The 56,749-nt window shown below is 63.0% G+C and carries 55 protein-coding genes (2 of these 55 running past the window's edge); 36 read left to right on the forward strand and 19 right to left on the reverse strand.

The genetic code is table 11. The annotated features are described in order from the left end of the window. From C8D77_RS08365 to purU, 14 genes are all read left to right on the forward strand, one after another. Positions 1–505, forward strand: the 3' portion of a protein-coding gene (locus C8D77_RS08365) for a carbohydrate ABC transporter permease (protein ID WP_109660970.1). The gene continues 356 nt to the left of window position 1, outside the view; only the last 505 of its 861 coding nucleotides appear in the window; the start codon falls outside the window, past its left edge; its stop codon occupies positions 503–505. Further along, positions 502–1,461, forward strand: a complete 960-nt coding sequence (locus C8D77_RS08370; RefSeq protein WP_109660972.1) for a carbohydrate ABC transporter permease — start codon at positions 502–504, stop codon at positions 1,459–1,461. The genes C8D77_RS08365 and C8D77_RS08370 overlap by 4 nt, the downstream gene beginning before the upstream one ends. Continuing rightward, on the forward strand, positions 1,458–2,549 hold the full coding sequence (locus C8D77_RS08375; RefSeq protein WP_109660974.1) for an ABC transporter ATP-binding protein: 1,092 nt from the start codon (positions 1,458–1,460) through the stop codon (positions 2,547–2,549). Before C8D77_RS08370 ends, C8D77_RS08375 begins: the two co-directional genes overlap by 4 nt. 1 nt (position 2,550) lies before the next feature. Further along, the gene (locus tag C8D77_RS08380; RefSeq protein WP_109660976.1) at positions 2,551–3,612 is read left to right on the forward strand and encodes an ABC transporter ATP-binding protein; all 1,062 of its coding nucleotides are present in this window, start codon (positions 2,551–2,553) and stop codon (positions 3,610–3,612) included. 35 nt (positions 3,613–3,647) lie between these two features. Beyond that, positions 3,648–4,733, forward strand: a complete 1,086-nt coding sequence (locus C8D77_RS08385; protein ID WP_109660978.1) for a Gfo/Idh/MocA family protein — start codon at positions 3,648–3,650, stop codon at positions 4,731–4,733. A 55-nt stretch (positions 4,734–4,788) separates the two neighbouring features. Further along, positions 4,789–5,703 carry a sugar phosphate isomerase/epimerase family protein gene (locus C8D77_RS08390; protein WP_109660980.1) on the forward strand — a complete coding sequence of 305 codons (915 nt, stop codon included), beginning with the start codon at positions 4,789–4,791 and terminating at the stop codon, positions 5,701–5,703. Positions 5,704–5,761: 58 nt separating this feature from the next. After that, complete coding sequence (locus C8D77_RS08395; protein WP_109660982.1) at positions 5,762–6,706, forward strand: sugar ABC transporter substrate-binding protein; 945 nt, start codon at positions 5,762–5,764, stop codon at positions 6,704–6,706. A gap of 81 nt (positions 6,707–6,787) precedes the next feature. Next, on the forward strand, positions 6,788–7,768 hold the full coding sequence (locus C8D77_RS08400) for an ABC transporter permease (protein WP_245951677.1): 981 nt from the start codon (positions 6,788–6,790) through the stop codon (positions 7,766–7,768). Then, entirely contained in the window at positions 7,765–8,547 is a 783-nt protein-coding gene (locus tag C8D77_RS08405) for an ATP-binding cassette domain-containing protein (RefSeq protein WP_164548883.1), read from the forward strand. The genes C8D77_RS08400 and C8D77_RS08405 overlap by 4 nt, the downstream gene beginning before the upstream one ends. A gap of 16 nt (positions 8,548–8,563) precedes the next feature. Beyond that, positions 8,564–9,745, forward strand: coding sequence for an aldose 1-epimerase family protein (locus C8D77_RS08410; RefSeq protein WP_109660988.1), 1,182 nt, complete (start codon positions 8,564–8,566; stop codon positions 9,743–9,745). Positions 9,746–9,794: 49 nt separating this feature from the next. Further along, positions 9,795–10,877 (forward strand): fatty acid desaturase family protein, encoded by a 1,083-nt coding sequence (locus tag C8D77_RS08415; RefSeq protein WP_245951703.1) that lies wholly within the window; start codon positions 9,795–9,797, stop codon positions 10,875–10,877. Between the two features lie 17 nt (positions 10,878–10,894). Next, a complete protein-coding gene (locus C8D77_RS08420; RefSeq protein ID WP_109660992.1) occupies positions 10,895–11,209 on the forward strand; it encodes a MocE family 2Fe-2S type ferredoxin in 315 nt (104 codons plus the stop codon). 33 nt (positions 11,210–11,242) lie between these two features. Beyond that, positions 11,243–12,043 carry a 3-methyl-2-oxobutanoate hydroxymethyltransferase gene (locus tag C8D77_RS08425; protein ID WP_109660995.1) on the forward strand — a complete coding sequence of 267 codons (801 nt, stop codon included), beginning with the start codon at positions 11,243–11,245 and terminating at the stop codon, positions 12,041–12,043. Further along, on the forward strand, positions 12,040–12,921 hold the full coding sequence (gene purU, locus C8D77_RS08430; protein WP_109660997.1) for a formyltetrahydrofolate deformylase: 882 nt from the start codon (positions 12,040–12,042) through the stop codon (positions 12,919–12,921). The genes C8D77_RS08425 and purU overlap by 4 nt, the downstream gene beginning before the upstream one ends. A gap of 9 nt (positions 12,922–12,930) precedes the next feature. Here purU and C8D77_RS08435 read toward each other — a convergent pair whose 3' ends face one another. Further along, on the reverse strand, positions 12,931–14,412 hold the full coding sequence (locus C8D77_RS08435) for an HAL/PAL/TAL family ammonia-lyase (protein ID WP_109660999.1): 1,482 nt from the start codon (positions 14,410–14,412) through the stop codon (positions 12,931–12,933). Continuing rightward, entirely contained in the window at positions 14,409–15,410 is a 1,002-nt protein-coding gene (locus C8D77_RS08440; protein WP_109661001.1) for an ornithine cyclodeaminase family protein, read from the reverse strand. The genes C8D77_RS08435 and C8D77_RS08440 overlap by 4 nt, the downstream gene beginning before the upstream one ends. 137 nt (positions 15,411–15,547) lie before the next feature. Between C8D77_RS08440 and C8D77_RS08445 the strand changes: the two genes are divergently transcribed. From C8D77_RS08445 to C8D77_RS08475, 7 genes are all read left to right on the forward strand, one after another. Continuing rightward, positions 15,548–16,981 carry a DHA2 family efflux MFS transporter permease subunit gene (locus tag C8D77_RS08445; RefSeq protein WP_109661003.1) on the forward strand — a complete coding sequence of 478 codons (1,434 nt, stop codon included), beginning with the start codon at positions 15,548–15,550 and terminating at the stop codon, positions 16,979–16,981. Positions 16,982–17,252: 271 nt separating this feature from the next. Beyond that, positions 17,253–18,239, forward strand: coding sequence for an ABC transporter permease (locus C8D77_RS08450; RefSeq protein WP_109661005.1), 987 nt, complete (start codon positions 17,253–17,255; stop codon positions 18,237–18,239). Positions 18,240–18,301: 62 nt separating this feature from the next. Beyond that, positions 18,302–19,330: a sugar ABC transporter substrate-binding protein gene (locus C8D77_RS08455; RefSeq protein ID WP_109661007.1), complete on the forward strand. Its 1,029-nt coding sequence runs from the start codon at positions 18,302–18,304 to the stop codon at positions 19,328–19,330. An 82-nt stretch (positions 19,331–19,412) separates the two neighbouring features. Next, a complete protein-coding gene (locus C8D77_RS08460) occupies positions 19,413–21,536 on the forward strand; it encodes an ABC transporter permease (protein ID WP_109661009.1) in 2,124 nt (707 codons plus the stop codon). Next, complete coding sequence (locus C8D77_RS08465; RefSeq protein WP_109661011.1) at positions 21,533–22,588, forward strand: SMP-30/gluconolactonase/LRE family protein; 1,056 nt, start codon at positions 21,533–21,535, stop codon at positions 22,586–22,588. Before C8D77_RS08460 ends, C8D77_RS08465 begins: the two co-directional genes overlap by 4 nt. Next, positions 22,588–24,084 carry a sugar ABC transporter ATP-binding protein gene (locus C8D77_RS08470; RefSeq protein ID WP_109661013.1) on the forward strand — a complete coding sequence of 499 codons (1,497 nt, stop codon included), beginning with the start codon at positions 22,588–22,590 and terminating at the stop codon, positions 24,082–24,084. Before C8D77_RS08465 ends, C8D77_RS08470 begins: the two co-directional genes overlap by 1 nt. 243 nt (positions 24,085–24,327) lie before the next feature. Continuing rightward, complete coding sequence (locus C8D77_RS08475; protein WP_109661016.1) at positions 24,328–24,735, forward strand: carboxymuconolactone decarboxylase family protein; 408 nt, start codon at positions 24,328–24,330, stop codon at positions 24,733–24,735. A gap of 13 nt (positions 24,736–24,748) precedes the next feature. Here C8D77_RS08475 and C8D77_RS08480 read toward each other — a convergent pair whose 3' ends face one another. Genes C8D77_RS08480 through C8D77_RS08515 form a run of 8 tightly spaced genes read right to left on the reverse strand, consistent with a single transcriptional unit; the run spans position 24,749 to position 31,831 of the window. Continuing rightward, positions 24,749–25,636, reverse strand: a complete 888-nt coding sequence (locus C8D77_RS08480) for an amidohydrolase family protein (RefSeq protein ID WP_170136684.1) — start codon at positions 25,634–25,636, stop codon at positions 24,749–24,751. Continuing rightward, positions 25,636–26,754 (reverse strand): vWA domain-containing protein, encoded by a 1,119-nt coding sequence (locus C8D77_RS08485; RefSeq protein ID WP_342770035.1) that lies wholly within the window; start codon positions 26,752–26,754, stop codon positions 25,636–25,638. The genes C8D77_RS08480 and C8D77_RS08485 overlap by 1 nt, the downstream gene beginning before the upstream one ends. Before the next feature lie 5 nt (positions 26,755–26,759). Next, positions 26,760–27,641, reverse strand: a complete 882-nt coding sequence (locus C8D77_RS08490; RefSeq protein WP_109661022.1) for an AAA family ATPase — start codon at positions 27,639–27,641, stop codon at positions 26,760–26,762. Between the two features lie 8 nt (positions 27,642–27,649). Beyond that, on the reverse strand, positions 27,650–28,654 hold the full coding sequence (locus C8D77_RS38800; protein ID WP_109661024.1) for a xanthine dehydrogenase family protein molybdopterin-binding subunit: 1,005 nt from the start codon (positions 28,652–28,654) through the stop codon (positions 27,650–27,652). A 1-nt stretch (position 28,655) separates the two neighbouring features. After that, positions 28,656–30,023, reverse strand: a complete 1,368-nt coding sequence (locus C8D77_RS38805; protein ID WP_109661026.1) for a xanthine dehydrogenase family protein molybdopterin-binding subunit — start codon at positions 30,021–30,023, stop codon at positions 28,656–28,658. 13 nt (positions 30,024–30,036) lie between these two features. Then, on the reverse strand, positions 30,037–30,519 hold the full coding sequence (locus C8D77_RS08505; protein WP_109661028.1) for a (2Fe-2S)-binding protein: 483 nt from the start codon (positions 30,517–30,519) through the stop codon (positions 30,037–30,039). A gap of 60 nt (positions 30,520–30,579) precedes the next feature. Next, positions 30,580–31,374, reverse strand: coding sequence for an FAD binding domain-containing protein (locus C8D77_RS08510; protein ID WP_109661030.1), 795 nt, complete (start codon positions 31,372–31,374; stop codon positions 30,580–30,582). Positions 31,375–31,387: 13 nt separating this feature from the next. Beyond that, the gene (locus C8D77_RS08515; protein WP_109661032.1) at positions 31,388–31,831 is read right to left on the reverse strand and encodes an SRPBCC family protein; all 444 of its coding nucleotides are present in this window, start codon (positions 31,829–31,831) and stop codon (positions 31,388–31,390) included. A 1,160-nt stretch (positions 31,832–32,991) separates the two neighbouring features. Here C8D77_RS08515 and C8D77_RS08525 point away from each other — a divergent pair. Then, complete coding sequence (locus tag C8D77_RS08525; protein ID WP_215732043.1) at positions 32,992–34,644, forward strand: BTAD domain-containing putative transcriptional regulator; 1,653 nt, start codon at positions 32,992–32,994, stop codon at positions 34,642–34,644. On the opposite strand, the gene C8D77_RS08530 is transcribed toward C8D77_RS08525, so the two are convergent. Next, positions 34,628–34,951: a hypothetical protein gene (locus C8D77_RS08530; RefSeq protein ID WP_109661038.1), complete on the reverse strand. Its 324-nt coding sequence runs from the start codon at positions 34,949–34,951 to the stop codon at positions 34,628–34,630. The genes C8D77_RS08525 and C8D77_RS08530 overlap by 17 nt on opposite strands. A gap of 115 nt (positions 34,952–35,066) precedes the next feature. On the opposite strand from C8D77_RS08530, the gene C8D77_RS08535 reads away from it, so the two are divergent. After that, entirely contained in the window at positions 35,067–36,242 is a 1,176-nt protein-coding gene (locus C8D77_RS08535; RefSeq protein ID WP_126069636.1) for a YcaO-like family protein, read from the forward strand. 212 nt (positions 36,243–36,454) lie between these two features. Here C8D77_RS08535 and C8D77_RS08540 read toward each other — a convergent pair whose 3' ends face one another. The 4 genes from C8D77_RS08540 to C8D77_RS08555 form a co-directional block, all read right to left on the reverse strand. Beyond that, positions 36,455–37,282 (reverse strand): AraC family transcriptional regulator, encoded by an 828-nt coding sequence (locus tag C8D77_RS08540; RefSeq protein WP_109661042.1) that lies wholly within the window; start codon positions 37,280–37,282, stop codon positions 36,455–36,457. Positions 37,283–37,464: 182 nt separating this feature from the next. Further along, the gene (locus tag C8D77_RS08545; protein WP_109661045.1) at positions 37,465–38,232 is read right to left on the reverse strand and encodes an SDR family oxidoreductase; all 768 of its coding nucleotides are present in this window, start codon (positions 38,230–38,232) and stop codon (positions 37,465–37,467) included. A 14-nt stretch (positions 38,233–38,246) separates the two neighbouring features. Next, on the reverse strand, positions 38,247–39,245 hold the full coding sequence (locus C8D77_RS08550; RefSeq protein WP_109661047.1) for an ABC transporter permease: 999 nt from the start codon (positions 39,243–39,245) through the stop codon (positions 38,247–38,249). 41 nt (positions 39,246–39,286) lie between these two features. Then, positions 39,287–40,027: an ATP-binding cassette domain-containing protein gene (locus C8D77_RS08555; RefSeq protein WP_109661049.1), complete on the reverse strand. Its 741-nt coding sequence runs from the start codon at positions 40,025–40,027 to the stop codon at positions 39,287–39,289. Between the two features lie 467 nt (positions 40,028–40,494). Here C8D77_RS08555 and C8D77_RS08560 point away from each other — a divergent pair, with 467 nt between their 5' ends. Both C8D77_RS08560 and C8D77_RS08565 read left to right on the forward strand, forming a co-directional pair. Beyond that, positions 40,495–41,484, forward strand: coding sequence for a sugar-binding protein (locus C8D77_RS08560; RefSeq protein WP_109661051.1), 990 nt, complete (start codon positions 40,495–40,497; stop codon positions 41,482–41,484). Positions 41,485–41,665: 181 nt separating this feature from the next. Then, the gene (locus C8D77_RS08565; RefSeq protein WP_109661053.1) at positions 41,666–42,448 is read left to right on the forward strand and encodes a FadR/GntR family transcriptional regulator; all 783 of its coding nucleotides are present in this window, start codon (positions 41,666–41,668) and stop codon (positions 42,446–42,448) included. A gap of 18 nt (positions 42,449–42,466) precedes the next feature. Here the strand turns inward: C8D77_RS08565 and C8D77_RS08570 are convergent, their stop codons facing one another. After that, positions 42,467–43,405: an NAD(P)-dependent oxidoreductase gene (locus C8D77_RS08570; RefSeq protein WP_109661055.1), complete on the reverse strand. Its 939-nt coding sequence runs from the start codon at positions 43,403–43,405 to the stop codon at positions 42,467–42,469. A 119-nt stretch (positions 43,406–43,524) separates the two neighbouring features. Here C8D77_RS08570 and C8D77_RS08575 point away from each other — a divergent pair, with 119 nt between their 5' ends. Together C8D77_RS08575 and C8D77_RS08580 are read left to right on the forward strand one after the other, a co-directional pair. Further along, positions 43,525–44,421, forward strand: coding sequence for an NAD-dependent epimerase/dehydratase family protein (locus C8D77_RS08575; RefSeq protein WP_109661458.1), 897 nt, complete (start codon positions 43,525–43,527; stop codon positions 44,419–44,421). A gap of 103 nt (positions 44,422–44,524) precedes the next feature. Then, on the forward strand, positions 44,525–45,301 hold the full coding sequence (locus C8D77_RS08580; RefSeq protein WP_109661461.1) for a FadR/GntR family transcriptional regulator: 777 nt from the start codon (positions 44,525–44,527) through the stop codon (positions 45,299–45,301). A 12-nt stretch (positions 45,302–45,313) separates the two neighbouring features. Here the strand turns inward: C8D77_RS08580 and C8D77_RS08585 are convergent, their stop codons facing one another. Next, positions 45,314–45,604 carry a DUF3175 domain-containing protein gene (locus tag C8D77_RS08585; RefSeq protein ID WP_109661057.1) on the reverse strand — a complete coding sequence of 97 codons (291 nt, stop codon included), beginning with the start codon at positions 45,602–45,604 and terminating at the stop codon, positions 45,314–45,316. Between the two features lie 175 nt (positions 45,605–45,779). Between C8D77_RS08585 and C8D77_RS08590 the strand changes: the two genes are divergently transcribed. From C8D77_RS08590 to C8D77_RS08620, 7 genes are all read left to right on the forward strand, one after another. Next, on the forward strand, positions 45,780–47,009 hold the full coding sequence (locus C8D77_RS08590; RefSeq protein WP_109661059.1) for an MFS transporter: 1,230 nt from the start codon (positions 45,780–45,782) through the stop codon (positions 47,007–47,009). 176 nt (positions 47,010–47,185) lie between these two features. Next, on the forward strand, positions 47,186–48,214 hold the full coding sequence (gntR, locus tag C8D77_RS08595; protein ID WP_109661061.1) for an HTH-type transcriptional regulator GntR: 1,029 nt from the start codon (positions 47,186–47,188) through the stop codon (positions 48,212–48,214). A 306-nt stretch (positions 48,215–48,520) separates the two neighbouring features. Then, complete coding sequence (locus C8D77_RS08600; protein WP_109661063.1) at positions 48,521–49,648, forward strand: sugar ABC transporter substrate-binding protein; 1,128 nt, start codon at positions 48,521–48,523, stop codon at positions 49,646–49,648. Between the two features lie 82 nt (positions 49,649–49,730). Further along, the gene (locus C8D77_RS08605; RefSeq protein WP_109661065.1) at positions 49,731–51,278 is read left to right on the forward strand and encodes a sugar ABC transporter ATP-binding protein; all 1,548 of its coding nucleotides are present in this window, start codon (positions 49,731–49,733) and stop codon (positions 51,276–51,278) included. An 11-nt stretch (positions 51,279–51,289) separates the two neighbouring features. Continuing rightward, positions 51,290–52,270: an ABC transporter permease gene (locus tag C8D77_RS08610; RefSeq protein ID WP_109661067.1), complete on the forward strand. Its 981-nt coding sequence runs from the start codon at positions 51,290–51,292 to the stop codon at positions 52,268–52,270. Beyond that, the gene (locus C8D77_RS08615) at positions 52,267–53,253 is read left to right on the forward strand and encodes an ABC transporter permease (protein ID WP_109661069.1); all 987 of its coding nucleotides are present in this window, start codon (positions 52,267–52,269) and stop codon (positions 53,251–53,253) included. Before C8D77_RS08610 ends, C8D77_RS08615 begins: the two co-directional genes overlap by 4 nt. Before the next feature lie 2 nt (positions 53,254–53,255). Next, complete coding sequence (locus C8D77_RS08620) at positions 53,256–53,804, forward strand: gluconokinase (protein ID WP_109661071.1); 549 nt, start codon at positions 53,256–53,258, stop codon at positions 53,802–53,804. Here C8D77_RS08620 and C8D77_RS08625 read toward each other — a convergent pair. Together C8D77_RS08625 and C8D77_RS08630 are read right to left on the reverse strand one after the other, a co-directional pair. Beyond that, positions 53,799–54,950 (reverse strand): hypothetical protein, encoded by a 1,152-nt coding sequence (locus C8D77_RS08625; RefSeq protein WP_109661073.1) that lies wholly within the window; start codon positions 54,948–54,950, stop codon positions 53,799–53,801. The two genes, C8D77_RS08620 and C8D77_RS08625, sit on opposite strands and share 6 nt — an antisense overlap. Positions 54,951–55,210: 260 nt before the next feature. Then, a complete protein-coding gene (locus tag C8D77_RS08630) occupies positions 55,211–56,116 on the reverse strand; it encodes a LysR family transcriptional regulator (protein WP_109661076.1) in 906 nt (301 codons plus the stop codon). A 119-nt stretch (positions 56,117–56,235) separates the two neighbouring features. On the opposite strand from C8D77_RS08630, the gene C8D77_RS08635 reads away from it, so the two are divergent. Then, a complete protein-coding gene (locus C8D77_RS08635) occupies positions 56,236–56,658 on the forward strand; it encodes a DoxX family protein (RefSeq protein ID WP_109661078.1) in 423 nt (140 codons plus the stop codon). Positions 56,659–56,703: 45 nt separating this feature from the next. Next, positions 56,704–56,749 carry the 5' portion of an NmrA family NAD(P)-binding protein gene (locus C8D77_RS08640; RefSeq protein ID WP_109661080.1) on the forward strand. The gene runs 824 nt beyond the window's last position, so 46 of the gene's 870 nt are visible here — the first part of the coding sequence; it begins with the start codon at positions 56,704–56,706; its stop codon lies beyond the right edge, outside the window.

Here is a 56,749-nt window from a genome sequence, read left to right on the forward strand (position 1 = left end):
GCTGATCCAGCTCAGGCTGTTTCCGCCGATGGCGGTGATGATCCCGGTGATGATCATGTGGGCCTTCCTCAACTTCACCGACAGCTGGTGGGGATTGGCGCTGATCTACGGCATCGTCACCTTGCCGTTCGCCTTCTGGCTGATGAAGACCTTCTTCGACGACATGCCGCGCGAGATCGAGGAGGCGGCACTGGTCGAGGGCTGTTCGCGGCTGCGCGTCTTCACCCGCATCACGCTGCCGATGATGCGCGCGCCGCTGGCCAGTGCCGCACTCTTCGTCTTCATCCTCAACTGGTCGGACTATCTGATCGCGCTGCTTCTGACGACGCGCGAATGGGTGACGATCCCGGTCTACATGGCTTCGCTGTCGTCCTCGATGACCGGGCAGCTCTATGGCGCCAAGGCGGCGCTTGGCCTCATCGCGGCGGTGCCGCCGGTCATCATGGGCATCGCCATCCAGCGCCATCTGGTGCGCGGACTGACTTTCGGGGCGCTCAAGCAATGAGCGCGGTGACTGCCATGATTTCAGAGGACGAGATGAAAGCCGTCGGAGCAAGGCCGGTTCCCCGCGACGAGGGCGCAAGGCTGGGTTTCCGGCTGACGCTGCCGGCGCAGATCCTGGTGCTGTTCATCTCGGCCTTCCCGCTGTTGATGCAGCTCTACATCAGCGTCACCGACTGGTCGCCGTTGTCGGGCCTCGGCTGGTGGAATGCCTGGTCACTGTGGAACAACCTAGCCAACTACACCGATCTCGCCGCCGATCCGCGCTTCTGGAGCGCGCTGAAGCGCACAGCCATCGTCATGATCATCTGCGTGCCGGTTGAATTCCTGCTCGGCCTGGCGCTGGCGACGCTGTTTGCCGACGATTTTCCGGGCAAGCGGATATTCTATTCGGTCCTGCTGATGCCGATGATGGTGGTGCCGGCAGTGGCCGGCTACATGTTCTTCATGCTGTTCCAGTCGGGCGGCCCGGTGAACGACATATTGTCGGCGCTCACCGGCTCTCCCGTCACCATCGCATGGCTGTCGGACCCGACGCTGGCGCTGATTGCGGTGATGGTCGCCGACATCTGGCAGTGGACGCCGCTGATGTTCCTCATCCTGCTTGCCGGCTTGGTCGGCGTGCCCGAGGACCAGATCAAGGCGGCGACGCTGCTCGGCGCCAATCCGTGGCAGCGCTTCGTCACCATCGTGCTGCCGAAGATGAAGACGATCATCATCATCGCGCTGGCGATCAGGGTGATCGAGAACTTCAAGATCTTCGACACGCTCTACATCATGACCGGCGGCGGTCCCGGCGTCGCCACCGAGACCATCTCCGTCTACATCTACAAGCTCACCACGCAGGACCTGATCTGGGGCTATGTGGCGGCGATCGCGCTGGCCATATTGATCGTGCTGTCGATCGTCGCGGTGTTCGCCATGAAGCGCATGGCACGGGCACGCGAGGTACCGGCATGAGCGCGATCCACCTGCAGAACCTGGTCAAGAAATTCGGCGACTTCACCGCGCTGAAGACCATGGACCTGGAAATATCAGATGGCGAGTTCATGGCGCTGCTCGGTCCGTCGGGCTGCGGCAAGTCGACGACGATGAACATGATCGCCGGCATGGAGGAACCGACCGGCGGCAAGATCCTGTTTGGCGAGCGCGACATGGCCGGGGTACCGATGGGGCGGCGCGGCGTCGGCTTCGTGTTCCAGAACTACGCCATCTTTACCCATATGACGGTGCGCCAGAATCTCGCCTACGGCCCCAAAATGCGAGGGGCTGCCAAAGCCGAGATCGACCGTCGCGTCGGCGCCATCGCCGAGATGCTGCAGCTGACACCGCTGCTCGACCGCAAGGCCGACCGGCTCTCGGTCAACATCTTGCAGCGGGTGGCGATCGGCCGTTCGGCGATCATGGAGCCGGCGATCTTCCTGCTCGACGAGCCGCTGTCCAATGTCGACGCCGCCTTCCGGGCCGTCATGCGCACCGAACTGAAGCAGCTGCAGCGCCAGTTTCGCCAGACCATGGTCTATGTCACCCACGACCAGCTCGAGGCGATGACCATGGCCGACCGCATCGCGGTCATGGACCATGGCGTGCTGCAGCAGGTCGGCACGCCGCTCGAGGTCTACAACGACCCGGCCAATGTCTTCGTCGCCCGCTTCATCGGCGCGCCGGGCATGAACCTGCTCAAGGGCAGGCCGGCGGAGAGCGATCGTGGGCTGGTCGTCGATCTCGGGCCCTTGGGTATCACGCCGCCGCTGCCGGACGCACTCGCGGCCGCCTTGCGCGGCGCGCGCGGCGAGGTGCTTTACGGATTTCGGCCAGAGCAAGCGACGCTGGTGCAAAATGGGCAAGGCCTCGCCATGCAGGTCACCTTCGTCGAGCGGATCGGCGCGCGCACCATTGTGCATCTCGGGCTGGGTGAGGGCGCTGTGAAAACGGTGTTCGACAATGATGTCGGGCTGGCGATCGGCGACACCGCGATCGTCGCTCCCGCTGCGTCGTCGGTGCGGGTCTTCGACGCTGCTACCGGCCTGGCGATGAAGGCAGGTTGAGATGGCCGATATCGTCTTCCGCAATGTGACCAAACGCTACGGCGGCACACTCGCCGTCGATGACGCCTCGTTCACGGTCAACGACAATGAGTTCTTCTGCTTCTTCGGTCCGCCGCTGTCGGGCAAGTCGACGATCCTGCGCCTTGTGCTGGGGCTGGAGACACCGGATACCGGAGAAATCCTGATCGGCGGCAGGCCGGTCAACACGGTGTCGCCGGCGGAGCGCAATGTCGCCATGGTGTTCCAGAATCTGGCGCTGTTTCCGCATATGAGCGCGCTCGACAATGTGCGCTTCCCCCTGGTCGAACGGCGGGTCGCCGAGGTCGAGATCAAGAGGCGCGTTGCCGACGTCGCGGCGAAGCTGCATATCGGCCACATCCTGCACAAGCCGCCGGGACAGCTTTCGGGCGGCGAGCGGCAGCGTGTGGCGATTGCGCGTGCGCTTGTGCGCGATCCCAACGCCTATCTGATGGACGATCCGATCTCGGCGCTTGACGCCAGGCTGCGCGAAGAAACGCGCGTCGAACTGAAGCGCATCCAGCGCGAGCTCGGCAAGACGCTGATCTATGTCACGCATGACCAGGAAGAGGCGATGTCGGTCGCCGACCGTATCGCCATTCTGGAGGATGGCAGGATCAGGCAGATCGGCGCGCCGGCCGAAATCTACGACCGCCCGGCCAGCACCTATGTGGCGCGGCTGCTCGGCTCGCCGATGATGAACATCCTGGAATCGGTGCGCGGCGAGGGCGGTGTCGAGGCTGCCGAAGGCACGATCCGCATTGCCGACAAGGCTGCTCCCACCGATGCCGTCGAGATCGGGCTCAGGCCGGAAGATGTCAAGGTCAGACCCTGGGCGGACGGGGGCTCGGGCCGCCCGGCGCGGGTGTTCGAGGTCGAGCCGCTTGGCGGCTACACCGTGGTGACGCTCGCTGCCGGGCAGGCACGGCTGAAGGCATTGCTGCGCGGCCAGCCCGACATCCGGCCGGACGCCATGGTGGCGATATCCTGCGAGCCGGCCCGCGTGCATTATTTCGGACAGAGCGGGGGAGCGCTGGCACGATGACGGCGACCGCAAGAAAAGAGCTTCGGGAGGAACATATGGCGAGCAAGGGCTTCGAGCCGGACGCGAAGGTCCGCACGAAGGAATACAGAATCGGCTGCGTCGGCGCCGGCATGATCATGGCCGAGTGCCATCTCGCCGCCTACAAGGAAGCTGGCTTCCCAGTGGTGGCGATTGCCTCACGTACCAAGGCCAGTGCCGAGAAGGTGGCGACGCGCTGGGGCATCCCGACCGTCCACGATACGCCCGAAAAGCTGATCGAGGATACGAATGTCGAGATCATCGACCTTGCCTTTCCGCCTGACCAGCAACCGGCGCTGATCCGCCATGCGCTGAAGCAGAAGCACATCAAGGCGATCTTGGCGCAGAAGCCATTGGCATTGTCGGTCGAGGAAGCGGTCAAGCTGCGCGACGAGGCGGCGAAGGCCGGCAAGATCCTCTCGGTCAACCAGAACATGCGCTACGACCAGTCGATGCGCGTGCTGAAGCAGATTATCGACAGCGGCGCGCTGGGTGACATCGTGTTCGCGCAGATCGACATGCACGCCATCCCGCACTGGCAGAGCTTCCTCGAGGATTACGACCGGCTGACGCTGGCCAATATGAGCGTGCACCATCTAGACGTGCTGCGCTTCCTGTTCGGCGATCCCGATGAGATCACCACGCTGACGCGCAAGGACCCGCGCACGAAATTCGACCATTCCGACGGGATCACGGTGTCGACGCTGCGCTTTCCGTCCGGCGTGCTCGCCGTGTCGCTGGAGGATGTCTGGTCCGGTCCGCGCCAGGATGGCTACAAGGACGACCAGCACATCAATTGGCGCGTCGACGGCACAAAGGGCGTCGCTAAGGGCACCATCGGCTGGCCGACGGGCGCTGCCTCGACGCTGACCTACGCTTCGACCGAGACGACCGGTGGCGAATGGGTCAGCCCGAGCTGGGACACGATGTGGTTCCCGCATGCCTTTATCGGCGTGATGGAACAGCTCCAGCACGCGGTGAAGACCGGCATGCCTCCGGCGCTGTCGGTCGCCGACAACGTCAAGACGATGGCGCTGGTCGAGGCCGGCTACCGCTCGATCGACGAGGGTCGCACGGTCAAGCTTTCCGAAATCGCTATCTGATCACCGCAGCTGAAACACCAGACAACTGAATCGCTTACAGGGAGGAATTCACACCATGATGCAGGCAGGTATTTTCACGGGCTATTTCCCGTATGGCCTCGAAGAGACGGCGAAGAAGATCCGCGGGCTCGGTTTCAACACGGTGCAGCTCGACCTACATTTCAAGGATGTCGACCTGTCGGCCGGGCAGATCACCAAGGACAAGGCCAAGAAGGTGCGCGACGTCTTCCGCGACCACAATCTGCCGGTCTGTTGCGTGTCGGGCTACACCAACATCATCCATCCCGACAAGGCCGAGCGCGACAAGCGTGTCGGCTACCTCAAGGAGATTATCCGCAACGCCCGCCATTTCGGCTCGCCTTACGTGATCTCGGAAACCGGCACCTACAACACCGAATCCGACTGGGTGCATCACCCCAAGAACAAGACCGAGGAAGGGTTCGAGGAATGCCGCAAGGTGGTCGCCGACCTCGCCCAGACGGCCTATGATCATGGCGCGGTCTTCCTGCTCGAAACCTATGTCAATAACGTCGTCGGCTCGGTTGAGGAGACGGTGAAGATGTTCGCTCAAGTCGACCATCCCGGCCTCGGCCTGTTGATGGATCCGACCAATTATTTCGAGACGCACAACATCGACAGGATGGACCAGATCCTGAACCAGGTGTTCGACACGCTGACCGACAAGATCAGGATCGCCCACGCCAAGGACGTCAAGCGTTCGGGAGGCGACAAGTCCGAGAAGCACGCCGATATTGGCGACGAGGACGCGCTGGAGAGCCATACGTTCCGTGGCGTCGGCGAGATCGAGCTGCCGGCACCGGGCCTCGGTTCGCTGAACTACGACCTCTATCTCCAGCGGCTGGCGCAGAAGCATCCGAACATCCCGGTGATCATCGAGCATCTCTCGGAAGACGACGTGCCGAGGGCCAAGAAATTCCTCGATGGGAAGTTCCGCGCCAACGGTCTGTGACGGTCACTGCGCGCCGTCGGTTTGCGGCGGCGCGGCCCAAAAGCAAGGGAGGAAGAAAATGTTGAAATTCGCATTGAAACTGGCGGCTGCCGCAACGCTGCTCGCCGGCGTTTCGTTGAGCGCGCCGGCGCTGGCGCAGGATGGCCAGAAGACCTTCTACCTGCTGTCGCATGGCGGTCCGTCGGATGCATTCTGGCTCGACTGGAATGCCGGCGCCACAAAGGCCTGCGACCAGCTCAAGGTGACCTGCAAGATCTCCTTCAGCGGCGGCGACATGGCAGCGCAGAAGGAGGCCTTCAACTCAGCGCTTGCCGCCAAGCCCGACGGCATCGCCACCACCTCGGCGCAGCCAGGCCTGTGGACCGAGGAGGTCAAGGCGGCCAAGGCAGCCGGCATCCCGATCGTGTTCTTCAACACAGACGATCCGGCGACCGGACGGCAAGCCTATGTCGGCGCCGATCTCAAGGAGGCCGGCGTCATCTGGGCCAAATACCTCGTCGACCACAAGATGGTGAAACAGGGCGACAAGGTGTTCCTGCCAGTGGAAGTGCCGGGCGCCAGCTACCAGCAGCTCGAGACCGAAGGCATCGCCAGTGTCTTCGACCCGCTCGGCATCAAATATGATGTGGTCGATTGCGGTACCGACCCGGCCGGCATAATCGCCAAGATGACCGACTATATGGTCGCCAACAATCCGCCGGCGATCATCGCGCTCGGCGATTCCGTGGCGGCCAGCGTCAAGCGGGTGTTTGATGGCGCCGGCGTGCCGGCCGGCAAGATCCCGGTCGTCGGCTGGGGCAATTCCAAGGAGACCGCGGAAGCCGTCAAATCCGGCTTCGTCAACGCGGCCGCCTGGCAGTTCCCGTCGGCGCAAGGCTTCATGCCGGTGGCGCTGCTCGGTTTAGCCGCTTCGGGTGAGCCGATCGGCTACGACATCCACACGTTCAGCCTCTACGACGCCTCGAGCGTCGAACCGATCCTGAAGCTCTACAACACGAAGTGAAACCGGTGCCCGCGGCGCAGGCCGCGGGCACCTCTTCAAAGCATGGTTCAAGCAGTCATGACGATCGCCGCAGAAGACGAAATGCCTGTCGGGAAACGCAGATCGAGCCTCCTGCGCTCGCCGCAATTCTCCTCGCTCGTCATCCTCATTGTTTTGCTTGCGGTGTTCGCTATCGCCGACGCCAATTTCCTGTCGCCACTCAACATCTCCAACATGATGGCGTTCCTGCCCGAGCTCGGCATCATCGCGCTCGGCATGACGCTGCTGTTGACAGCGGGTGAGTTCGACCTGTCGGTTGGCGCCGTGTTCGGGCTGGCGCCGGTCGTCGTCATGCTCCTGGTGCAGAACGGCGAGGCAAGCATCGGCGTGGCGCTGCTGGCCGGGCTTCTGCTGTGCGTGGCGATCGGCGCCATCAACGGGCTGATCGTCACCAAGATCGGCATTTCGTCCTTCCTGGTCACACTGTCGATGCTGCTCGTGGTGCGCGGGGCAGCACTCTACATCACACAGGGCTTTCCGCTGAAATCCTGGGACCAGCCGGGCTTCTTCGTAACGCTGCTGGCTGGCAGCTTCAATATCGGCTCGTTCCGCTTCTACACCTCGCTGTGGTGGTTCATCGGCCTGTCGCTGCTGGCGATCTATGTCCTGCGCTATGCCAAGCTGGGCAACTGGATCAGCGCCATCGGCTCCAACCGCAACGCGGCGGTGGCGCGCGGCGTGCCGGCGGACGCCGTCAAGGTGTGGCTGTTCATCCTGACTTCGGTGCTGGCGGGGCTGGCCGGCATGATCAGCGCCTTCCGCATCTCGGCCGCTTCACCGGTGGCCGGTACCGGCTACGAACTCGAGGTGATCGCCATGGTGGTGGTCGGCGGCACGGCGCTGACCGGTGGGCGCGGCACGATCCTCGGCACCATCGTCGGTGCGCTGATGCTGCGCGCCATCCGCAACGGCATCGTGCTGATCGGCGTGCCGGGCCTGGCCTACAACATCTTCGTCGGCGTCATCATCCTGGCCATGCTCATCCTGCACGCTCTGCTGCAGAAGAACGCCGCAAGGGGCTGATCATGGAAGTTCTCCGGCTGCAGAATCTGCAAAAATCCTTCGGCAGCGTGCGCGCGCTGAAGAACGCGTCCTTTGCCCTCAACGAGGGCGAGGTGGTGGCCTTGCTCGGCGACAACGGCGCCGGCAAATCGACGCTGATCAAGGCGATCTCGGGCGTGTTTCCCGTCGACCGTGGCGACATCTATGTGCGCGGCGAAAAGGTCTCGATCCGCTCGACGCGCGATGCGATGGACCTCGGCATCGAGACCATCCACCAGGACACGTCGCTGGCGCCGGATCTCAGCATCGCGCGCAATCTGTTTCTCGGCCGCGAGCCAGTCAAGCTGAAATGGCTGGGAGTGTTCGCGCCGCTCGATCTCGCCAAACTGCGCGGTGCAGCATCGGCGCTGCTGAAGCGCGTCGGCATCTCGAAGAAACTCGACGCCGATGCGCTGGTCTCGACGCTGTCGGGCGGCGAGCGCCAGTCGATCGCGATTTCGCGCGCCATGCAGTTCGCCGCCAAGGTCATCATCCTCGACGAACCGACCAACAATCTCGGCGTCGAGGAAACCCATGGCGTGCTGCGCTTCGTCAAGGAGGTGCGCGACGCCGGTCATTCCGTGCTTTTGATCACCCACAACATCCACCACGTGTTCCAGGTCGCCGACCGCATCATCGTCATGCGCCGTGGCGAGATCGTCGCCGAGCAAACGGTCGCCGATACCGATCTTCTGACCGTGGAAAGCATCATCACCGGCGCCGACATGTCGGCCCTGCTGAAAGAGACGAGAGCGAAGTGAAGAAGTTGGCCGTCACATGGTAGAGCTTTACGGCAAGACGCTTTCGCGCCGGCAGGTATCGGAACGTTCGGGCATGCTGTCGCAATTCGCCGGCGTACGGCTGATGACGCTTGGCGACGGGGTGGAACGCGGCATCCGCATGCTGGAGTTCCGCACCGGCTCGGGCCTGCGCTTCACCGCGCTGGTCGACCGGGCGCTCGACATTGCCGATTGCGACTTCAAGGGCCAGGCGATCGGTTGGCATTCGCCGAGCGGCTTTCGCCATCCCGGCCTGCATGATTATGAGGGGGAAGGAGGGCTCGCCTGGGCGCGCTCGTTTTCCGGACTGCTTGTCACTTGCGGCCTCGACCACATATTGGGCCGGGAAGAGGTGCCCGCCGAGAGCTACAACTATCCGGGCAGGAAGACCGTGATCCATTCGCTACATGGCCGCGTCAGCACCATTCCGGCACGGCTGACCGGTTATGGCGAGGCCTGGGACGGCGACCGTTGCGTGCTGTGGGCCGAAGGCATCGTGCAGCAATCGGCGGTGTTCGGCGAGAATCTGCATCTGCTGCGGCGCATCGAAGCCGATGTCGGCGGCAACGAGATACGGCTGTCGGACCGCGTCGTCAATCACGGCTTCAACCGCACGCCGCATATGTATTTCTATCATATCAATGTCAGCCATCCCTTGCTCGAAGAGGGTTCGCGCTATCTGGCGCCGATCCGGGATGTGGTCTGGGCCGGCCACGATGGCGAGCGCTACCAGGCACAAAAGGTCGGCTACCGCACGGTGCCGGCGCCACGACTGGGTTTCAGCGAGCAGGTCTGGCAGCACGAAATGGCGGCCGACGGTGCGGGCGAGGTGCCTGTGGCGGTGGTCAACGACCGTCTTGGCCTTGGCTTCGAGGTGGTGACGCGCAAGGACCAGCTGCCTTGCGCCTATCAATGGCAGAATTTCCAGGCGGGGCAGTATACGTTGGGCATCGAACCCTCGACGCACCATGTGCTCGGCAATCTCGCGGCGCGTGAGCGCGGCGAGATGATCTGGCTGGAGCATGGCGGAGGCCGTTCTTACGACGCGGTGTTCCGGGTGCTCGACGGCGCTGGCGCGATCGCCGCAGCGGAACAGAGGATCGCTTCGATCGCCAGGCAACCGCAACAGGATTATCCTGCGCCGTCGGGCAACTTTCCGGGATTGGCGGGCAGGGCATGATGCGAAACGAATGCTCCGGCTGGCGGGCCGGAAATCGGAGGTCGATGTGATGGAGAAAAAGCGCGACTACAGTCTGGTCGGCGAAAGCACTCGGCTTGCGATCGAGACCGGGTTGGCCTCTGCCGAATGGTATCACACCGATGTCGCGCGCAAGGCGATGAAGGAGCTGATGCAGCGCTCCGACGGGCCGGCGATCCGCGACACGATCATCTGGATCGTTGCCATTTGGGGTTCTGCCGCCGGCATCATCTGGTTCTGGGGTACGTGGTGGGTGGTGCCGTTCCTGCTCGTCTATGGCGTGCTCTACGGCTCGTCCAGCGACTCGCGCTGGCATGAATGCGGCCATGGCACCGCCTTCCGCACCCGCTGGATGAACGATGTCGTCTACCAGATCGCCAGCTTCATGCTGATGCGCAATCCGGTGACCTGGCGCTGGAGCCATGCCCGCCACCACACCGACACGATCATCGTCGGCCGCGATGCCGAGATCGCGGTGATGCGTCCACCGGACCTGCTGCGCGCGGCACTCGCCTTCACGGGCATTCTCGATTTCCGCTATTCGCTGCCGACGCTGGTGCGCAATGCCTTTGGCAGCATCTCGCCCGATGAAAGGAGTTTCATCCCCGAGATGGAGCTGCGCAAGGTGGTCACCGCCGCGCGCTGGCATCTCGGCATCTATGTCGCGGCGATCGCGCTGGCGCTGTATTTATGGTCGTTCCTGCCGCTGGTGCTGATCGGCCTGCCGCGCCTTTATGGCAGCTGGCACATGGTGCTGACCGGGCTGCTGCAGCATATCGGCCTCGCCGACAACGTCACCGACCACCGGCTGAACACGCGCACCGTCTACATGAACCCGATCAGCCGTTTCATCTATTGGAACATGAACTACCATGTCGAACATCACATGTTCCCGATGGTGCCATATCATGCGCTGCCAAGGCTGCACGACTTGATCAAGCACGATCTGCCGGAGCCCAATCCATCGATGTGGCATGCCTATCGCGAGGTCTGGCCGGTGCTCATCAAACAGCTCCAGTACGAGGATTATTTCCTCAAGCGCGAGCTGCCGCCGACGGCCAAACCATACCGGGACGAGTTCCACGCGCTGACCGTGCCGGCGGCGGCGGAATAGAGTTGCGGGAGAAACAGATGGCCGACTGGGTTGAAGCGTGTGGCGTCGATGATGTCGAGGAAGAGGACGTCATCCGCTTCGATCATGGCGGCCGAACCTTCGCCATTTATCGCAGTCCGGATGACGAGTACTTCGCCACCGACGGGTACTGCACGCACGAGAAGGCGCATCTGGCCGATGGGCTGGTGATGGACGACATCATCGAATGTCCCAAGCACAATGGCCGCTTCAACTACAAGACAGGCGCCGCCAAGGGCGCACCGGTCTGCGTCAATCTCGCGACCTATCCGGTGAAGGTCGAGGCTGGCAAAGTGATGATCCAGATCGGCTGACCAGCCGCAGCACGTAACAGAGGGGACCCCTAGATGAGCCGAAAAAGACCGACCGTCGCGGATTTGCGCGCCATGAAGGGCAAGCGCCAGCTGACCATGCTGCGCGTGCTGACGATGGACGAGGCCGAGGCTGCCGAACGGGCAGGGGTCGACATCGTCTCGGTGCCGCCCGAGCTGGTGCTCAACCCTGAGTACCGCGACGCAGCACCCAGCCTGTTCACCATGCCGGGTGATAATTTCTACGAGATCGGCACATCGGACGATTTCCTGCGCTGGGCCTTCCGGCTCTACAAGGCCGGCGCCGACGCGGTCTATTGCAGCGCCGGCTACGCCACGATCAAGCGGATGGCGGACGATGCCATTCCGGTCATCGGCCATGTCGGCCTTATTCCTTCCCGCGCGACCTGGACCGGTGGCTTCAAGGCTGTCGGCAAGACCGCCGACACTGCCATGGAGGTCTTCGCGGCGGTCAAGCAGCTGGAGGCCGCCGGCGCCATCGGCGCCGAGATCGAAGTGGTGCCGGTCGAGGTGGCCAAGGCGATCTCGGAACGCACGTCGCTGATCATGCTGTCGATGGGGGCGGGCACCGGCTGCGACGCGCAGTATCTGTTCGCCGACGACATCCTCGGCCAGAACCGTGGCCACATGCCGCGCCACTCCAAGGTCTACCGCAACTTCGCCGCCGAATTTGATCGTTTGCAGGCCGAGCGCATCGCCGCGTTCTCGGAATATGTTGCCGATGTCAACAGCCTGGCCTATCCCGAAGACAAGCATGTGGTGCATATGGACCTAGCTGAGCTCAGCCTGTTCATGAAGAGGGTCGACGGGGCGTGAAATCTCAAGGCAATGATGCGACGGGCGAGGCCGCGCCGGTTCATATTCTTACCCTTTCCTGCGAGGACCGGCCGGGGATCGTCGCCGCGGTCACGGCGGAACTTGCCGCGAATGGCGCCAACATCGCCGAAAGCAGCCAGTTCTGGGACCGGCAGACCAATCGCTTTTTCATGCGGATCGCCTTCATCAGCCCGCCAGGCTCGACCAAGGACAGCCTGGAGCGGGCCCTGAAATCAAGCGTCGATCGCTTCGGCATGAAGACCGCGCTGGTCGATCAGGGACGCCGCCCGAAGATCATCGTCATGGTCTCCAAGTTCGACCACGCGCTTCTCCACCTGCTGTACCAGATCAGGGTCGGCTGGCTGAACGCGGAGGTTGCCGCCGTCGTCTCCAATCACGAGGATGCCCGACGCTTCGCCGAGCTGGAGGGGATTGCCTACCACCATTGGCCGACCACCAGGGAAAACAAGGCCGAACAGGAACAGAAGCTGCTGGACCTGGTGCAGCGGACGGGGGCCGAACTGGTCATCCTGGCGCGCTATATGCAGGTCTTTTCGAAGGGCCTGTCGGACCGGCTGTTCGGACGGGCGATCAACATCCACCATTCCTTCCTGCCAAGCTTCAAGGGCGCCAAGCCGTACCATCAGGCTTTCGACCGCGGCGTCAAGCTGATCGGTGCGACCGCGCATTATGTCACCTCCGACCTCGACGAGGGCCCGATCATCGATCAGGAGACCGAACGCGTCACCCATGCGATGAGCGCCGAGGACTTCGTCGCTGTCGGGCGCGACATCGAAAGCCGGGTTCTGGCGCGCGCCGTCAAGTTGCATCTTGAAGCCCGCGTCATGCTCAACGGCCACAAGACCGTCGTCTTCTGAGAAGCTGCGTCAGGTCGGCCAGCTCCCGCCGGCGAGCGCGGCGTAGAGTGCCTCGGCGTCGATGCCGAGCGGCCGGTCCTCCTTCAGCGTCGGGACGAGTGCACGGATTGCCGTGTGAATCGCGGCGGTGCGTGGCGCCGGCGTGAAACCGTCGCGCAGGTCGACCGCCTGGGCGGCGGCCATCAGCTCGAAAGCGATCACGCGGCGCCACAGCGCGATCATCCCGGCGCATTTCGCGACCGCGAGAGGTGTCTGCGTGGCGTGATCCTCGACGCCTTCCGACACGGCCAGGAAGTCGAGCATGACAGGATTGGCCTTGTGGCGGATGGCGGCAAGGATCGACGTCGCCGTCTTCTGCAACGGCACGAAGCCGGCGGAGGCGCCGCCGACCGGCGACAGATATTTCGGCAGGCGGTTGCGGCCTGAACCGGTAAGCTGGATGAAGCGGGCAGCGCTTGCGGCGGCACATTGGGCGATCGCCAGGCCGAGCGTCTCGAAGGCGAGCGCCAGTGACGCCGTGTGGAAATTGCCGGTCGACAGTACCAGCTCGTCGTCGCTCAGCACCAGCGGGTTGTCGGCGGCGGCGTTCAGCTCGATCTCGACAGCATGTCTCGCCTGGCCGATCGCCTCGATCAGCGCGCCGTGGATTGACGGCATGCAACGGATCGACAGCGGATCCTGCAAGGTGGTCGGCGCCGGCGCCTCGTCTCGGACGACCAGCTCGTGCAGTGCCTTGGCTGCTTCCTGCTGACCGGCCGCAGGACGCGCCATATGCAGGCGCGGGTCGAGGATGGTGCGGTTGGCACCAAAACCTTCCATGGTCAGCGCGCCGGCCTGCTGTTGCTGGGCAAGGGCGGACAGCGCATCCGTCACCGCAAGTGCGCCGCTGCCGGCGGACACCGCCGAGGCGTTGATCAACGACAGGCCGTCCTTGGGCGCCAGGCTGATGGGGGCGAGGCGGGCCATCATCAACGCCTTGGCCGCCGGCATGCGACGGCCCTGATAGTCTGCTTCGCCTTCGCCGGTGAGCATGCGGGCGAGTGCCGTCATCAACACCAGATCACCGGCGCCGATCGAGCCGAGCGACGGCATGACGGGATGGACGCCGGCATTGAGTGCGTCGACCAAAGCGACGAAGACGGAAGGCGAAAGCCCCGAGCCTCCGGCTGACAGCATCGCTGCACGCGCGACCATGGTTGCCCGCACGGCCTCGACCGGCAGCGCTTCGCCGACCGCGCCGCTGCGGCCCTCCAGCAACTGGCGCTGGAAGGTGCTGGCATCGCCTTCCACTGACGTGCCGAGATTGGCGCCGAGCCCGGTGTTCAGGCCATATATCTGCTGGCCCGACGCTGCGGCCTGGTCGAGCACTTTTCGTGCCTTTTGCAGCCTGCCGATGACATCGGGTCCGATCTCCACCTTGCGACCATCGCGGGCGACCGCAGCAACATCGCCAACGCCGACGCTGGTTCCGGTGAGGACGAGCGCGGTCATGCGAAGCGCAGTCTCTGGCCTATGCCTTGCGCCTGCGCCTTGGCCAGCATCGCCTTTCCCAGTGCGATGTCGGACAGCGACAGGCCGCGGTGCCAGAACAGGATCGTTTCGTCGTCGTTCTCGCGCCCAGCCTTGAGGCCTGCGGCAATCTGGCCGAGCTCGGCATGCAGCGTCTTCTCGCTCAGCCGGCCGGTCTCGACATGGGCGCGCAGCGAGCCGAACTTGCCGCCCTTGCACTGGCCCCAATCGTCGACGACCATTTTCTGCATGATGTCGGTCAGCGACAGTTCGACCGCGCTCATCGTCCCATAGGGCACGACCAGCGCGCCCGGCTTGATCCATTCGGTCTTCAGCAATGGCTGCGGTTCCGGCAGCCGAGAGGCCTCGACGACGATGTCGGCACCCTCGATGCAGCTCTTCCAGTCGGCCACCGCCGTCACCGTCTTGCCGAGATCGGCGGAGAGTTTGGCGGCGAAACCGTCGCGGCTTTCCGGGCGGCGCGAATGGACGCGGATCTCGTCGAAGTCGAAGAGATGGTCGAGCAGGCGCACATTCCAGTAGGCGGTGCCGCGCGCGCCGATATGGGCCAGCACCTTGGAATTCTTGCGCGCCAGATGCTTGGCTCCGATAGCGGTGACGGCGCCGGTGCGCATGTCGGTGATGACGGTGGCGTCGAGGATGGCGCGCGGTGTGCCGGTGCGCGGGTCGAACAGATTGAGGATACCGAATTCGGAAGGCAGGCCATGCAGGTAGTTGTCGACATAGTCGCCGACGATCTTGACGCCGGCGGTGTCGAGCGGCGCGACGTAGCCGCGCAAGACGTTGAAATGGCCGTGAAAGGACGGGTCCGGCTCAAGATGGACACGCGGCTCGATCACCGTCTGGCCGTTGCCTTGCGCCACCAGGCCGGCCTCGACGGCGGCGATGATTTCGCCATCGGTCATGGCAAGGGCATCGATGTCGAGGGCATTGAGGTAGTCGATATAGATGGGCTTCATTTTACGCGGACACTTTCCTCGGCCACCCCGTTCACCCCATAGCAGGCCATGGCGCGACACGAAAGTTTCGCGACACGAAAGTTTGTTGCGCCGTCTCTGGACGCGGCCGGCCAAATGCTGTTCAAACCGGTTCCGTCATGACTGCCATTCCCGAGACCGAAGCCTTACCCGAAACGGCCACCAATGCGCGGCGCGTGGCGCTGATCGTTGCCATCGCCTTCTTCATGCAGCTGCTGGATTCGACGATCATCTCGACCTCGCTGCCTCAGATGGGGGAGTCCTTCGGCGTGTCGGCGGTGGCGATGAGCATCGGCATCACCGTCTACATGCTGACCATGGCGGTGTTCGTGCCGCTGTCGGGCTGGCTTGCCGACCGGTTCGGCGCGCGCAACATCTTCCTGCTGGCGATCGTCCTGTTCACGCTGGCCTCGCTTGCCTGCGGCTTCTCGCAAAACCTGACCCAGTTCGTCGCCGCACGTGTCGTGCAAGGGCTCGGCAGCGCGCTGATGACGCCGGTCGGGCGCATTCTCGTCCTGCGTAACGCGTCGAAGTCGGAGCTGCTGAACGCCACGGCACTGATCACCTGGCCGGCGCTGTTTGCGCCAGTGGTCGGGCCGGTGCTTGGCGGCTTCATCACCACCTATCTGTCCTGGCATTGGAATTTCTTCATCAACATCCCCCTCGGTGTGATCGGACTGGCGCTGGTCGCCCGCTTCATTCCGGGCGATCGCGAGGCCGACCCCAAACCGCTCGACTGGCCGGGTTTTTTCCTGACATCGGCGGGACTTGCCTTGCTGCTCTATGGCCTCGAACGCATCGCGCATCCCGAAGACGGTATCCTGCCGACGGTGTTGCTGATCGTAGCCGGCATCGTCATCGGCTGGCTGGCGGTGCGGCATCTCCGGCGCGCGCCGCATCCGCTGCTCGATCTCTCCTCGTTCCAGGTGCTGACCTTCGCCATCTCGACGCTGGCCGCCGGTACCATTTTCCGGGTGGCGATCAACGCCACGCCATTCCTGTTGCCGCTGCTGTTCCAGGTCGGCTTTGGCCTCAGCCCCGTCGATGCCGGCATGATGATCCTGGCCTATTTCCTCGGCAATCTCGGCATGAAGACGGTGACGACGCCAACGCTGCGCCGCTTCGGCTTCCGGTCGGTGCTGGTCGTCAACGGCCTGATCGCCTCGGCGGCGATCATGGCTTGCGCTGCAATCTCGCCGCAAACGCCGCAAGCGCTGGTGGTGGCGCTGATGCTGATCGCGGGCCTGTCGCGCTCGATGCAGTTCACCGCACTCAACACACTGGCCTTCGCCGATATCGATGCGGCGCAACGCAGCTCGGCGGCGACGCTGTCCTCGATGCTGCAGCAGGTGGCGATGCTGTTCGGCGTCGCGGCGGCGGCGGCGGTTCTCAATCTGTCGCAGATCGCCAGGGGCCGGCCGGCCCTCGACCTCGTGGATTTTCGAATCGCCTTCCTGGCGATCGGCGCCATCGGGCTGGTGGCGGCGTTGCGTTTTCTCGCGCTGCCGCCGGGTGCGGGCGCCGAGGTTTCCGGCCACGCGCCGGGGAATTGAGATCGAATTCTTCCGCCTGATGCGGAGATAAATTCCGTCTTGTCCTTTCGCCTTGGTGCAGCACTTTCGCGAGTGGTCGCAATGGCGCAATCAATTGCCAAAAGTGCAGGCTTTTCCGGGCATTGCACCAGCTTCGGCAATCGATGCGTCCACTCGGTGAATATCGTTGCCAGCCCGGGTTCTGAACGCGGATTCATTTGACGAACCGGCGCTGAGCCGATTAGCTTTCTTTCCCAGGGATGGCAGCGCTGCCATCGGGGCAAACGCAGACATGAACACGATCGGCTGGCCGAATTTCAGGAGCGTGAATCAGGAAGGCATTGTCTTTGCCATCGCGGTGGTGCTGTTCGTTGCCGCTGCCATCGGCCTGCCTGGCTTCATCGATGCCAACAACCTTGTCGCCATCGTCCGCTCCGTGTCGGTGCTCGGCATCCTGGCGCTTGGCATGGCCGTCGTCATCATCGGCCGCGGCATCGACCTCTCCGCCGTAGCGATCATGGCGATGTCGGTCGCCTGGTATCTGCAACTGCTGAACTCGGGCACGCCGGATGGGCTGGCCTTCGCCTATGTGCTGGCCGGCGTGCTGGCGATCGGGCTGCTGAACGGCTTTCTCGTCGCCTATGCCGATGTGCCGGCGATCTTCGTGACGCTGGCCACCGGCTCCTTCGTCTTCGGCTATGTGCGCTCGCAACTGATCACGCAGGATGCCGTGCCGGTGCCGCAGGGCCACTGGGTCGAGCTGCTCGGCGGCCTGCGCTTCCTCGATATTCCCATCGAGGTGTTCGTGTTCGCCGGCCTGGCGTTCCTGTTCTTCCTGTTCCTGCGCTACACCAAATGGGGCCGCTACATCTATTTCGCCGGCGACAATCCGGTGGCCGCCCGCAACATCGGCATCCCTGTGCGGCCGATGCTGGTGCTGCGCTACGTGCTTTCCGCCTTCGTCGCACTGATCGCCGGCCTGCTGACGGCGGCGAGCCTGCATTCGATCAACACCCGCGTCGTCAATTCGACGCTGCTCTACGACATCGTGCTGGTGGCGGTGATCGGCGGCATCGGCCTGTCCGGCGGGCGCGGTGGGGTGCGCAACGTGCTGGTCGGTGCGGCGCTGATCGGCATCCTGCTCAACGCCATGACCATCGTCGACATTCCGCTGCTCTACCAGAACCTGATCAAGGCAGCGATACTGCTGGGGGCCATCATCGTCGACGGCATCATCAATCCACGTGACGAGCAGACCGCCCAGCAAGGCGATATTTAGGGGTACCCGGTCCGATCCATCCCGATCGGCCGGCAATGAAAATCGAAACGAGAGGATCTGACATGAAATTCATCAGGACATTGATGGCTGCCGCCACGGCGCTCGCCGTCACCGCCTTCGTGGTGCCAACCTTCGCCGCCGACGATCCGGGTCCGGCGGCTTACGCGCAGGCGCTCAAGGGCAAGCGCGTGATGCTGGTGCCGCTGGCGATGGGCTTCGACCTGGCGCAGGGCTGGGCGCATTACCTGAAGAAGGAAGTCGAGGCCTGGGGCGGCACGTTCGAGACGCGCGACCCGAACTGGGTGGTCGATGCCGGTGCGCAGGCGATCACCGACGCCATCTCGTCGGACACCAGGCCGGACGTGCTGATCATCCATGCACCCGACCTCAACTCCTATTCCAAGCTGATGAAGAAGGCGCAAGCCGCCGGCACCTATGTCATCCTGGTCGACAATCCCGCCAATTTCCCTGCCGACGCCTTTGTCGGCAGCGACTGGGACCGGCTTGGCCAGCTCGAGGCCGAAGCGGCGATCAAGGGCTGCGGCGAAAACTCGTCGAAGAAGATCGGCCTTGTGCAGGGCGACCAGGCGAATTCTTCCAGCCTTTACCAGTATGCCGGCATCATGAAGGTGCTGGACAAGCACCCCGACTTCAAGGTCGTGGCCAAGCCGGATTCAAACTGGGATGCGACGACCTCGCGCAATGTGACGACGACGATGCTGCAGCAGAATCCGGATATCTGCTCGATCATCGACTTCTGGGATGGTGACGCCACCGGCGCGTCCGCCGCGATCCGCGACGCCAAGCTCGACGGCAAGGTGTTCCTGGTCACCACCGGCGGCGGCGAGAAGGCGGCCGATTGCGACAAGCTGCAGGACGGCACCTATGGCGCCGTGGTGATGACCGATCTTGCCCGCCAGTCGGGTGACATGAACGCCATCATCAAGTTCCTGCTGCAGAGCGGCCAGCCGGCCGGCACCTCGCACACCTACATCTACACGCTGGAGAAGGCGACGACCAAGGCCGACCTCAAGCCCGATAGCTGCTGGGACCTGAAGGCGCTGCAGGCCGAAGCGGCGGCGGCAAAGTAAGCCGCACTTTTTCGACTGAAGTATAAGCGAGGTGGCCGGAAGGATCCGGTCACCTCGTTCCCTCATGGAATAGCAGCAGCCGATGTCCTTTCGCGAACGCCTCCAATCCTGGCGCTACAATCTCGTGCCCGACCATGTCGTCGGCGAGATCCTGACCAAACGCTGGACCGACAACGCCATTCCGTTCCTGGCGCTGGTGGTGACATTGGCGACCTTCGGCTCGGTCATCCCCGGCTTCTTCAAGCTCACGGCGCTGCAGGAATCGACCCGCCAGCTCGGCGAGTTCTCCATGGTGGTCACCGGCATGACGGTGGTGATGCTGGGCGGCGGCATCGACCTGTCGGTCGGCTCGATCTTCGCACTATCCTGCTTCTCCGCCGTCTACGTCTTCTTCATCCTCGAACAGTCGATCTGGCTGGCGCTGGCCGCGTCGCTCGCCACCGGCCTCGTCTTCGGCGCCATCAACGGCTACCTCGTCGGCTATCTCAGGTTGCGCGCCTTTCTCACCACGCTGGTCACCTTCATCTTCGGGCGAGCGCTGTTCGACATCCTGGTCACCACCTATGCCGCCGATGTGCAGCTCTCCGACGCGACTTCCGATGTGCTGGATTTCATCGGCGACAGCACCTTCTGGGGGCTATCGGTCTCGGTGTGGCTGGCGATCATCCTGGCCATCGTCACCCATATCGCGCTGACGCGCTCGCGGCCGGGGTGGCACGTGCTGGCGGTTGGCGGCTCCAGGCGCTCGGCCCACAATGCCGGCATCCGCGTGCGCCGCACCGTGTTCATGACCTATGTCTTCTCCGGCTTCTGCGCCTCGATCGGCGGCTTTCTCATTGCTTGCCGGCTGAGCGGGGCAGGGCCGGGCACCGGCCTCAACCTCGAGATCATGGCGCTGACGGCGGCGGTGGTCGGCGGTGTCAGCCTTGGCGGCGGACGCGGCTCGGTGATCAAGGGGCTGATGGGCGCCATCATTGTGCTGACCATGACCAATGGGCTGATCCGGCTGGGTTACGGCACCGGCACCAACCAGATGGTGCTGGGCATCATGCTGGCGGTGGCGGTGACCATCGACATCCGCTGGCTGAAGAACCGCCACAAGGTGCTGAACGAGGTCTATGTCGCGCCAGTCTATCTCAAGATGGGCGAGACCCAGTCGGCCGCGCCCGGCTCGGGCACGCCATACGAACTCGACAACAGGCTGTCGGCCGCAGAGCATATCGGGCTTGGCGAGCTGGAGGGACCGGAAGACGTCATTCTCGACCGCAATGACAATCTCTATTGCGGCACACGCCACGGCGAGATCGTCCGTTTCTTCGCGCCCGATTATGTCAGGTCGGAAGTGTTTGCCCATATTGGCGGCTTTCCGCTCGGTCTCGCTTTCGACAAATCCGGCAATCTGATCAGCTGCGTCGGCGCCATGGGGCTCTATTCGGTCTCGCCGGATCGAGAGGTCAAACGCCTGTCAGCGGAGACATCGCGTTCGTGGACCTCGATCGTCGACGATGCGCGTTTGCGTGACCCGAACGACTGCGACATCGCACCGGACGGCCGCATCTATTTCACCGACTCGACCAAGCGCTATGACGCCCATGACTGGGCACTGGACTCGATCGAGAACCGCGCCACCGGCAGGCTGCTGGTCTACGACCCGAAGGACGGGTCGACCAGGACGTTGCTCGACGGCTATCGCTACACCAACGGTGTGTGCATGGCGCATGACGGCAAGTCGCTGTTCTTCGCCGAAAGCTGGGCCTGCCGGGTGCATCGCTACTGGCTGGAAGGGCCGAAGGCCGGCACCGCCGAATGCGTCATCCGCGACATGCCGGGCTATCCCGACAACATCAACCGCGCTTCCGACGGCAATTACTGGATGGCGTGGCTCGGCATGCGCACGCCGAGCTTCGACCTGTCGCTGCGCCATCCCGACATGCGCAAGCGCATGACGCGCCGCCTGCCGCAGGATGAATGGCTGTTCCCCAACATCAACACCGGCGGTGTGGTGAAGTTCAACGAAAAGGGCGGCATCGTCGAGGCGATGGGCGATCTCACTGGCGGCGCGCACCCGATGGTCACGTCGATGCGCGAGCACAAGGGATATCTCTTCGTCGGCGGCATCCTCAACAACCGCATCGGCCGCTACAAGATTGCAGGCGCCGACCCGAACTGGACAAGTCCCGCTTCCTACTGGGGGGCAAAGCCATGATCCTCGATCCTGTGCTCGACCTGTTTCGCGGCAAGGCGGTGACCATCCCGCCGCTCGACGGCGCTTTTCGCCCCAATACGCGGCTGGATGATGCGCCGGCGTTTGCCGAGCTGACCGAGCCCGACAATCTGCTGGTTACCGGTGACAGGCTGCTGGCCTCCAGCGGCAACGCCATCTACTCAGTTGCTGCCGGCGCGACCCCAACCGTGGTTGAGACCTTTTCGTCGCCCGTCACGGCGCTGGCGCTGTCGCCATTGAGCGAACTGACGGTCGGGTTGGAGAGCGGCAAGCTGTTGATCTCCGGCAAGGAGGTTTCGCTGCCGGCCGAGATTCGCTGCATCACCGCGCTTGCCTATGCCGACGATGGCACGCTGTGGCTGGCCAATGGTTCGGCCGAGCATGCTCCATCGCAATGGGCCGCCGATCTGATGAAGAAGGGTGCTACTGGTTCGCTTTGGAAGCGGGATGCGGCGGGCGGTGATTTCCACAAGGTCGCCAGCGACATTGCCTTTCCTTATGGGCTGCACTCAGTTGGCAGGGATGTGCTGGTCAGCGAAAGCTGGCGTCACCAGCTCGTCCGCTTCGATGGCGCGACGGGCAACCGTTCGACGATTCTTGCGCATCTGCCTGGTTATCCCGCGCGGCTGTCGCCGTCCGCCGATGGCGGCGCGTGGCTGACCCTGTTTGCGCCGCGCAACCGGCTGATCGAATTCGTGCTGCAGGAAACGCATTACCGGCAGGATATGCTGAGCCAAGTGCCGCCTGCCTACTGGATCGCGCCGGCGCTGGCATCCAGTCGCAGCTTCCTCGAGCCGCTGCAATGCGGCGGCATCCGCACCATGGGCATCCACAAGCCATGGTCGCCGAGCCGCTCCTACGGGCTAGTGGTCAGGCTCGACCAGAAGATGCAGCCGCAATTCAGCCTGCACAGCCGCGCCAACGGCACGCGTCACGGCATCTGCGGTGTCGCCGAGAAGGATGGCCTTCTGTTCATCGCCTCCAGGGGCGGCGACTGCGTGCTGGCCATCGACCTCGCATCGGGAGGTTTCTGATGGAACCGATCGTCCGTCTGGAGAACGTCACCAAGAACTATCGCGGCGTGCCCGCGGTGAAGAACGTCAGTTTTGAACTGCGCAAGGGCGAGATCCACGCGCTGCTCGGCGAAAATGGTGCTGGCAAATCGACGCTGACCAAGATCATCGCCGGCGTGGTCGACGCCACCTCAGGCAACATGTTCCACAAGGGCCGGGAGATCGCCTACGCCTCGCCGCACGCAGCACTTGAAGCCGGCATCGCCATGGTATTCCAGGAGACCAGCCTGGTGCCGTCGATGACGGTGGCGCAGAACCTCTATCTCGGCACCGAAAAGTTCCTCAACCGGCTGCGCGGCACCTACATCTCGGCGCAGCAATTCCTGCAGTCGCTGAATTTTCCCGTCGACCCCAACGCCATGGTGGCGACGCTGGGTGCCGCCAAGCGGCAGATGGTCGAGATCGCGCGCGCCGTCCATCACAATGCCGAGATCATCATCTTCGACGAGCCGACAGCGACACTGACGCCGGAGGAGAAGCGGCATTTCTTCGCGCTGATCCGCCGGCTGAAGGCGAGCGGCGTGTCGATCGTTTTCATCAGCCACGCGCTGGAAGAAGCGCTCGATATTGCCGACCGCATCACCATCCTGCGCGACGGCGAACTGGTCATCACCGACGACACATCGGCCTTCGACCGAGACAGGATCGTCGCCGCCATGGTCGGGCGCACACTGTCGGGGCAGATCTACCGGCAGCGCGACGAGGCCAAGCTGCGCAAGGCGGGCCGGAAGGTGTTGTCGGTGCAGGACATCTCGATGAGCAATGTCGTGCGCAACACGTCCTTCTCGATCTTCGAGGGCCAGATCACCGGCGTGTTCGGGCTGATCGGCTCCGGCCGCACCGAGACCTTCAAGATCGTTTCCGGCATCTACAAACGCGATTTTCTGCGCGGTGGCGCCATCGAACTGGATGACAGACCAGTGCGCTATCTCGTGCCGAGCGAAGCGGTGGCCGACGGCATCGTCTACGTCACCGAGGACCGCAAGAGCGAGGGCATTTTCGAGACGATGGGCATTGCCGAGAACCTGTTCGGCGGACTGCTGGCGGCGGGCCGCGAAAAGGCCCGGTTGATCAATGCGCAGGAGATGCGTGTGCTGTCAGCTGAATGGACGAAGACGCTGAACATCAAGGCGATCAACGACAATGCGCGCGTCGTCGAACTGTCCGGCGGCAACCAGCAAAAGGTGGTGATCGGCAAGGGACTGGTGCAGAAGCCGCGCATCGTCATCTTCGACGAACCGACGCGCGGCGTCGATGTCGGCGCGATCGCCGAGATCCATCAAATCATCAACCGGCTGGCCGATGAGGGCCTCGCCGTCGTCGTCATCTCGTCCTACCTGCCGGAGATCATGAACCTGTCCGACCGGATTCTTGTCTGTAGGCAAGGGCGTATTGTGGAGGAGTTTTCGCCGGCGGAGGCGACGGAGGAGAAGATCATGTACGCGGCTGTGCATTAGATTCGGGTGAGGCCGGCCTGCAAATGGCGGTTTCCTGCGCTTCCCCGTTCTACCGCGTCGCGGTAGAACTGAGCTCACGTACGAAAAGTACGCTCCGCTCCGGTTCTCGGAACCCACCATTTTCGACTCGGCCTGACCCGAATCTCGACGCCGGCGCTGGAAAAGTGAATCGGACGAGTGGATTGGCCGCAATTGCTCAAGACCTGATTCAATTCACGCAACGATCCAACGAAGGAAAACGTTATGGCCACCACAAGACTTCTCAGCGATGCCGAGGTCGAAAAAATCCCCGCCGTGAAGGCCGTCTTCGACGACATCCGTGCGACGCGCAAATCGGATTTCGTCAACAATTTCTGGCGCGGGCTGGCCAATGATCCGCCGGCGCTGAAACGGATCTGGGAACAGCTGAAGGTGGTGATGGTCGCTGACAGCGCCATCGATCCGCTGACCAAGGAGATGATCTACATCGCGGTGTCGACCGCCAATGGCTGCTCCTACTGCGTCCATTCGCACACAGCGGCAGCGCGGGCGAAAGGCATGACCGATGCGCAGCATGGCGAGCTGGTGTCGATCATCGGGCTCGCGGGCCAGACCAACCATCTGGTGACGGCGATGCAGATCCCGGTCGATCCGCAATTCGAGGTCAAGTGACAGGTTTTAGCCCTCACACCGGCCGGTAAACCTTCTCCGCCGTGTTCCAGAAGATATCCGCCTCCGCCGCCGTGCCGTGCTTGGCCACTGCATCGCGGTGCGCCCTGATCAGCTCGGCGTGGCTGGTCCACAATTTCTCGATCGGGAAGTTCGAGCCGAACATCAGATGGTCAGCGCCCAGGATGTCGATCGCGTTGTCGACGATATAGGCGATCAGCGCCGGGTCGTTGCGATGGACGAAGGTGCCGAGGCCGGACAGCTTGGCGTAGAAATTGGGCGCTGCCGACAGCGTGCGCAGGCCCTCCTTCCAGGCTTCGGTGGTCTCCGGCTCCATGCCGGTCAGCATGCCGGCGTGGGTGAGGATGAAGTTGGTCTCCGGGTTTTCACCGACCAGCGTCAGGCCGTCCTTCATCTGGGCAGGGAAGAGCTGCAGATCGAAGGCCAGGCCATAGTCCTTGAGCCGCGCCACATTGGCGCGTACCTTGGGATCGATGACCTGGTCGGCCGAGGCGGCGAAGCGGAAGGCCGGCGTCTCGTGCCAGTGCAGCTGCATGCGCACGCCGCGCAGCAGCGGATATTTTTTCAAGCGATCGACTTGGGGCCTGATATCGTCGACGGTCATGTCGGTGTAGCCGACGATGGCATGCGGCCAGCCGGTCTCGTCAGCGGTCTTCTGCAGGAAGGCGACTTCCTTCTCGAAATCCTCCTTGGCCCAGTTGGTCTGGACATAGACGGCCTTCTCGACGCCTGCGCCTTTTTGATCGGCCAGAAACTCCTCGATCGGGTAGTCGCGGCGGATCGGCTCGTAGGGGCCGAAAATGCGCGGCACCATCGTGCCGACCAGCCAGGGCTGATCCTTTTGGCGCCAGATGTGGAAATGCGCGTCGATTGTTTTTTGCATCACGAGACCCCTTTCCAGATTGTCGCCGCCGCTGGGGCTGGGCGGGCGAGCGACAGGATGAAATCGGTGAGGCCGGCAAGCGATGAGCCGTCGACGAGATCGTCGAGGTCAGGCAGGATGGCACGAAGTGCCGCCGTTGCCGGCCGGAAGCGCGGATCGCCGGCCAGCGGCGTCGCCAGCGACAGCCGGAAGGCGCGGGCGCTCAGCCGACGCATGGCTGTTTCCAACTCGGCATGGTCGCCGCGCTCCAGCGCGTCGGACAGGATGACGATCGCGGCACCGCGCGAGAAGGCGGAGAAGCGCGGCACCGACAGGAAAGCGAGCAGCGTCGGCCCCATACGGGTGCCGCCGTCCCAGTCGTCGACCTGGGCCGCGGCACGCGCCAACGCCTGGTCGCGATCGCGGATGCGCAGCGCCGATGTGATGCGGGTCAGCCGCGTACCGAAGGTGAAGATCTCGGCGCGGTCCGCGCCTTGCACGGCGGCATGCGCCAGCTTGAGATAGTCCGCGGTGTGCAGCTTCATCGAGCCGGAGACGTCGATCAGGATCAGCAGCTTGCGTGGCACGGTCTGGCGGCGGCGCAGCAGCGGCGAGGGCACATCGCCATCGGCGCTGACGATTTCGCGCAGTGAGCGGCGCAGGTCGAGCTTGCCGCGCGAATGTGTGCGCACGGTGCGGAAGGAGCGGCGGGCGGGCAGGGCGGATGCCAGCTTGCGGCGGAAGGCGGCAAGGCCATCATCGTCGCGCTGGAAGTCGCGGGTGCTCAACTGTTCGGCGCCGGAAGAGAGTTCGCCGCCTTCTTGCTGGCTTATCACCTCGATCTGTTCCTGGCTCGCGCCGCCATCATCCTTGATGCGGGTTTCCTCGTCGGCGTCGCCTTCGACCACGGCGGATGTGTTGCCATAAAAATGGTTCTGGAAATGCGCCTCGAATTCGTCGCGGCGGTCGGGCGGCGGCGCCAGCGTCGCAAGCGCCGCCTCGCGGATGTCAGCCATCGAGCGCGGCCCGAGCAGTGTCACCGCCTGCATGAAGCCGGAGACCTGCTCGGGTGCTATGGCAAAGCCGTAGCGGCGCAGCAGCCGGCCGAAGCCGAGCAAGGGCGTGGCCGCGCGAGGCAACGCCCTCACGCCAGCGCCTCCTCGACGATCCGGCCAAGCTCCGGCGCGATGTAGGAGAGGTCTTCCTCGTCCTTGATCAGCACGCCGATGGCGCGGCGGAAGGCTTCCGGCCATGGGCTGCCGCCTTTTTCGAGGATGGTTGCGGCATTGGCCCATTCGACTGCCTCGGCGATACCGGGCGGCTTGGCCAGCGGCCGGGCGCGGATGGACTGCACGGCTGCCGCCACCGCGCGCGCCGTAGCCTCGGCCACATCGCCGGCGCGCAGCATGATGATGGCGGCCTCGCGCTCCGCATCGGGATAGCCGATCCAGTGATAGACGCAGCGGCGGCGCAGCGCTTCGGCCAACTCGCGGGTGCGGTTCGAGGTCAGGATGACGATCGGCTGTGCCGTGGCGCGGATGGTGCCGCGCTCGGGAATGCTGATCTGGAAGTCGGAGAGGAATTCCAAGAGCAGCGCTTCGAATTCGTGGTCCGAGCGATCGATCTCGTCGACCAGCAGCACGCGCTGCTCGGGTGCCTTCAGCACCTGCAACAGCGGCCGGGCGATCAGGAAACGGTCGTCATAGATGTCGATTTCATGCTCGCCGGCATGGCGGATGGCAAGCAGCTGGCGCTGGTAGTTCCACTCGTAGAGCGCGTGCGCGGCGTCGATGCCTTCATAGCATTGCAACCGCACCAGATCGCGGCCGAGCAGCTCGGCGATCGCCTTGGCCGCTTCCGTCTTGCCGACGCCCGGTGCGCCTTCGAGCAGCAGCGGCTTGCCCAGCCGGATTGCCAGGAAGATGGCGGTCGAAAGGCTTTCATCCGCCAGATAGCGTGAGGCGGCAAGGTGCTGCGCCACCGCCTCCGGCGAGGTCGCGACAGTCTCGGCGCTTGGCAAAGTCATTGCAGCCCTCAGTTCGCCGCTTGCGCCTTCAGCGCGCGCAAGATCCGTTCGGGCGTGATCGGCAGCGTGTCGATGCGCACGCCGATGGCGTCGAAGACGGCATTGGCGACGGCGGGGATTTGCGGGTTGGCGCACATTTCGCCCGGTCCTTTGGCGCCATAGGGGCCGTCGGCGGAGGGACGCTCCAGCACGATGATTTCGGTCTCGGCGAGGTCGCCGGGGCCGGGCATGAGATACTGGTTGAAGTCGGTGCCGCCATGGTCCCGGTTGGGATAGTAGGGCTCGGTCGTCTCGTAGAGTGCGTGGCTGATGCCCATCCAGGAGCCACCAACCAGCTGCTGCTCAACCATTTTCGGGTTCAGCGCACGGCCGATCTCGAAGACGTTCTTGACCGTCAGTACTGTGACTTCGCCGGTCTCGTCGTCGACCTCGACCTCGGCCACGGTGCAGGCATGCGCGTAGCAGGTCGATGGCTTCATCGCACCGGTTTCCTTCTCCGGATAGGAGCGCGGGATCAGGAACATGCCGCGGCCGGAAATCGAGCGGCCGCGCTTGAAATGTGCCGACAGCGCGACATCGAAGATCGAGATCGATTTCTGCGGCGCGCCCTTGACCAGGATGTTGCCCTGGCCGTCGGTTTCGAGGTCGGAGGCATTCACCTCCAGCTCCTCGGCGGCCACTTCCAGCATCACCTGGCGGGCTTCCCTGGCCGCCTGGATGACGGCGTTGCCGGCGCGGTGCGTGCCGCGCGAGGCGAAGGTGCCCATGCAGTGCGGGCCGGTGTCGGTGTCGGCAGTGTCGACGACGACGCGGTCGGTCGGCACGCCGATCGTCTCGGCGCAGATTTGCGCCATGATCTGCTTCATGCCCTGGCCGAGATCGACCGATGACAGCGTCACCATGAAATTGCCGGTCGGCGTCGAATGCACCAGCGCCTGCGTCGGGTCGCCGCCGAGGTTCATGCCTGTGGGGTAGTTGATCGCGGCGACGCCGCGTCCACGCCGGATCGCCATCTCAAGCTCCCTTCACGTAGGAGGACATCGCCATGAATTTTTCCGCCACCGGCCAGTTGGCGGCGCGCGAGGCTTCCTGCATGCATTCGATCAGCGCCGCACCCTCGGTCGGCTGGCGATGCGCCTTCATGTCGCCGTCGCGATAGGCGTTGATGAAGCGGAATTCGAGCGGGTCCATGCCGATCAGCCGCGCCAGCTTATCCATCTGCACCTCCAGCGCGAAGTCACCGATGGTGACGCCGAAGCCGCGCATGGCGGAGGAGGGCGTGCGGTTGGTGTAGACGCAATAAGTGTCGATCCAGACATTGGGGATGGTGTAGGGGCCGGGATAGTGCCCCGCACCCTTCTGCGCGCCATAGGGCGAGTGGCGCGAATAGGCGCCGGCATCGGTATAGCCGGTGACCTTGCGCGCGACGATGCGGCCGTCGCTCATGACGCCGTCCTTGATGACGACCTTTTCGGCCGCGCGGGGTGACGATATCTGCATCTCCTCCTCGCGGCTGTAGATAAAACAGACCGGTCGCCCGGTTAATTTTGCGCCGAGGATGGCGATGGGCTCGACGATCACGTCGACCTTGCCGCCAAAGCCGCCGCCGACGGTGCCGCCGACGAAATGCAATTTGCTGCCGGGCATCTGCAGAATGATCGAGGTGTTGTCGAGGGTGAAGAACATCGCCTGCGTGTTGGTGTAGCAGGTGAAGCGGTCATTGCCCTCGGGCGCCACGACGCAACCGGTGGTCTCGGTCGGCGCGTGTTCGATCGGCGAGGACTGGTAGCTCTGCTCCAGCACATGGTCCGCGCCGGCGAAGCCCGCCTCGACATCGCCGAAGCGCACCTTGCGGCACTCGCCGCTGTCATAGAGGTAGTAATTCTGGCCGTGATATTCGTTGACCAGCGGCGCGCCTGGTTTCAGCGCCTCTTCCATATCGAAGACGGCAGGCAACACTTCGTAGTCGACCTTGACCTTGGCGGCGGCCTCTTGTGCCGCGCGCTCGGTCTCGGCCAGCACCGCCACCACGGCCTCGCCCTTCCAGCGCACCTTGCCATCGGCCAGCACGGTCTCGTCCTCCGGCCCGATCTGAATCAGGATCAGGATGGTGTAGACGTTGTGCGGCACGTCCTTGGCGGTCAGAATTTTCACCACACCCGGATGCTTTTCCGCTTCCGACGTGTCGATCGAGCGGATGCGGGCATGGTGATGCGGGCTGCGCACCATCTTCAGGTGCAGCATGCCGGGGAAATTGCGGTCGGCGAAAAAGGCGGTCTTGCCGGTGACATGGCCGGGCGAATCCGAGCGCGGCCTTGGCTGGCCGATCTCGTGCAGGTCATCCTTGCGGACATCGGCGAAGTAGCTCTTGCGCAGTTGCATTCTTTTTGTCCCCTCAAGCCGCGTTCTGCGAGTTGGACCGCGCGGCGGTCAGCACCGCCTGGATGATCGGCTCGTAGCCAGTGCAGCGGCAGATGTTGCCTGACAGCGCCTCGACCACCTCATCGCGGCTCGGATTGGGCGTGTGGTCGAGCAGCACCTTGGCCGCCATGATCATGCCGGGCGTGCAGAAGCCGCATTGCGTGGCGAACGTGTCGAGGAAGGCGCGCTGCAAGGGATGCAAGACGCCGCTTTCCGAAAGGCCTGATGTCGTGCTGATGGTCGCCCCGTTGCAGGTCTCGGCCAGTGTCAGGCAGGAGAGCCGGAGTTCGCCGTCGATGATGACCGAACAGGCACCGCAAGTGCCCTGATGGCAGCCGCCTTTCGGCGAGGTGTCGCCGATCTTGTCGCGCAAGGCGTGCAGCAACGTCGTGCCGCTGTCGACGAATTCGGCCTTGTCAGAACCGTTGAGCGTGAATTGGACCGGGACCTTTGCCATGTTTTCCTCCCAGCGCGCCTGCCCGAACCATCGGACAGACGCGCGCCCCCGAACGAAATATTATGCGAGCAGCAGCCGGCCGAGATGGACCGGCAGGACTTCATTGCGATACCAGGCGCTGGCAATCGGATCGGTGATCGGCGAGGTGCCATCCCTGGCTGCGGCTAAAGCCGGCGCGATGCTGTCCTTGGTCAAGCTACGACCGGTCAGCGCTTTTTCGGCTGCTATGGCGCGCATTGGCCGATCGGCCATGCAGCCAAGTGCAATCCGTGCCGAAGACACGGTGCCGTCCGGCGACCGTTCCAGAACGCTGGCGATGCTGAGCACCGAGACGCCCTTGGGCTTGACCCTCGACACTTTCAGGAAGCGGAAACTGTCGGCCTTCGGAAGCGTGAAGCTCACGGAAGTGACGATGGCGCGGCTGCCGTCCCGATTGGCCAGGAAGGTCTCGATCGGTGTGTCGCCGTCATCGGTGCTGATCGTGGCGTCGAGCGCCAGCAGGGCAACAGCGAAATCGCCATAGGGAGCCGGGGCAAAAAGATTGCCGCCGACGGTCGCCATGTTGCGGATCGCCGGGCCACCGACGGCGCGGGCGGCCTTGGCAAGTGCATCGAGGTCCGGATGGTGGGCGATCGCCGCCATGGTCACCGAAGCGCCGATGCGGACTTTGTCGCCGGCAACAGCGATGGTGGACAGAGACGGCTCGGTCGACCTGATAAGGCCGGAAACCGAAACATCGCCTTCATTGGCCGCGCGGACCACGAGCGTGCCGCCACCGAGATAGCGTGTGCCAGCGGCTTTTAGCGCCGCGTTGGCGTCCTTCACCGTTGCGTAAGTCTGCAGTGCTAGCGCCATGGCTTGGCTCCTGTCAGCTCTGGCCGGCGAAATGGCTTTTCAGCGCGTTGAAGCCGCCCTGGAAGACATTGGTGCCCATGCCCTCGGCCAGCTTGTCGGCTTCCTCGGGCGCGGCATCGAAACTGGCGGTCCATTCGGCATAGGTGCGGTCGCCATCGGTGACACGCCGCAACTGCAGCGTTGCCTTGTGATTGGTAAGCGGCTGCGGCGTCTCCAGGATGGAATAGCTGACGAGGAAATTCTGATCGGAGAAGTCGAGCAGTTTTTCACGGATGCGAGCGCCGCTGGCGAGCTGGAAGTTGCGCACGCTGCCGATCGTCGAGGCGTCCTTGCCGTCCTCGATATGGCTTTCGACCATGCGCGGATGCCAGCCTGGCAGTCCGTTGAAGTCGCGTATGCGCGCCCAGACCTTTTCGACCGGCGCGTCGATGACGCTGGAGATGGTGACTTTGGCCATTCAAATCTTCCCTTGCAAAAACGATCCGGTGCAAGGGTAGGCCGGCCACTTCAACGGCGCTTATCAATGCGTCTTGAGCGCGTATCAAGGAGTCTGAAAAAGGGTCGACCTCCGGATTTCTTTCCTTGCCACCCTTCAAGATGCATCAAGCCTTTGATTGCGCCGTTTGCCAGCAGCGATTGTAGGCTGCTGGCTCTGTTTTGCGCCAAGCTACCTCTCGCGGCGCATCCACCTGGCTAGAAAGGGGCGGTGCTATAGACCGCCCCTTTCTGGACCTCAGTTCCGGCAGTTGGGACTGACAGGGTCATACAGTCGTGGGCTCACCCCGAGACACTTGGACGTCGACTCGGCGCCGGCGTTCCCGATGGTCCCTGCCTGGACAGGGTCCACCATGGCTTTAGCGACGAATGAAGTCGCCGGGTCACCCCAGGTATCGAAGTCGCCATTGTCGGCACGTAGACTGTGAACGCCGACGAAGGGGGCGGTATTCGAGTAGGCGGCTTCGCTCACGATCGAGTTCGCCAAAAGGCCGAACACTACAAGTGAAACCGTACGAGTGGTGCGAGTATTCTGGTTAGAAGCAAAGTACAACATGTCAACCTCCTTTTATTAGTTATTGGTCTCTCGTGATTGAGAGACTGCATGGAGGTTACGAACGGGTCCGGAGCCTTCCGTGAAAAAAAGAAGCCCCGATCGTGAAAACTCGAAACCGGAAATTCTGATTTGACGGGCGGTGGCTGTCGGAAAAGGACTGGAGACCCAAGACGTGATACATGATATTGAGCTAAATTACACGATGTGAGGCGTCGTGACCTATGGTCGGAGCAACTGAACCAGACACGCGGCCGTACCTAAAGTTGCTGGGCAGAGTTGCCTTGCACGATTGCGACGGGCGCGACCTGACTCCGAAATCCCGAAGGTCTGTCTGCTTACTCGCTTTTCTGGCGCTGCAGCGCGATGGGCAAGCCACGCGAGAGAAAATCTGCGGATTGCTATGGAGTGGCAGAGGTGACGAACAAGCGCGCGACTCGCTTCGCCAAACCTTGGCCGACCTCAGACGCACATTAGGAGCAAGAGCCAAACAGCTCCTTCGAGCCACAAGAGACACGATTGGAATCGAGCTGGGAGAACTCCGCGTCGATGTGCGGATAGTCGAACAGATGTTGGCCCAAGGGAACCCCGAAGCAATCCTCTTTGCGGCGGACCATTGGGATGGTGGACTCTTGGAGGGCCTGCTTTCTCCGGACCCCGAATTCGACGCCTGGCTGAGCATCGAGCGGACGTACATAACAGAAATTTTCGTGCGTTCGGCTGACGTGGCTCTTGCGGTCGCCGTTCGAACGGGATGCGAGCCGGACCTTCACAAACTGGCGGAGTATCTCATTCGAATTGAGCCAACAAACGAGGCTGCCCACTCGGCTTTGATTGGATGGGCGCTAGACAAAGGCAATGCATCCGCAGCACTTCGACGCTATGAGGCATGCCGCGAGGCATTTAGACGTGATCTTGATTCCGAGCCCCCATTGGCTTTACGGCGGCTCGCCGAAGCCGCGCAGAATCCCCAGCGCGAAGCTTTGAGCCGACAGGCGTCAGGCCGGTCATTGACTTGCCGGCGGCTGCCTTCCGTAGCGTTGATTGCCAGGCCACCAGTAGGGCCGCCGGAGTTTACCAACGGGCTCGCTGGTTTCCTGTTTGAGGAGCTGGTGGGTGCATTGGGACGATCGCACAGTCTTGCGTTGTTGCTCCCAACGCACCCCGACGAACGCCTCGATGCGACTTACACGCTCACAATGAATATGTGGGTCGACGAAAGGCGGCTGCAGGCTTCTTTCAGATTGAGCAGGAACATCGATCGGACGCATCTCCTTTCGGAGCGAATGGACAATGAAAACCTGGGCATTGTTGCAGAGTCGCTGGCCGATTTGGATCGGATTGTCAGTCACGTTGAATACGCAATCGCCACCGACCATCGTCAGGCAGCCAAAGAACTAGAGGACGCTTACAGTCTATGGCTGAATGCCGACCAACTAACCGAAAGTTTTCGTCCCGCAGATCTCGCTAGCGCTGTCTCAATGTTGCATCGAGCCGCCGCGCTGGACTCGGGATTTTCTCGCCCAATCGCAGGACTCGCTTCCATTCAACTTTCTTACCCTATGGCAAATCCCGGCAACGAGGCCACGCCACAATCGTTTAGCGAGGCGCTCGCATTGGCGAAGAATGCAGTGGCGATCGATCCATGGGACGCCAGGAACCACGGAGTTCTAGGATGGGCTTATTATCGCACGGGCCTTTACACTCAAGGTGAAAGGGAGTTCAGACGCGCGGTCGAGCTTGATCCCTGTGATCCTTTGGTATTGATTGCCGCGTCTGAGGGCCTTGCTTACAGCGGTGACGCAAATGCGGCCGTCAAGTATGCCGAAAGGGCGTTTCTGCTTCATCCTGCCGCGCCCGACTTTTTCCACTGCTTCGGACTTCAGGCATTTGCCATACTCGGGGCCTACGAACGAGCCCTTTTTCACGGCTCGGCACTGCGGTCATTCGGATTGGCCGAGCCCCTTGCTTGGAATGCATTCGCGTTGGCCAAAAGCGCACGCCACGACGAAGCTCGCGCATCCACGGTTGCATTCCTGCAGGTAGTTGAAAATCATTGGGGAGGCGCGTGCAATTTTAGCCCTGCTGCTGCGCTGAAGTGGTTGGATCAGATCATCCTTGTGGCTGACCGGCACAGACGCGAGGAGTTTCTCGCCTGCATTGCCACACTTCTCACAGAGGTCACAGGTTCTCCGATGCCGATTACTACTTACACCCCATAATTGTCACGAAACCCAGCTCTCGCAGGTATTTTTTTAAGCCTCCTTTGCTCTCATTCACCACTGGTATCACGATATGCACGACAGACTTTTTGTCTCGGACAACCTTTATCGTCAAATCAGCCAACTGCGACGGTTTTATATCGGCTTGCTCCAAGAAGAGGTTTGGGTTCTCGGCGAACTTGTCGAATTCAGCTTTGTCAGTAGCGGCTCGATAAATAAGTTCCCCTACTTTCAGGCAGGCCGTTGAGTTGGCTTTAAAAGTTAGCGACTTGCTGCCCTTTGCGGCAGGAATGGTCCGGAGTCGCATCTCATACCTCCTTGGTAAGCTTTCAAGCTTCCGTAAGTCCAGAATGAATGGCTCAGAGTAATTTAGGGGACTCTAACACGTAAGGCTGTCGGCACAAAGAGGGCGTACTGAACCGGTGAACGGAAATTTCGATTTACTTCATCTGACCCATACCGATGCTCCTGCGGAGTTCATCGTCGCTGCACGGGAGTCCGCTGGCAAAGCCGAGATACTCGGCTCCGGACGGGGTCTGACGCGCGAGAATGCGCTGGCATCTTGTCTCGGCGAAATGGCGGAGCGAGCGGCGGCGTCTAAAATCGACGCTCTCCAGATTATTGAGGCGCGTGCAATCGATCTGCCAGGACGTTCTATCGCGCCCAACCAATTTTGGCAGTTTTCGGACATTCAGCTCCGAGATGGTCCCAATCCAGGTGAATTGATTTCACCGCGCGCATGGTCGGTCGTCAAGGAACATATCTCCAACTGCACCAGCTGGTGCTTGGCGAAGCCAAATCGCGCTGGCCCAGACGTATTCGTGCCAATCGTCAACGTCGTGCTCGGTGAGGGACCGACAGATAGCAATGGTCTTGCCGCCGGCATTGACCGCTCCGCTGCCCAGGTCACCGCGTTGCTGGAACTTGTGGAACGAGATGCCGTCGCTATCTGGTGGTACGGGCGCATAAGACGTCCTCCGGTGTCGCTCGGAACGCTTGATGAACCGGCCCATTCGGATCTGCGGCATTGGCTAGAGCGGCGGCAACGACGCACCTGGCTCCTGGATCTTACGAACGACCTCGGCGTGCCAGTCATCGCCGCCATTTCGGCCGATCAGAACGGCTCTAATATCGCCTATGGTTTCGCAGCGCATTTGTCGGTCCGGCAAGCCAGTCAGGCGGCCGTCTTGGAGATGTTGCAGAGCGAGCTATCGCTTATCCTCGCCGAGAAGAGGGCGTTGCAGTCCGGTAGGCCGGAAGGCCCAGCCGGACGGTTCCTGTCTTGGTCGCGCTCCGCGTCGGTTACACGCATGGCCCACCTCTTGCCCGATCTCGACGCAACTGCCATTCCTTCTACCAACTCGCCAGCTGCGGATCTGAGCGATGTGGTTGCGAAAAAGACCGGGGTACCAGTAGTATTTGTGGACCTTGATCTGCCGGACGATACATTCAAGGTTGTTCGTGCATTATCACCTTGCCTTCGGTCATGGCGGCCCAGATTTCGAAGAGGTCGACTTCAGTCTGTACCTCGGACTCTTGGTTGGGCGCGTGAGGCATTCGACGAGACCTCTTTTGATGGTAACGTCATTCTAATCTAGATCCAGGGATTGCAATATCGGCTGATGCTGAAGCCTGTCGGCTCCGCCAGCTAACAAGCGAGAGACAGCGCTGTCATCGCAACATTTGCGCGCTGCGGTAATTCAATGCCCGCTTGGGTGGTCGGCAATTCGGCCGAGCGCAAACGAGCGTCCGCTTCCGGGTCGATGCTCGACGGTCCTGATGGCTATCCCGCACGCGGCGGGCGGTTCGTTCAAGCGATCGCCCGCGCGGCCTCGCGGTAGAGCGTCGGCGGTACGCCGACATGGTCGCGGAAGAAGCGCGAGAAATTGCCTTGCGTGGTGAAGCCGAGATTGCAGGCGACCGAGATCAGCGGCTCCTGCGACCACTGCAACTGCCGCACCGCTTCTTCCATGCGCAGAGTGTTCCAGTAGACGTTGGGCGTCAGATTGGTCTGTTCCTTGAATAGCGCGAAGAAATGCGGCCGCGACAGGCCGACGCTGCGCGCCACGTCGTCGAAGCAGATGCGCTCGCAGACATTGGCCTTCATCAGCTGGATCGCCTTGCGGACGCGGAAATCCTGCATGGTGTTGACGCGGACACGCGCCTCCTGCGGCGCCGAGGCGTCGGCGGCATCGAGCACGCTGTCGATGAAACGCTCGATCTCGTAATTGGCGATATCGTCGATGCTCTCATTGTCGCTGAGATGGTCGAGCAGACTGGCGGCGGCCTGGTGCAGCCAGGGTTCCAGCGTGATCGCGGCTTGTGAGAACAGCGGCGCGGACGAAGGCAGGTCGCGGCGGCGCCGCGCCCAGTCCGGATCGATGTAGAAGGCGAGGAACAGGCCGGGAGTGCCGTCCCGCGACAGAATATGGCTGTGCGGCTGGAAGGAGTTGATGCCGGCGGCGGTGCGCGGTCCCAACGGTACCGTTTCGCGGCCGATGGTCATCTCGCCGGCCGTGCCTTCCAGCCAGATGATCAGATGTGCCTCGACATGGGCATGGGTGACGAAGTCGCTTGCGACATTCAGGACAGAAACATGTCCGAACCGGCCCCAGTAGAGCCTGATCGCTTCCGTCATGGGTATTCCTCCCGCAGACGACTGGCCTCCCTTCGCCTGCAACCGGGATAGTGCGGCTGAGTTCGGGCCCGCGTCAAGACGCGGGGCCACGACGAGGGTGGATGACGGCTGACGCCGGCGGATTTTCAGACTGAGCGATAGGTTTCCCTTCTCCCGCAAGGGGAAAAGGGAAGAACGCCCCCTCAAACCGAAGCCGTCATGCCGCCATCGACATACAGTGTATGGCCGTTGACGAAGGACGAGGCGTCGGAGGCGAGGAAGACGGCGGCGCCGATCAGCTCGTTGACATTGCCCCAGCGCCCGGCCGGGGTGCGCTTTTCCAGCCAGGCGGAAAATTCCGGATTGTCGACCAGCGCCTGGTTCATCTCGGTGCGGAAATAGCCGGGCGCTATCGCGTTGATCTGCAGGCCGTGCTTTGCCCAGTCGGCGCACATACCCTTTGTCAGGTTGCGGATCGCGCCCTTGGTTGCGGTGTAGGGCGCGATGTTCGGCCTTGCCAGTTCGCTCTGCACCGAGCCGATGTTGATGATCTTGCCCTTGCCGCGCGGGATCATATTGCGGGCGACCGCCTTGCCGGCATGGAAGGGGCCCGACACATTGGTCTTGAACAGCCGCTCCCATTGCTCCTCGGGAAAATCCTCGAGCGGGGCGCGGAATTGCACGCCGGCATTGTTGACGAGGATGTCGATGGCGCCGATCTCGGCTTCGATGCGGGCAACGCCCGCGTTGACCGCTTCAAAATCGGTGACGTCGAAGGTCGAGGCATGCGCCTTGAAGCCGGCAGCGCGCAGCTTTTCGACGGCGCTGTCGATCCTGGCTGCATCGCGGCCGTTGAGCACCACGCTGGCGCCGTGTTCAGCCAGACCGCGAGCCAGGGCGAACCCTATGCCCTGGCCAGAGCCAGTGATCAGCGCCAGCCGGCCTTCGAGGCTGAACAGGGAGTTGGCCATCAAACCGTCTCGGCCTAATCGCTGCGGCGGAAATTGCGGATGCGGTCGAACAGCACCGCCAGCAGGATGGCGCCGCCGATGAACACGCCTTGCCAGAAGGCATTGATGCCGAGCAGGCCGAGGCTGTTGCGGATCACCTCGATCAGGGCCGCACCGACGATGGCGCCGAAGGCGGTGCCGACGCCGCCGGCCAGATTGGCGCCGCCGATGACGGTGGCGGCGATCACCTGCAGCTCCATGCCGGTGCCGAGATTGGTGGTGACGGCGCCCAGCCAGCCGGTCTGGATGATGCCCGCAATGCCCGCAGACAGCGCCGAGATCATGTAGACGGCAACCTTGATCTGACGCACCGGAACGCCGGTCAGCGTCGCCGCATGCTCGTTGCCGCCGATGGCGAAGATGTGCCGGCCGAACTTGGTCCAGCGCAGGATGAAGCCGGTGATCAGCGCCAGAAGGATCATGTAAAGCACCGGATTGGCGATGCCGAACACCCAGGCGCCGCCGCCCAATGCCAGAAGCTTGGCGTGGTCCGGCCCGAACTGGAAGACGACGGTGTTGTTGGATGCCACCATGGCCAGGCTGCGGGCGATCGACAGCATGCCGAGTGTCACCACGAAGGGTGGAAAGCCGAGATAGGCGATCAGGATGCCGTTGAACGCGCCGATGGCAAGCGCCGTGGCGATCGAGGCCAGGATGCCGACCTCGATCGAATAGCCGGCATGCATGGTGACGGCCAGGATCATTGACGACAGGCACAGCACCGAGCCGACCGACAGGTCGATGCCGCCGGTGATGATGACGAAGGTCATGCCGAGCGCAATGATGGCGACGAAAGTGATGTTGCGGGTGATGTTGTAGAGGTTCTTCGAGGTGGCGAAGGCGTCGGTGGCAAACGACAGGAACACGCAGGCGAGGATGACGGCGATCACCACCCAGAAAGTCTGGCTGGCAAACAGCCGCGCGGCCAAGGATTGCTGCTTGTGTTCGATCGGCTGGTCAATTGTCAGTGCCATCGTCGACCTTCATCTGCTGTGCGTGGTGGAATTCGCTGAAATCAAACCTGTTCGATGGCGCCGGTGATCAGCCCGGTGACTTCCTCGGGCGAACTCGACGCAATTGTCTTGTCGGCAACCTTGCGGCCGCGCCGCATGACGATGACGCGGTCGGCGACGGTGAAGACGTCTGGCATGCGGTGGCTGATCAGCACCACTGATATGCCCTGGTCGCGCAAATGGCGGATCAGGTTCAGCACCTCGGCGACTTGGCGCACCGAGATTGCCGCCGTCGGTTCGTCCATCAGCACGATCTTGGCCTGCGACAGCATGGTGCGGGCAATTGCCACCGCCTGACGCTGGCCGCCCGACATCTGCTTGACGAGGTCGCGCGGACGCGTCTCGGACTTCAATTCGGCGAAGAGCTGGCCGGCGCGCTTGTACATCGCCGCATAATCGAGGATGCGGAACGGGCCGACGCCGCGCCGCAATTCGCGGCCAAGATAGACATTGGCGGCGGCGGTCAGATTGTTGCAGAGCGCAAGGTCCTGGTGGACGATCTCGATGCCGTGCTGGCGGGCTTCCGCCGGCTTGTGCAGGATCAGCTCCTTGCCGTCCATGTGCATGGTGCCATGGCTCGGGCGGAAATTGCCGGCGATCATCTTGACCAGTGTCGACTTGCCGGCGCCGTTGTCGCCCATCAGGCCGACCACCTGTCCGGGCTCGATCGACAGCGAAACGTCGTTGACCGCCTGGATGGCGCCGAAATGCCTCGAGATGTTGGTGAGTTCGAGAACCGCCACCAGCCTTTGCCTCCCCGTGCCTTGCGGCCTGCTGCTGTTCCCGGCGTGAATGCCGGCGCTGCTTTGGCCCGCTCTCCCCAGCTCCTCCCGGAAACAGCGTTAGCGTTGTTTTACGCAAAAGCCGGCGCGCGTCAATCAATTGTCGGACGAATTGAAGTCCGGGTTATTTTAAAAATCCGTTTTGTAGGACAAATAGCATTGACGTTGGGGCGAGCCGATATTAGCTAAGCGTCGGAGGAGATTATGCCGATCCCTGCTGGCGGTTCGCCTGACGGAATCAGCGGAGGTTTATCGGTCGAGGTTCCGGCTGTACCCATGTGTTCGAGCCGGTCTGAAGCCGCATCTGGAAATGCTTATCGATCTGGCCTGGCGACACGAGCGCTCGCGAAACGAACGTCTGTCATCACGCATCCGGTCGATCTGTGTGGCGGGCACGCCGTGTCCGTCTGTTTCAAGGGAGGACTGACATGAGGAAAACACTTTTGCTCGCCGCCGTCGCCGCCATGGCGTTGGGTGCCGGGCCGGCTTTGGCCAAGAAACAGCTCGTCATCGTCGTGAAAGGTCTCGACAATCCGTTCTTCGAAGCCATCCACCAGGGCTGCGAGAAATGGAACAAGGAAAACGCCAGCTCGGAATATGAATGCTTCTACACCGGTCCGGCGTCGACCTCGGACGAGGCTGGCGAGGCGCAGATCGTCCAGGACATGCTGAGCAAGGCAGACACGGTGGCGATGGCGATTTCGCCGTCCAACGCGCCGCTGATCGCGCAGACGATCAAGACCGCCAATCCGACGATCCCGATCATGACCGTCGATGCCGACCTCAGCAAGGAAGATGCCGCACTTCGCAAGACCTATCTCGGCACCGACAACTATCTGATGGGCAAGAAGATCGGCGAGTACATCAAGAAGGGCAAGCCGAATGGCGGCACGATCTGCACGATCGAGGGCAACCCGGCCGCTGACAACATCCTGCGCCGCGCCCAAGGCATGCGTGACGCATTGTCGGGCAAGGACGGCCTCGCCGCACTTGCCGGTGAAGGTGGCTGGACCGAAGTTGCCGGCTGCCCGGTGTTCACCAATGACGACGGCGCCAAAGGCGTGCAGGCGATGACCGACATCCTCGCCGCCAATCCCAAGCTCGACGCGTTCGGCATCATGGGCGGCTGGCCGCTGTTCGGCGCTCCGCAGCCCTATCGCGACCTGTTCGGGCCGCTCAAGGACCGGATCGCCAGCAACGACTTCGTCATCGGCGCCGCCGACACGATCGGCGACGAAGTGGCGATCGCCCGTGACGGCCTTGTGACTGCTCTGGTCGGTCAGCGGCCGTTCGAAATGGGCTACAAGGCACCGTCGGTGATGATCGACCTGGTCGAAGGCAAGGCCGTCGCCGATCCGGTGTTCACCGGCCTCGACGAATGCACCAAGGACACGGTCGACACCTGCATCCAGAAGTAGGGTCTCGATTTCGGGGCGCCCGGTGACGGGCGCCCCGTCAATTCCTCAACGGACGCAATAGGTTGGGGCAACCGGCTCCGGCTTTGGTGCGCCCAGGATCTGGATTTTCGGCAACGAGATCGGCGTGCCGCGTAGGTTCGGACCAGTCCGGACGACAGACGGCCGACCTATTGGAACGTGGATGCCGGACGAGAAGTCAAAGAAGCGTGCCGCCCGGGCCAAGGCACAAGCCAGCGTCCGTCCGGCCATCATGCGCAAGGCTGGTGCCGCGCATTTTGCGGGAGCCAGCGTCCATGTCTCGCTGGCCGGCGAGATTGGTCTGCGGATCGTGCGTGGCGACTATCCACCCGGCACCATCCTGCCCAACGAAGCCAAATGGGCCGAGATCTTCAATGTCAGCCGTTCAGCCGTGCGTGAAGCCATCAAGATGCTGATGGCGAAAAGCCTGTTGGCATCGCGGCCCAAGATCGGCAGCTGGGTCGAGCCGAAGGAGCGCTGGAACCTGCTCGATCGCGACGTGCTGGCCTGGTACGCGACCGCGCCCGACCGCGAGGCGTTCCTGCGCACCGTGCAGGAGTTTCGCCACATCATCGAGCCGGAAGCGTCGGCCTTTGCCGCCATGCGGCGCAGTGACGAGCAGATGGCGGAGATCAGCCAGGCCTGCCGCGAAATGGGCGAGGCCTTGAGCCTGCAGGAGCGTATCCGCGCCGACACGCGTTTTCACCTCGCCATCCTGCGTGCTTCGGGCAACGACCTGCTGGTGCCGCTCGGCGTGCTGATCGAATCGGCGCTCGACCATCTCTTCGCGTTCACGACGCAGCAGGTCGGCGATCAGCGTCAGGCGCAGAAGCTGCATGAAGCGATCGAGAAGAACATCCGCCTGCAGCGTCCAGCCGCCGCGCGCAACGCCGTGCACAAGCTTTTGGCCGACACCGATGAGGGGATCGGGCGAGGGCGGCGTTGATCGGCGCCTGCGCTTTACTCAAATCGTCTGCTTCTTGCCATCTTTCATCGGCATCAGGTCGATGCCGTTCACCTCAGCGATATGCGTCGCCAGCATCGGCACGAACTGCTCGGCCGGACCGGTGGCATGGGCGCCGGCGAAGGAGTTCTTGGTGGCATTGCCGAGCGGGTTGGCGATGCCGGCGGCACCCGCCATCGATTCCAGATAGGTCAGGTCCTTGAAGGCGTTGGCAATGGTGAATTTGTGGGCGTCGCGGTCGCCTTCCAGCGTCCAGCGCATGAAAGTCTGGTAGAAGCCGCAATCCATGCGGCCGTTGCGGATGACGCTGTCGAAGCGCGGCGGCGAGATGCCGACCTTCTCAGCCAATGCCAGTGCCTCGGAATAGATCGCAGCGTAGCCGAGCGAGATGAAGTTGTTGAGCAGTTTCATGCGGTGGCCGTCGCCGGTGTCGCCGATATGCACGATGCGGCCGGCCCAGGTTTCGATCACTGGTTTCACCCTGGCAAAGAGGGCGTCCGGCGCGCCGACCATGGCGTCAAGCGTGCCTTCCCAGGCTTCCTTCGGCGTGCGGCTCAGCGGCGCGTCGACAAAATCGATGCCGAGCGCCTTGAGTTCCGCTGCCAGAGCCACCGTCGAGACCGGATCGGAGGTCGAGCAGTCGACGACGACCGAGCCCTTTTTCAAGCCCTCCTTGAGGCCGCCGGGGCCGCGAATGATGGCTTCGACCTCGCGCGAACCAGTGACGCAGATGAAGACGATTGTCGATGCCGCCGCCACATCGCGCGAGGTCGATGCTTCCTTCGCACCTCGACCAAGCAGGTCCTCCGCCGGCTTGCGGTTCTTGCGGCCGAGGAAGGTCAGGCTGTAGCCCTTGTCGACGATGTTCTTGGCGATCCCGTGCCCCATCAGACCAAGGCCGATGAAGCCGATCTTTTCGCTCGCGACAGTCGTGTTCATGTCTTCAAGTCCTGTTGCAATGATTGATGTCAAGCGCTGCCGTTTTGCAGGCGAGGGTGGTTGCGGATTGCGATATTGTCTGACAATACACATAAATCCCAGAGGTTGTGGAGAGCAAAATGACGAAGCGGATCATGTTCACCGGCGGCAGCGGCAAGGCGGGACGCCATGTCGTGCAGTATCTGGTGGAGCAAGGCTGCCAGGTGCTCAACATCGACACCAGGCCGCTCGACAATCCCAAGGTGCGCACGCTGATCACCGACATCACCGATAGCGGGCAGGTGTTCAACGCGCTGTCGAGTTATATGGGCATGCATGAATTCGACCCGTCGCTGCGCCCGCAGCCGGTCGATGCCGTGGTCCATTTCGCCGCCATCCCGCGCATCATGATCACCACCGACAACGAGGTGTTCCGCATCAACGCGCTCGGTACCTACAATGTCATCGAGGCGGCGGTGAAGCTCGGCATCCGCAAGGTTATCATCGCCTCCAGCGAGACGACCTATGGGCTTGTGTTTGCCAACGAGCCGCGTGATCCCAAATATTTCCCGCTCGACGAGGAGTATGATGTCGATCCGATGGACAGCTATGCGCTGTCCAAGATCGTCAACGAGAAGACGGCACGCGCCTTTGCGCAGCGCAACGGCACCGACATCTATGCCCTGCGCATCGGCAACGTCATCGAGCCGCATGAATATTCGCTGTTTCCGAAATGGTTCGCCGATCCGGGGTTCCGCAAGCGCATCGCCTGGAGCTATGTCGACGCGCGCGACCTCGGCCAGATCACGCTGCGCGCCATCGAGAAGGACGGGCTCGGCTATCAGGTGTTCAATGCCGCCAATGACGACACCTCGTCCGACCTGCCGACTGCTGAGTTGCTGAAGCGGTTCTACCCCGGCGTGCCGGTCAAGGCCGAGCTTGGCGAATACGAGACGCTGCTCTCCAACCGCAAGGCGCGCGACGTGCTGGGTTTCCGCCCGGAGCATAGCTGGCGCAAATACGTCAAGCAGGCCTGATCCGCGGGAGCAATAGGGGCTGATCTGTGCACAGCGGCCGGCTTTGCGGCGCAAGCCGCTTGCCGCGCTTGACAGTCTCGTCAATCCGGACTTTCTGGAACCTATGCGGGACGCGAAGCCGAACAAGGAAAAATCGCCAGCGAAAGCGGCCTCCGCCGACCGCCCGGCCGGTGTTCGCCGACCCGACGCGGCGCGCATTCCAGGCTCGAGCGTCCATGCCTCTCTGGCCAGCGAGATTGGCCTCAGGATCGTGCGCGGCGACTATCCGCCCGGCACCATCCTGCCCAATGAAGCGAAATGGTCGGAGACCTTCAGCGTTAGCCGCTCGGCGGTGCGCGAAGCGATCAAGATGCTGATGGCCAAGAGCCTTTTGGCCTCACGTCCCAAGATCGGCAGCTGGGTCGAGCCGAAGGAACGCTGGAACCTGCTCGATCGCGATGTGCTGGCCTGGTACGCGACGTCGCCGGACCGCGAGGTGTTCCTGAAGACCGTGCAGGAGTTCCGCCACATCATCGAGCCGGAAGCGACCGCCTTTGCCGCCATGCGGCGCACCGACGAGCAGATGGCCGAGATCAGCCAGGCCTGTCGCGAGATGGGCGCGGCGACCAGCCTGCAGGAGCGCACCCGCGCCGACACGCGCTTTCACCTCGCCATCCTGCGCGCTTCGGGCAACGACCTTCTGGTGCCGCTCGGCGTGCTGATCGAATCCGCCTTCGATCATCTCTTTGCCTATACGACGCGGGAAATCGACGACCTCAACCACGCTCAGAAGCTGCACGAGGCGATCGAGAAGAACATCCGCCTGCAGCGGCCGGACGCGGCGCGCAACGCGGTGCGCAAACTGCTCGCCAACACCGACGGCGTCATCCGCGCCCGATAAGGCGGATCGCTTCTAGTCGTCCTTCTCGCGCCCGAAGGCGGTGCGCAGTTCGCCCTTGGCGTTCTCCAGCACTTGCCTGCGCGCGGCGGGCAGGTTCTTGCCGGCGCGGTTGATGTAAAAATTCAGCATCGACATAGCGGATTGAAACGGCTCGGCCTTGCGCCGGTGGCTGTGTTCGGCGGATCGCTTGAGCGAGGCGGCGATTTTCCTGGCGTCGTCGGATTCAAAGACATGATCCTCGAGATTCATCGCGTCGCTGTGCTCGGTAACCTCTGCCGACCATTTCTTCTTGGTGGCGGTCATGGCTGGACTCCTTTGCGGGTTGCTGTCGGGAAACTCCGCATACTGGCATCGGTTCCTGCATTCGCCTTAGGTCTGGAGCCACGGATTTGCCCGTTGTGGCGCTGCTGCGGCCCGAGAATGCGCCGATAGTGGCGCAAACGGCAGCCGATCTCTGAGACCGCCGACAGGAAACGCCTTGACCCGAACCGATAACATCCCGCCGAGCCCCGGCATCGACAGCTCCTATGCCTGGATGCGGCTTGCCATCTCGATGCTGCTGGCGACGATCGGCGCCGTCGGCATGTGGGCTGTCGTCGTCGTGCTGCCCGCCGTGCAGGCCGAGTTCGGCGTCGACCGCGCTGCGGCGTCCATGCCCTACACCGCGACCATGGTCGGCTTTGCAGCCGGCAACGTGCTGGTCGGCCGCGCCATCGACCGGATGGGCTACTGGATCCCGGCGCTGCTCTCCACGATTGCGCTTTCCGCCGGCCTTCTGCTCGCGGCGCTGTCGACCTCGATCCTGCAATTCACCCTTGCTCAAGGGTTGCTGATCGGCGTTGGCACGTCGGTGATCTTCGGGCCGCTGATCGCCGATATCTCGCACTGGTTCAACCGGCGGCGTGGCGTTGCCGTGACTGCGGCGGCCGCCGGCAACTACCTCGCCGGTGCGTTCTGGCCAACCATCATGCCGACGCTGATGAAGGCGGAAGGCTGGCGCTTCACCTATGCGGCAATCGGCATCTTCTGCCTGGTCACCATGGTGCCGCTGGTGCTGATGCTGCGGCGCGGTGCCCCGGCGGCAGCGGCCGCCGGTTCGCCCGGAAGCCGGACGGTGCAGCCGATCTCGCTGTCACCGGCGGCGTTGCAGGTGCTGCTGGTCGTCGCCGGGCTCGGCTGCTGCGTGGCGATGTCGATGCCGCAGGTGCATATCGTCGCCTATTGCATGGATCTCGGCTACGGCGTGGCGCATGGCGCCGACATGCTGTCGATCATGATGGCAGGCGGCGTCGTCAGCCGGCTGGCATCGGGCTTTCTCGCCGACCGTATCGGCGCTGTGTGGACACTGATGATCGGCTCGGTGCTGCAGTGCCTGTCGCTGCTGTTCTACATCCCGTTCGACGGGCTTGCCTCGCTTTATGTGGTGTCGCTGGTGTTCGGCCTGTCGCAGGGCGGTATCGTGCCTTGCTACGCGATCATCGTGCGCGACTACATGCCGGCCAAAGAGGCCGGCCAGCGTATCGGTATCGTCATGATGGCGACCATCTTCGGCATGGCGATCGGCGGCTGGATGTCGGGCTGGATCTACGACCTGACCGGCTCCTACGCGGCTGCGTTCCTCAACGGAATTGCCTGGAATTTGCTGAACATACTGGCGATCGGACTGTTGTTCTGGAGAGCAAGGCGCAGCGCCGCCGTGATGGCCTAAAGGAAGGCAGCGATCTTCGCACGCACGCCCGGCACGCGCTTTGGCTTGACAACCGACGGACGCCGCGCGACGCCAGAAGGCAAGTTGGGGCGGCAAAAGGCCGGTGAGATGGCGACAGCAAAGACGATCGTATCGCGACCGCGCCCTGCCGGGTGCGTTTCCGAGCGAGCGCGTCTGTGATCAAGCCGCGCTCGCGTCGGGGCGGCGGCCGCCCGACTATCGCCGATGTCGCTCGCAAGGCTGGTGTCGGCGCCATCACTGTGTCGCGCGCCTTGCGCGAGCCGGAGCGTGTCTCGGAAGAGTTGCGCCGCCAGATCCAGGCCGCCGTCGACGAACTCGGTTACGTCCCGGACCCGAATGCGCGGGCGCTGGCCTCGGCGCGCGCCGAAGTGTTCGGCGTTCTGGTGCCGTCGCTCACCAACAATGTCTTCGCCGAGGTGGTGCGCGGCATCTACGACAGCCTGTCGGCCAGCCCGTTCCGCATCCAGCTCGGTAACACCCATTATTCCGGCCTCGAGGAAGAGCGGCTATTGCAGGTGTTCGGCTCGCAGCGGCCGGCAGCGCTGATCGTCGCCGGCATCGACCAGACACCGACCTCGCGAAAGCTGCTGGAAAGCGCCGGCTGCCCGGTGGTGCAGGTCATGGAGACCGGTCCCGATCCGGTCGACATGATGGTCGGCTTCTCGCATCTCGACGGCGGCAGGACGGCAACTGAACATCTGATCGAGGCCGGCTACCGCCGCATCGGCTTCATCGGCGCCCGCATGGACCCGCGCTCGCAGCGGCGCCTTGCCGGCTATCGCGCGGCGATGGAGGCCGCCGGCCTGTTCGACCCGCGCCTTGTCACCACCACGCCGGTGTTGTCCAGCGTATCGCTCGGCCGCGAAATGCTCCGCGACGCGCTGGCCAAGGTGCCGACGCTCGACGGTGTTTTCTGCAACAATGACGACATTGCGCTCGGCGTGTTGTTCGAGTGCCATCGCGCCTCGATCGCGGTGCCGAAGACGATCGGCATCGTCGGCTTCAACGACCTCGACATGATGCAGGTGGCGTTTCCATCGATCACCAGCATCCGCACCCATCGCTATGAGATCGGCCGGCGTGCAGTGGCCATGGCGCTGGCGGCGATCGCCGGCAATAGGCCGGAGCAACGGATCGTCGATCTCGGTTTCGAGCTCAAGCGCCGCGAGAGCACGGCGCGTTGAAACGCACAGAGGCGACTGTGCGAATGCCGGTTTACACTGCGTAATGGTAGCGCTACCATTTTCGCCGGAAAGGTGCTCATAATAAACAGAAAAATCTGTTTATTATATATAAGCGACAACTCATACTTGTTTATTATGGATAATATGATAGTTTTTTCCGGCCTTGACCGGAGAGCAAGGGGAGGGGATCGGGGTGGCATTCAGCCACCGAAAGGCGCGGCAGAGCCAAGCGGGAGGTGCCAGATCTGACGCACGAGACGTCACAGCAGCCAACAACAATCAGAACTGCAACTGGGAGGAATATCGATGATCAAGTCACTCGTTGGTGGCATCGTTGCCGCCACTGCATTTGTCATGTTGAGCTCATCGGCGATTGCTGCAGGCCCCGAAATCGTCAAGGGTCCAGCGGCCGAGCCGGATTGCTTCGCACCCTGGGCTGCGGATACGCAGTTCTTCAAGTTCCCCAAGAAGGACGGCCCCTACCGCATTGCGCTCGCCAATGGCTATATCGCCAACACATGGCGCATCCAGATGGTGCAGACTGCGAAGGCCTATGCAGCCCAGAAGGACGTTGCTGCAAAGCTGAAGGAATTCAAGGTCGTCTCGACCGGAGAGGACGTGCCGGCGCAGATCTCGGCGATCAACAACTTCATTGATTCCGGCTATGACGCCATCGTGGTCAATGCGCAGAACCCGACGGCCTTCGGGCCGGTGATCAAGCGCGCCAAGGAAGCCGGCGTCGTGCTGGTTGCTTTCGATAACATTCTCGACACCAAGGACGCCATCAACGTCAACGTCGACCAGAAAGGCCTGGGCGAGCTTTGGGGCAAATGGTTGGTCACGCATGTGCCGAACGGCGGCAAGGTGCTCGAGGTGCGTGGCGTTGCTGGGACCTCAGTCGACACCGACCGCCACAATGGCATCCATGAGGCTCTCGACGCCTCCGGCAAGAAATGGGCCGTCACCGAGGTTGTCGGCAAATGGGATGACGGCGTTGCGCAAAAGGCTTCGGCCGACGCAATCGCCACCAACGGTCCCTTTGACGGCGTGACCGGACAGGGTGGCGACACTGGCATCGTGCAGGCGATGATCGACGCCAAGCATCCGTTCGTGCCGTTCGGCGGCGAGACCGAGAATGGCTTCCGCAAGTTCTGCGCCGCTCATGCCGCGGACGGGCTGAAATGCTCATCGGCCGGCACCGGGCCGGCCCAGGTGGCGGTTGCCATCAAGACGGCGATCTCGGCACTTGAGGGCAACGTCGTCCCACAGTCGGTCAAGCTGCCGCTGGCGATTGTCGAGGATCCGAACTTCAAGGCCGGTCAGGATTTCTTCCCCGACCAGTCCGACAATTTCTTCGTCGGCAACTCCTTCCCGACCTGCGGCATAAATTTCACCGCGCAGGAAATCATGGGCCAGACCAAGGCGGACCAATAGGCAGCATACAAGGCGCCGCGGGATCTCCCGCGGCGCCGGCCACTCGATATCCCTGGTCGTCAAAAGTGCCTCGGGAGGGCCGATGGACGGTATGGTTCCGCTCTTCCGGATGGAGGGCATATCCAAGCGCTATGGTGGTGTGCGGGCGTTGGAAAAGGCCGAGCTTTCGGTCTCATCCGGCAGCATTCACGCTATTCTCGGCGAAAACGGCGCCGGGAAATCGACGCTGATCAAGGTCATGGCGGGCGTCGTCGCGCCCGACGAAGGTCGCATGACGCTGGATGGACGCGAGGTGACGTTCGCCTCGCCAGGCGCGGCGAACAAGGCCGGTATCGTCTGCATCTTCCAGGAACTGTCGCTGGTTCCCGAACTCAGCGTCGCCGACAACATTGTCATTTCCGATCCGCCGAAGCGTTTTGGCATGATCGACCGCAAGGCGCAGCGCCGCATCGCCGAGGAGGCGCTGGCACGCGCCGGTGCTGCCGATATCCACCCGCTGGCACTGGTCAAGGACCTGCCGCTGTCGCGCCGCCAAATGGTCGAGATCGCCAAGGCGCTGGCCAGGAAGCCGCGCATCCTGATCCTCGACGAGGCGACCTCGGCACTGACCGCGACCGACGTCGCTAAGATCTTCAGCGTGCTCAAGCGATTGCGCTCGGAAGGGCTGGCGCTGCTCTACATCTCGCACCGCATGAACGAGATCGCCGAGCTTGCCGACTACTGCACGGTGTTTCGCAACGGCCGCAATGTCGCCAGCTACAAGGCAGGCACGAAGAGCGACAACGAAGTCGTCGAACTGATGATTGGGCGCGAATACAGCCATATTTTCCCGCCGAAACCCGCGCGCAATGCAGGTGCCGCCGTTCCCGTGCTGGAGGCACGCAAGCTGTCCTGGACCGACCGGCTGGACAATGTCTCGCTGACGGTCGGGGCAGGCGAGGTCGTCGGCCTCGGTGGCCTTGACGGCCAGGGCCAGCGCGAATTGCTGCTCGCTTTCTTCGGTGTGCTGCGCGGCCTGTCCGGCCAGATCCTGATCGACGGCAAGCCTGTGTCGATCACCAGTCCATCCGTTGCGCGCGACGACCGCATCGGCATGGCGCTCATTCCCGAGGATCGCAAGACCGAAGGCCTGATGCTGCCGATGACGGTGCGCGAGAACCTGTCGTTTGCCGCGCTAGACCGGCTGTCGAAAGCCGGCATCATCGATCGCGCCGCCGAACAGCGGCTGATCGACGACATGGTCGGCCTTCTGGCAATCAAGACGGCGGGCCTCGACATCCCGGTCGGCGCGCTGTCCGGCGGCAACCAGCAGAAGGTGGTCATCGCCAAATGGCTGATGCGCCAGCCGCGCATCATCCTGCTCAACGATCCGACGCGCGGCATCGATGTCGGCACCAAGCAGGAGCTCTATCAGCTAATGCGCAAGCTCGCCGATGCGGGTGCGGCGATCCTGTTCTATTCGACCGACTATGACGAATTGATCGGCTGCTGCGACCGCGTGCTGGTGCTCTATGACGGGGCGGTCAAGCGCGAACTGGTCGGCGCCGGGATCACCGAGCGGGCGCTGATATCAAGCGCGCTCAACATCCATGGCGAGGAGAGCCCGGTGGGCCTGGGAGCAAGTGTGTGAAAGATTGGCGCGTGAAAGATTGGCGCTACTGGCTGGCCGAACAGCGCGGAACGCTGCTGGCGTTCGGCATTTTCATCGTCATGTTCGTCATCTACACCTCGAACCATCCCGCCGGCTTCACCGCCAACGTCGTGCAGACAGCCTCGAACAAAGGCGTGCTGCTCGCCTTTGTGGCCATGGCCCAGACGCTGGTGGTGATCACCGCCGGCATCGACCTTTCAGTCGGCATGATCTTCACGCTGACCAATTGCCTGGCTTCGTGGCTGGTCATCGGCACCGGTATCGAAACCGCGTTCGGGGTCATTGCGGTGCTTGGCACCGGGCTGCTGTGCGGGGCGATCAACGGTGCCATCGTCATCTATGGTCGCCTGCAGCCGATTGTCACCACCATCGCCACGGGTGCTGTCTATTTCGGCATCGCGCTGCTGCTACGACCCTTTCCAGGCGGTTCGGTCAACGAGGACCTTGCCGACGCGCTGACCGGGCGGCTGTTCGGCGTGGTGCCGGCGAGCCTGGTGGTGCTGCTGGCCGTGGTGCTCGTCGTCTGGGTGCCGTTCAGCCGCTCGGTGCTCGGCCGCGCGGCTTACGCGGCCGGTTCCTCGGAGATGGCGGCCTACATGTCCGGCGTGCCGATCCGGCGTGGCAAGTTCGCCGCCTATGCGCTTGCCGGGCTGCTCGCCGCGATCGGCGGGCTGTTCCTGACATTCTTCACCTATACGGGTGACGCGGCCTATGCCAGCGGCAACGCCTACACGCTGTTCTCGATTGCCGCCGTCGTGCTCGGCGGCGTCTCGCTGTTCGGCGGCAAGGGCAGCGCCATCGGCGCGATCTTCGGCGCGCTGGCTTTCCGCACCATCGGCGACCTGCTCTTCGTCTTCGATTTCGATCCGCTCTGGCAGCCGCTATTCCAGGGCGTTATCCTGCTGATCGCGGTCAGCCTCGGCGCCTTCGCCCTGTTTCGGGTCCGCAACCGGCTGGAGTGGTTCCTGTGAGCGAAACGACCATCGGCGGCATTGCCAACCGGATGCCAAAATTCATCCGCCGCGCCGACCCGGCGGTGCTGACGGCCTTCGCCTGCATCGTGCTGCTGCTGTTCCTGGGCAGTCTCTATTCGCGCAGTTTCCTGTCGCCGGAATATCTCTTGCAGCAGCTCAAGGTGGCCTCGTTCCTCGGCGTCATCGCCACAGGCATGATGCTGGTCATCCTGCTAGGCCAGATCGACCTGTCGGTGCCGTGGTCGGTGGCGGTAGGCGCCATGATGGCCTGCGCGGCGGCCGCCTATGGTCCGCTCGGCGTGGCGCTGGCCATTCCGTTCGGCATTTTCTGCGGGGTGCTGATCGGTATCGTCAACGGTATCGGTGTCGCCTATCTCAGAATTCCGTCTATGATCATCACGCTTGCCACCAACGCCGTCGCGCAAGGGCTGATGGTGGTCTACACTGGCGGGTTCTCGCCGCAGGATTCGGCAACCGTGGCGATGCGCTATGTGGCGACCGGCTTTACCATTCCTGGCGTGCCCAATGCCGTCGTCATCTGGGCGCTGATCGGGGCCGCGATGGTCTTCGTGCTGACCCGCACCAGCTTCGGCCGCAGCGTCTACGGCATCGGCAATCGCGAGCGCGCCGCCTATCTCTCCGGCATAGACACGCGCCGCGTGGTGATGATCGCCTTCGCGGTTTCCGGCGGGCTCTCGGCCTTCGGCGGGGTGCTGCTCGCCGGCTATGCTTCCAAGGCGGCGCAGTCGATGGGTGATGCCTATCTGCTGCCATCGATCGCCGCGGTTGTGCTGGGCGGCACCTCGATCCTGGGCGGGCGCGGCTCGTATCTCGGCACCGTTGCCGGTGTCATCCTGATCACGCTGCTGCAATCCATCCTATCGGTCATGCAGATGCCGGAGGCGGGGCGACAGATCATCTACGGCGTCGTCATCGTCGCCATGCTGCTGCTCTACGGCCGCGCGCCGGCAAGCCGCTGACAGTGGACGAAAAGACAGCACAGGCGCCAACGGGCGCTCCCGGCTCGGTGCCTCCGGCCATCGTGGTGATGGGCGTCGCCGGCTGCGGCAAGTCGGCCGTCGGTGTTGCGCTGGCGGCCGCGCTGGGCGTTACCTTTATCGAGGGCGACAGGCTGCACCCGCCGGAAAACGTCGCACGCATGGCAAGCGGCGAGCCGCTGACCGACGAATTGCGTGAGGGCTGGCTCGACGCGATCGGCGAGCGCATCGCGGCGTCGGTGGGGAAGGGCGAAGGCGTGGTTGCCGCCTGCTCGGCACTGAAGCGCAGCTATCGCGACCGGCTGAGCAGCTTCTGCCCGCAGATCGTGTTCCTCTACCTGGAGATCGACCCTGCCACGGCTAGGCGGCGCGTCGGCAACCGCAAGGGCCACTTCATGCCGGCGAGCCTGGTCGACAGCCAGTTCGCCATCCTGGAGCCGCCGGCAGCGGATGAGCGGGCACTGACGCTCGATGCGACACGCCCGGTCGGTGAAGTCGTCGCTGCCGCGGTCCGCCAGATGCGCCGGTCATGAGCCTTCGTCCGTGCCGATGCCGGTGCTGTCCTGAGCCTCGGTCAGCCGCTGCCGACGGGACCACGTCATCATCTGCTCGGGGTAGAGCTTCAGCGCCTCCAACAGGCGGTCGCGCTTGAGAAGGATGTAGTGCGCCTGCACGGCCATGTTCTTGGTGCCATCCCTGGCCATGTCCGTTGCCTGGGTGACAGACGCCTCAGGCGTCAACGCGGGGCTGAGCACGGCACGGTATTCGATGAACGGAACCACTTCGAAGGTCGACATGGCAAACAGCGCCGTCCCGCCCCTGGCGGCGAAATTCGCCGGCGCCGAGGCGAGGTGGGTCCAGCCGCTTTCGCCCATGGCGGCTTCGGTGAAGGTCGTGCCGGCATGGATGGTGTTGGTCATCGTCACCACGCCATTCTGCTTCAGGATCTTCTGGATGCGGATGGTGACCTGATAGGCGTCGTCGCGATCAAAGGTGACCCGGCTTTTCAGGAACCGGTTCTCGACATTGATCAGCGGCGGGTTGAGGAAACGCAGGCCGAACGCCGTTTCGGAAATACCGTGGGTGTGGACGCTCACCTGATGCGCCTCGATACCGGCCTCGTACAAAGCGCGCTTGCCGATGATGGTCTGGGCAGTGAACTGATCGCACCAGAGGATGGCGCCGTGGCCCTGCCGCAAGGCCGACTGCAGCCCCTCTAGCCCTTCGAGTCGGATCGTCGGCGACCAGCGGCCGGTCACCAGATGTGCGGCGAGCTGCAGGCGGCGGCGATGGCGTGCCACCAGCAAACCCTCGAACAGCTTGCACGCATCGATGCCGTCGCCAAGCACCGCGCGTGTGGCGGCAGCGTAGGCGGGAAACTCCTTGCGCATATGGCGCTTCAGGCGAAACCTCGACATGCGGCTGCAGATCGGCGCCCACCAGCGCACCGGCAGGGCCGCTGCGACCATGAGATAGAAGACGCACAGCAGGCTTTCGCGGAGGTCCCTGTTGGAAAAGCGGCGAAGCCGGCCGGGGCGATCCAGTTTGCGGCTGAAAAAGCGCACATCCTCCGCCCGTTCCGGGACAAAGACGTCGGCGATGATTTCAGTGCGGAAACTGGCTGCCGATGGCGGCTTGCGGGCGGCCTTGCGGGATTTTGCGAACCACGACAGCCTCATCGGTCCAGCCTGTTCTTCGAACCCCGCTTTACTGCGTCGGCATGGACCGCGCAAGGTTGTGTCCGCGCTCAAGACTTCTGCAAATCTCGCTATGACTGGGACAGGCGCGCCGCTTGCGGCATCGGCACCCGACGCAAGGAGGACTATCAGCTCTTCGTGCCGCGCTAGCTGGCGCCGGCAACGCCGGGCCGCCGATCGCCGACCGGCAGACATAACTTCAGAATGTTGATTTCGAGGGCCGGACGAAGATATTTGTCTCGCTATTCCATATACGGCGTCAGCACATCTTCGATCCATTTCATGAATGCGCGGACTCGGCGCGATAGATTGCTCCGATGTGCAACGACGAGGGACACGGCGAGCGCCCGGCGACGAAAATCGGGTATGATCTCCACAAGCGCTCCACTCTCTAAGTATCGGCTGATGCCCAAGAGTGGCGCCTGAATCAGACCAAGGCCGGCGAGGGCGGCGGCTTCGTAGGTCTGCGCGCTGTTGACGTGTAACGCACCTGGCAACTGAAGCGTCGCGTAGCTGTCGCCGTCCGGATATTCCCATCCATAGGGTCTCGCGCCCAGCATCGTCGAAAAATGAATTGTCCTATGTTCCTGACGCTGGAGATCTTCTAGCGATCGAGGGACGCCATAGCGCGCCAGATAGGCGGGACTGGCAGCGTTGGCCATGCGCAATAGGCCGAGTGGGCGGGCAATCAGCGTCTCGTCCCGAATGGGTCCAAGCCGCAATACACAGTCGAACCCCTCTTGAACCAGATCGACTTGCCGATCCGTACTCGACACCTCCAGCTCCAACTCGGGGTGCGCCGCCATGAAATCCGGCAGGGCCGGCACGATGGTTGTGCGCGCCACTTCGGTCGGAAGGTCGACCCGCAAACGACCGCGAAGTGCTACGCGATCGCCTGCGAACATCGAGTGCAGATCATCGACTTCAGCAAGCAGATCGCGGGCACGGGCATGAAACGCGCGTCCGTCCTCCGTCAACCGCACGCTGCGCGTCGTCCGGTGCAGAAGCCTGACACCGACATCTTCTTCCAGCTTCCGGACCGCCGTTGAGGCTCTCCCCTTTTGGATGCCCAGGCTATCGGCCGCGCGGGTGAAGCTCCCCATTTCCGCTACCGTTGTGAAAATGAGGATGGGTTCGAGATTCTGCATTTTCGTGCCTCGGTATTGTTTCCCGAAAAGAGAACAGTTGGTTCATTTCCTCGGCATTTATCACACCTAGGAGGCACAGTAAGCTTCGAATATGGGATCTCCCCATCGGAGAATGACAAGTGTCCGAAACTGTGAACCTGCATCAGACACCGGAAACTATGACCTTGCATCGCGCCCTGTGGGCCGGCCGGATAATGAGCGCGTTTGTCGTTATTGCTCTGGTGGCCGACGGGACTATTCAGCTTTTCGCGCCGGCACAGGTCGCGAGCATGTTGCAGGAAACCGGGTTCGCGATGGACCTGACCCGTGTCGTGGGTCCGATCATACTCGCCTGCGCCATCCTTTACGCCATCCCGACCACCGCCGTCCTCGGCGCGATCCTGGTGACGGGGTTTCTGGGAGGTGCCATCTGCGCCCATGTCCGCATTGGTGAGTTGGGGTCGCCGCCTGAAATCATTTCCCTGCTTCTGGGCGCGATGACATGGGGCGGCCTCTACGCGCGCGATCCCCGTATCCGGGCCATTCTGCCGCTCATCCATTGAACCAACAGGGGCATTGTTCTGTCCTTCAAGATCAGGAGAAAATACATGTTTTTAGTAATGGGAATCACGGGAAAAGTTGGCGGCGCGACGG

Origin of the sequence: Mesorhizobium loti, assembly GCF_003148495.1 — a bacterium.
GTDB lineage: Bacteria > Pseudomonadota > Alphaproteobacteria > Rhizobiales > Rhizobiaceae > Mesorhizobium > Mesorhizobium loti.

What these genes read in the sequence shown, in the direction of transcription:
- C8D77_RS08540 (WP_109661042.1), bottom strand. Translation starts at nt 37,282, where the DNA reads ATGACGGAAGCGATCAGGCTCTACTGGGGCCGGTTCGGACATGTTTCT.
- C8D77_RS08370 (WP_109660972.1), top strand. Translation starts at nt 502, where the DNA reads ATGAGCGCGGTGACTGCCATGATTTCAGAGGACGAGATGAAAGCCGTC.
- C8D77_RS08375 (WP_109660974.1), top strand. Translation starts at nt 1,458, where the DNA reads ATGAGCGCGATCCACCTGCAGAACCTGGTCAAGAAATTCGGCGACTTC.
- C8D77_RS08570 (WP_109661055.1), bottom strand. Translation starts at nt 43,405, where the DNA reads ATGAACACGACTGTCGCGAGCGAAAAGATCGGCTTCATCGGCCTTGGT.
- C8D77_RS08420 (WP_109660992.1), top strand. Translation starts at nt 10,895, where the DNA reads ATGGCCGACTGGGTTGAAGCGTGTGGCGTCGATGATGTCGAGGAAGAG.
- C8D77_RS38805 (WP_109661026.1), bottom strand. Translation starts at nt 30,023, where the DNA reads ATGCAACTGCGCAAGAGCTACTTCGCCGATGTCCGCAAGGATGACCTG.
- C8D77_RS08460 (WP_109661009.1), top strand. Translation starts at nt 19,413, where the DNA reads ATGTCCTTTCGCGAACGCCTCCAATCCTGGCGCTACAATCTCGTGCCC.
- C8D77_RS08550 (WP_109661047.1), bottom strand. Translation starts at nt 39,245, where the DNA reads ATGGCACTGACAATTGACCAGCCGATCGAACACAAGCAGCAATCCTTG.
- C8D77_RS08515 (WP_109661032.1), bottom strand. Translation starts at nt 31,831, where the DNA reads ATGGCCAAAGTCACCATCTCCAGCGTCATCGACGCGCCGGTCGAAAAG.
- C8D77_RS08490 (WP_109661022.1), bottom strand. Translation starts at nt 27,641, where the DNA reads ATGACTTTGCCAAGCGCCGAGACTGTCGCGACCTCGCCGGAGGCGGTG.
- C8D77_RS08470 (WP_109661013.1), top strand. Translation starts at nt 22,588, where the DNA reads ATGGAACCGATCGTCCGTCTGGAGAACGTCACCAAGAACTATCGCGGC.
- C8D77_RS08605 (WP_109661065.1), top strand. Translation starts at nt 49,731, where the DNA reads ATGGACGGTATGGTTCCGCTCTTCCGGATGGAGGGCATATCCAAGCGC.
- C8D77_RS08445 (WP_109661003.1), top strand. Translation starts at nt 15,548, where the DNA reads ATGACTGCCATTCCCGAGACCGAAGCCTTACCCGAAACGGCCACCAAT.
- C8D77_RS08455 (WP_109661007.1), top strand. Translation starts at nt 18,302, where the DNA reads ATGAAATTCATCAGGACATTGATGGCTGCCGCCACGGCGCTCGCCGTC.
- C8D77_RS08530 (WP_109661038.1), bottom strand. Translation starts at nt 34,951, where the DNA reads ATGCGACTCCGGACCATTCCTGCCGCAAAGGGCAGCAAGTCGCTAACT.
- C8D77_RS08545 (WP_109661045.1), bottom strand. Translation starts at nt 38,232, where the DNA reads ATGGCCAACTCCCTGTTCAGCCTCGAAGGCCGGCTGGCGCTGATCACT.
- C8D77_RS38800 (WP_109661024.1), bottom strand. Translation starts at nt 28,654, where the DNA reads ATGGCGATCCGGCGTGGACGCGGCGTCGCCGCGATCAACTACCCCACA.
- C8D77_RS08630 (WP_109661076.1), bottom strand. Translation starts at nt 56,116, where the DNA reads ATGCAGAATCTCGAACCCATCCTCATTTTCACAACGGTAGCGGAAATG.
- C8D77_RS08575 (WP_109661458.1), top strand. Translation starts at nt 43,525, where the DNA reads ATGACGAAGCGGATCATGTTCACCGGCGGCAGCGGCAAGGCGGGACGC.
- C8D77_RS08395 (WP_109660982.1), top strand. Translation starts at nt 5,762, where the DNA reads ATGTTGAAATTCGCATTGAAACTGGCGGCTGCCGCAACGCTGCTCGCC.
- C8D77_RS08425 (WP_109660995.1), top strand. Translation starts at nt 11,243, where the DNA reads ATGAGCCGAAAAAGACCGACCGTCGCGGATTTGCGCGCCATGAAGGGC.
- C8D77_RS08505 (WP_109661028.1), bottom strand. Translation starts at nt 30,519, where the DNA reads ATGGCAAAGGTCCCGGTCCAATTCACGCTCAACGGTTCTGACAAGGCC.
- C8D77_RS08435 (WP_109660999.1), bottom strand. Translation starts at nt 14,412, where the DNA reads ATGACCGCGCTCGTCCTCACCGGAACCAGCGTCGGCGTTGGCGATGTT.
- C8D77_RS08565 (WP_109661053.1), top strand. Translation starts at nt 41,666, where the DNA reads ATGCCGGACGAGAAGTCAAAGAAGCGTGCCGCCCGGGCCAAGGCACAA.
- C8D77_RS08400 (WP_245951677.1), top strand. Translation starts at nt 6,788, where the DNA reads ATGCCTGTCGGGAAACGCAGATCGAGCCTCCTGCGCTCGCCGCAATTC.
- C8D77_RS08600 (WP_109661063.1), top strand. Translation starts at nt 48,521, where the DNA reads ATGATCAAGTCACTCGTTGGTGGCATCGTTGCCGCCACTGCATTTGTC.
- C8D77_RS08480 (WP_170136684.1), bottom strand. Translation starts at nt 25,636, where the DNA reads ATGCAAAAAACAATCGACGCGCATTTCCACATCTGGCGCCAAAAGGAT.
- C8D77_RS08380 (WP_109660976.1), top strand. Translation starts at nt 2,551, where the DNA reads ATGGCCGATATCGTCTTCCGCAATGTGACCAAACGCTACGGCGGCACA.
- C8D77_RS08390 (WP_109660980.1), top strand. Translation starts at nt 4,789, where the DNA reads ATGATGCAGGCAGGTATTTTCACGGGCTATTTCCCGTATGGCCTCGAA.
- C8D77_RS08560 (WP_109661051.1), top strand. Translation starts at nt 40,495, where the DNA reads ATGAGGAAAACACTTTTGCTCGCCGCCGTCGCCGCCATGGCGTTGGGT.
- C8D77_RS08475 (WP_109661016.1), top strand. Translation starts at nt 24,328, where the DNA reads ATGGCCACCACAAGACTTCTCAGCGATGCCGAGGTCGAAAAAATCCCC.
- C8D77_RS08510 (WP_109661030.1), bottom strand. Translation starts at nt 31,374, where the DNA reads ATGGCGCTAGCACTGCAGACTTACGCAACGGTGAAGGACGCCAACGCG.
- C8D77_RS08465 (WP_109661011.1), top strand. Translation starts at nt 21,533, where the DNA reads ATGATCCTCGATCCTGTGCTCGACCTGTTTCGCGGCAAGGCGGTGACC.
- C8D77_RS08580 (WP_109661461.1), top strand. Translation starts at nt 44,525, where the DNA reads ATGCGGGACGCGAAGCCGAACAAGGAAAAATCGCCAGCGAAAGCGGCC.
- C8D77_RS08440 (WP_109661001.1), bottom strand. Translation starts at nt 15,410, where the DNA reads ATGAAGCCCATCTATATCGACTACCTCAATGCCCTCGACATCGATGCC.
- C8D77_RS08410 (WP_109660988.1), top strand. Translation starts at nt 8,564, where the DNA reads ATGGTAGAGCTTTACGGCAAGACGCTTTCGCGCCGGCAGGTATCGGAA.
- C8D77_RS08585 (WP_109661057.1), bottom strand. Translation starts at nt 45,604, where the DNA reads ATGACCGCCACCAAGAAGAAATGGTCGGCAGAGGTTACCGAGCACAGC.
- C8D77_RS08450 (WP_109661005.1), top strand. Translation starts at nt 17,253, where the DNA reads ATGAACACGATCGGCTGGCCGAATTTCAGGAGCGTGAATCAGGAAGGC.
- C8D77_RS08525 (WP_215732043.1), top strand. Translation starts at nt 32,992, where the DNA reads ATGTTGGCCCAAGGGAACCCCGAAGCAATCCTCTTTGCGGCGGACCAT.
- C8D77_RS08625 (WP_109661073.1), bottom strand. Translation starts at nt 54,950, where the DNA reads ATGAGGCTGTCGTGGTTCGCAAAATCCCGCAAGGCCGCCCGCAAGCCG.
- C8D77_RS08385 (WP_109660978.1), top strand. Translation starts at nt 3,648, where the DNA reads ATGGCGAGCAAGGGCTTCGAGCCGGACGCGAAGGTCCGCACGAAGGAA.
- C8D77_RS08415 (WP_245951703.1), top strand. Translation starts at nt 9,795, where the DNA reads ATGGAGAAAAAGCGCGACTACAGTCTGGTCGGCGAAAGCACTCGGCTT.